General features: G+C 59.7%; 56 protein-coding genes (1 of these 56 only partly in view). 9 read left to right on the forward strand and 47 right to left on the reverse strand.

Annotation, left to right across the window (positions count from 1 at the left end; genetic code table 11):
• Positions 1-162 carry the 3' portion of a hypothetical protein gene (locus tag ACW9IR_RS01555; protein ID WP_092279308.1) on the forward strand. 93 nt of this gene lie to the left of the window's left edge, so 162 of the gene's 255 nt are visible here — the last part of the coding sequence; its start codon lies off the left edge, out of view; its stop codon occupies positions 160-162.
• A gap of 152 nt (positions 163-314) precedes the next feature.
• Here the strand turns inward: ACW9IR_RS01555 and ACW9IR_RS01560 are convergent, their stop codons facing one another.
• The 27 genes from ACW9IR_RS01560 to ACW9IR_RS01690 all read right to left on the reverse strand — a co-directional run bounded on the left by ACW9IR_RS01560 (position 315) and on the right by ACW9IR_RS01690 (position 25,234).
• Positions 315-1,244, reverse strand: coding sequence for a PfkB family carbohydrate kinase (locus ACW9IR_RS01560; protein ID WP_457461337.1), 930 nt, complete (start codon positions 1,242-1,244; stop codon positions 315-317).
• Positions 1,237-2,703, reverse strand: coding sequence for a purine-cytosine permease family protein (locus ACW9IR_RS01565; protein ID WP_038364464.1), 1,467 nt, complete (start codon positions 2,701-2,703; stop codon positions 1,237-1,239). Before ACW9IR_RS01565 ends, ACW9IR_RS01560 begins: the two co-directional genes overlap by 8 nt.
• A gap of 213 nt (positions 2,704-2,916) precedes the next feature.
• Complete coding sequence (locus ACW9IR_RS01570; protein ID WP_457461340.1) at positions 2,917-3,915, reverse strand: ADP-ribosylglycohydrolase family protein; 999 nt, start codon at positions 3,913-3,915, stop codon at positions 2,917-2,919.
• On the reverse strand, positions 3,912-4,625 hold the full coding sequence (locus ACW9IR_RS01575; RefSeq protein WP_110720351.1) for a GntR family transcriptional regulator: 714 nt from the start codon (positions 4,623-4,625) through the stop codon (positions 3,912-3,914). Before ACW9IR_RS01575 ends, ACW9IR_RS01570 begins: the two co-directional genes overlap by 4 nt.
• A 266-nt stretch (positions 4,626-4,891) precedes the next feature.
• Positions 4,892-5,860: an L-arabinose ABC transporter permease AraH gene (gene araH / locus ACW9IR_RS01580; protein WP_026000669.1), complete on the reverse strand. Its 969-nt coding sequence runs from the start codon at positions 5,858-5,860 to the stop codon at positions 4,892-4,894.
• Between the two features lie 12 nt (positions 5,861-5,872).
• Positions 5,873-7,417 carry an L-arabinose ABC transporter ATP-binding protein AraG gene (gene araG / locus ACW9IR_RS01585; RefSeq protein WP_457461342.1) on the reverse strand — a complete coding sequence of 515 codons (1,545 nt, stop codon included), beginning with the start codon at positions 7,415-7,417 and terminating at the stop codon, positions 5,873-5,875.
• A gap of 53 nt (positions 7,418-7,470) precedes the next feature.
• Positions 7,471-8,475 (reverse strand): substrate-binding domain-containing protein, encoded by a 1,005-nt coding sequence (locus ACW9IR_RS01590; protein WP_457461344.1) that lies wholly within the window; start codon positions 8,473-8,475, stop codon positions 7,471-7,473.
• 136 nt (positions 8,476-8,611) lie between these two features.
• A complete protein-coding gene (locus ACW9IR_RS01595) occupies positions 8,612-9,430 on the reverse strand; it encodes an SDR family oxidoreductase (RefSeq protein WP_457461346.1) in 819 nt (272 codons plus the stop codon).
• A gap of 271 nt (positions 9,431-9,701) precedes the next feature.
• Positions 9,702-10,577, reverse strand: a complete 876-nt coding sequence (locus tag ACW9IR_RS01600) for an SMP-30/gluconolactonase/LRE family protein (RefSeq protein ID WP_457461348.1) — start codon at positions 10,575-10,577, stop codon at positions 9,702-9,704.
• 131 nt (positions 10,578-10,708) lie between these two features.
• Positions 10,709-11,425, reverse strand: coding sequence for a FadR/GntR family transcriptional regulator (locus ACW9IR_RS01605; RefSeq protein ID WP_127929329.1), 717 nt, complete (start codon positions 11,423-11,425; stop codon positions 10,709-10,711).
• A 177-nt stretch (positions 11,426-11,602) separates the two neighbouring features.
• On the reverse strand, positions 11,603-12,163 hold the full coding sequence (locus tag ACW9IR_RS01610) for a DUF1285 domain-containing protein (protein ID WP_095112887.1): 561 nt from the start codon (positions 12,161-12,163) through the stop codon (positions 11,603-11,605).
• Between the two features lie 15 nt (positions 12,164-12,178).
• Entirely contained in the window at positions 12,179-12,784 is a 606-nt protein-coding gene (locus ACW9IR_RS01615; RefSeq protein ID WP_007908280.1) for a DUF4823 domain-containing protein, read from the reverse strand.
• A gap of 170 nt (positions 12,785-12,954) precedes the next feature.
• A complete protein-coding gene (locus tag ACW9IR_RS01620) occupies positions 12,955-13,923 on the reverse strand; it encodes a GTP 3',8-cyclase MoaA (protein WP_150706530.1) in 969 nt (322 codons plus the stop codon).
• A gap of 137 nt (positions 13,924-14,060) precedes the next feature.
• A complete protein-coding gene (locus tag ACW9IR_RS01625) occupies positions 14,061-14,699 on the reverse strand; it encodes a TetR/AcrR family transcriptional regulator (protein ID WP_007908276.1) in 639 nt (212 codons plus the stop codon).
• 351 nt (positions 14,700-15,050) lie between these two features.
• Positions 15,051-15,842, reverse strand: coding sequence for a TatD family hydrolase (locus tag ACW9IR_RS01630; protein WP_102900023.1), 792 nt, complete (start codon positions 15,840-15,842; stop codon positions 15,051-15,053).
• Between the two features lie 15 nt (positions 15,843-15,857).
• Positions 15,858-16,214 carry a PilZ domain-containing protein gene (locus tag ACW9IR_RS01635; RefSeq protein WP_095120575.1) on the reverse strand — a complete coding sequence of 119 codons (357 nt, stop codon included), beginning with the start codon at positions 16,212-16,214 and terminating at the stop codon, positions 15,858-15,860.
• A gap of 42 nt (positions 16,215-16,256) precedes the next feature.
• Positions 16,257-17,240: a DNA polymerase III subunit delta' gene (locus ACW9IR_RS01640; protein WP_457461354.1), complete on the reverse strand. Its 984-nt coding sequence runs from the start codon at positions 17,238-17,240 to the stop codon at positions 16,257-16,259.
• Entirely contained in the window at positions 17,233-17,865 is a 633-nt protein-coding gene (gene tmk, locus ACW9IR_RS01645) for a dTMP kinase (RefSeq protein ID WP_102900024.1), read from the reverse strand. The genes ACW9IR_RS01640 and tmk overlap by 8 nt, the downstream gene beginning before the upstream one ends.
• Before the next feature lie 19 nt (positions 17,866-17,884).
• Entirely contained in the window at positions 17,885-19,066 is a 1,182-nt protein-coding gene (gene mltG / locus ACW9IR_RS01650; RefSeq protein WP_457461356.1) for an endolytic transglycosylase MltG, read from the reverse strand.
• Between the two features lie 3 nt (positions 19,067-19,069).
• Positions 19,070-19,885 carry an aminodeoxychorismate lyase gene (pabC, locus tag ACW9IR_RS01655; RefSeq protein WP_102900025.1) on the reverse strand — a complete coding sequence of 272 codons (816 nt, stop codon included), beginning with the start codon at positions 19,883-19,885 and terminating at the stop codon, positions 19,070-19,072.
• Positions 19,885-21,129: a beta-ketoacyl-ACP synthase II gene (gene fabF, locus ACW9IR_RS01660; RefSeq protein ID WP_457461358.1), complete on the reverse strand. Its 1,245-nt coding sequence runs from the start codon at positions 21,127-21,129 to the stop codon at positions 19,885-19,887. Before fabF ends, pabC begins: the two co-directional genes overlap by 1 nt.
• Before the next feature lie 111 nt (positions 21,130-21,240).
• The gene (acpP, locus tag ACW9IR_RS01665; protein WP_003175607.1) at positions 21,241-21,477 is read right to left on the reverse strand and encodes an acyl carrier protein; all 237 of its coding nucleotides are present in this window, start codon (positions 21,475-21,477) and stop codon (positions 21,241-21,243) included.
• A 196-nt stretch (positions 21,478-21,673) separates the two neighbouring features.
• Entirely contained in the window at positions 21,674-22,417 is a 744-nt protein-coding gene (fabG, locus tag ACW9IR_RS01670; RefSeq protein WP_095120581.1) for a 3-oxoacyl-ACP reductase FabG, read from the reverse strand.
• Between the two features lie 16 nt (positions 22,418-22,433).
• The gene (gene fabD / locus ACW9IR_RS01675) at positions 22,434-23,372 is read right to left on the reverse strand and encodes an ACP S-malonyltransferase (protein ID WP_102900026.1); all 939 of its coding nucleotides are present in this window, start codon (positions 23,370-23,372) and stop codon (positions 22,434-22,436) included.
• 123 nt (positions 23,373-23,495) lie between these two features.
• Positions 23,496-24,506, reverse strand: a complete 1,011-nt coding sequence (gene plsX, locus ACW9IR_RS01680; RefSeq protein ID WP_457461360.1) for a phosphate acyltransferase PlsX — start codon at positions 24,504-24,506, stop codon at positions 23,496-23,498.
• Positions 24,507-24,510: 4 nt separating this feature from the next.
• Positions 24,511-24,693 carry a 50S ribosomal protein L32 gene (gene rpmF, locus ACW9IR_RS01685; protein WP_003179396.1) on the reverse strand — a complete coding sequence of 61 codons (183 nt, stop codon included), beginning with the start codon at positions 24,691-24,693 and terminating at the stop codon, positions 24,511-24,513.
• Positions 24,694-24,706: 13 nt separating this feature from the next.
• Positions 24,707-25,234, reverse strand: coding sequence for a YceD family protein (locus ACW9IR_RS01690; RefSeq protein WP_038364482.1), 528 nt, complete (start codon positions 25,232-25,234; stop codon positions 24,707-24,709).
• A gap of 105 nt (positions 25,235-25,339) precedes the next feature.
• On the opposite strand from ACW9IR_RS01690, the gene ACW9IR_RS01695 reads away from it, so the two are divergent.
• The gene (locus ACW9IR_RS01695; protein WP_457461363.1) at positions 25,340-25,918 is read left to right on the forward strand and encodes a Maf family protein; all 579 of its coding nucleotides are present in this window, start codon (positions 25,340-25,342) and stop codon (positions 25,916-25,918) included.
• Between the two features lie 48 nt (positions 25,919-25,966).
• On the opposite strand, the gene sppA is transcribed toward ACW9IR_RS01695, so the two are convergent.
• Genes sppA through rluC form a run of 3 tightly spaced genes read right to left on the reverse strand, consistent with a single transcriptional unit; the run spans position 25,967 to position 28,589 of the window.
• Positions 25,967-26,956: a signal peptide peptidase SppA gene (gene sppA / locus ACW9IR_RS01700; RefSeq protein WP_034155357.1), complete on the reverse strand. Its 990-nt coding sequence runs from the start codon at positions 26,954-26,956 to the stop codon at positions 25,967-25,969.
• Positions 26,957-26,980: 24 nt separating this feature from the next.
• Positions 26,981-27,643, reverse strand: coding sequence for an HAD-IA family hydrolase (locus tag ACW9IR_RS01705; RefSeq protein WP_095120585.1), 663 nt, complete (start codon positions 27,641-27,643; stop codon positions 26,981-26,983).
• Complete coding sequence (gene rluC / locus ACW9IR_RS01710; protein ID WP_102900029.1) at positions 27,630-28,589, reverse strand: 23S rRNA pseudouridine(955/2504/2580) synthase RluC; 960 nt, start codon at positions 28,587-28,589, stop codon at positions 27,630-27,632. Before rluC ends, ACW9IR_RS01705 begins: the two co-directional genes overlap by 14 nt.
• Before the next feature lie 699 nt (positions 28,590-29,288).
• On the opposite strand from rluC, the gene rne reads away from it, so the two are divergent.
• Entirely contained in the window at positions 29,289-32,528 is a 3,240-nt protein-coding gene (gene rne / locus ACW9IR_RS01715; RefSeq protein ID WP_457461366.1) for a ribonuclease E, read from the forward strand.
• 270 nt (positions 32,529-32,798) lie between these two features.
• On the opposite strand, the gene ACW9IR_RS01720 is transcribed toward rne, so the two are convergent.
• The 12 genes from ACW9IR_RS01720 to ACW9IR_RS01775 form a co-directional block, all read right to left on the reverse strand.
• The gene (locus tag ACW9IR_RS01720) at positions 32,799-33,395 is read right to left on the reverse strand and encodes a nucleotidyltransferase family protein (protein WP_457461368.1); all 597 of its coding nucleotides are present in this window, start codon (positions 33,393-33,395) and stop codon (positions 32,799-32,801) included.
• A complete protein-coding gene (locus tag ACW9IR_RS01725) occupies positions 33,392-34,372 on the reverse strand; it encodes an XdhC family protein (protein ID WP_457461369.1) in 981 nt (326 codons plus the stop codon). Before ACW9IR_RS01725 ends, ACW9IR_RS01720 begins: the two co-directional genes overlap by 4 nt.
• Entirely contained in the window at positions 34,372-36,693 is a 2,322-nt protein-coding gene (locus tag ACW9IR_RS01730) for a molybdopterin cofactor-binding domain-containing protein (RefSeq protein WP_457461371.1), read from the reverse strand. Before ACW9IR_RS01730 ends, ACW9IR_RS01725 begins: the two co-directional genes overlap by 1 nt.
• Entirely contained in the window at positions 36,690-37,160 is a 471-nt protein-coding gene (locus tag ACW9IR_RS01735; protein ID WP_008086294.1) for a (2Fe-2S)-binding protein, read from the reverse strand. The genes ACW9IR_RS01730 and ACW9IR_RS01735 overlap by 4 nt, the downstream gene beginning before the upstream one ends.
• A 314-nt stretch (positions 37,161-37,474) precedes the next feature.
• Positions 37,475-38,494, reverse strand: a complete 1,020-nt coding sequence (murB, locus tag ACW9IR_RS01740; RefSeq protein WP_457461374.1) for a UDP-N-acetylmuramate dehydrogenase — start codon at positions 38,492-38,494, stop codon at positions 37,475-37,477.
• The gene (locus tag ACW9IR_RS01745; protein ID WP_102900035.1) at positions 38,491-38,955 is read right to left on the reverse strand and encodes a low molecular weight protein-tyrosine-phosphatase; all 465 of its coding nucleotides are present in this window, start codon (positions 38,953-38,955) and stop codon (positions 38,491-38,493) included. The genes murB and ACW9IR_RS01745 overlap by 4 nt, the downstream gene beginning before the upstream one ends.
• Entirely contained in the window at positions 38,955-39,719 is a 765-nt protein-coding gene (gene kdsB / locus ACW9IR_RS01750; RefSeq protein ID WP_102900036.1) for a 3-deoxy-manno-octulosonate cytidylyltransferase, read from the reverse strand. The genes ACW9IR_RS01745 and kdsB overlap by 1 nt, the downstream gene beginning before the upstream one ends.
• Positions 39,716-39,901, reverse strand: coding sequence for a Trm112 family protein (locus ACW9IR_RS01755; RefSeq protein ID WP_003174668.1), 186 nt, complete (start codon positions 39,899-39,901; stop codon positions 39,716-39,718). Before ACW9IR_RS01755 ends, kdsB begins: the two co-directional genes overlap by 4 nt.
• A gap of 21 nt (positions 39,902-39,922) precedes the next feature.
• On the reverse strand, positions 39,923-40,933 hold the full coding sequence (gene lpxK / locus ACW9IR_RS01760) for a tetraacyldisaccharide 4'-kinase (RefSeq protein WP_457461376.1): 1,011 nt from the start codon (positions 40,931-40,933) through the stop codon (positions 39,923-39,925).
• Positions 40,933-41,361, reverse strand: a complete 429-nt coding sequence (locus tag ACW9IR_RS01765; RefSeq protein ID WP_007908223.1) for an ExbD/TolR family protein — start codon at positions 41,359-41,361, stop codon at positions 40,933-40,935. Before ACW9IR_RS01765 ends, lpxK begins: the two co-directional genes overlap by 1 nt.
• Complete coding sequence (locus tag ACW9IR_RS01770; RefSeq protein ID WP_038364506.1) at positions 41,358-41,993, reverse strand: MotA/TolQ/ExbB proton channel family protein; 636 nt, start codon at positions 41,991-41,993, stop codon at positions 41,358-41,360. Before ACW9IR_RS01770 ends, ACW9IR_RS01765 begins: the two co-directional genes overlap by 4 nt.
• Positions 41,994-42,094: 101 nt before the next feature.
• Positions 42,095-44,329 carry a DNA internalization-related competence protein ComEC/Rec2 gene (locus ACW9IR_RS01775; RefSeq protein ID WP_457461379.1) on the reverse strand — a complete coding sequence of 745 codons (2,235 nt, stop codon included), beginning with the start codon at positions 44,327-44,329 and terminating at the stop codon, positions 42,095-42,097.
• Between the two features lie 136 nt (positions 44,330-44,465).
• Between ACW9IR_RS01775 and ACW9IR_RS01780 the strand changes: the two genes are divergently transcribed.
• Positions 44,466-44,984, forward strand: coding sequence for a DUF2062 domain-containing protein (locus tag ACW9IR_RS01780; RefSeq protein WP_007908202.1), 519 nt, complete (start codon positions 44,466-44,468; stop codon positions 44,982-44,984).
• A gap of 155 nt (positions 44,985-45,139) precedes the next feature.
• Here ACW9IR_RS01780 and ACW9IR_RS01785 read toward each other — a convergent pair whose 3' ends face one another.
• The 4 genes from ACW9IR_RS01785 to ACW9IR_RS01800 all read right to left on the reverse strand — a co-directional run bounded on the left by ACW9IR_RS01785 (position 45,140) and on the right by ACW9IR_RS01800 (position 48,298).
• Entirely contained in the window at positions 45,140-45,919 is a 780-nt protein-coding gene (locus ACW9IR_RS01785) for an ABC transporter permease (RefSeq protein ID WP_100847682.1), read from the reverse strand.
• Entirely contained in the window at positions 45,916-46,848 is a 933-nt protein-coding gene (locus ACW9IR_RS01790; protein WP_150731190.1) for an ABC transporter ATP-binding protein, read from the reverse strand. The genes ACW9IR_RS01785 and ACW9IR_RS01790 overlap by 4 nt, the downstream gene beginning before the upstream one ends.
• A gap of 123 nt (positions 46,849-46,971) precedes the next feature.
• Positions 46,972-47,595 (reverse strand): glutathione S-transferase family protein, encoded by a 624-nt coding sequence (locus tag ACW9IR_RS01795; RefSeq protein WP_457461381.1) that lies wholly within the window; start codon positions 47,593-47,595, stop codon positions 46,972-46,974.
• A 43-nt stretch (positions 47,596-47,638) separates the two neighbouring features.
• Positions 47,639-48,298 carry a transglutaminase-like domain-containing protein gene (locus ACW9IR_RS01800; RefSeq protein ID WP_457461383.1) on the reverse strand — a complete coding sequence of 220 codons (660 nt, stop codon included), beginning with the start codon at positions 48,296-48,298 and terminating at the stop codon, positions 47,639-47,641.
• 248 nt (positions 48,299-48,546) lie between these two features.
• Here ACW9IR_RS01800 and ACW9IR_RS01805 point away from each other — a divergent pair, with 248 nt between their 5' ends.
• Complete coding sequence (locus tag ACW9IR_RS01805) at positions 48,547-50,994, forward strand: acyl-CoA dehydrogenase (RefSeq protein ID WP_457461385.1); 2,448 nt, start codon at positions 48,547-48,549, stop codon at positions 50,992-50,994.
• A gap of 74 nt (positions 50,995-51,068) precedes the next feature.
• On the forward strand, positions 51,069-51,476 hold the full coding sequence (locus tag ACW9IR_RS01810) for a PA2817 family protein (RefSeq protein WP_102900043.1): 408 nt from the start codon (positions 51,069-51,071) through the stop codon (positions 51,474-51,476).
• A gap of 62 nt (positions 51,477-51,538) precedes the next feature.
• Here the strand turns inward: ACW9IR_RS01810 and ACW9IR_RS01815 are convergent, their stop codons facing one another.
• Positions 51,539-52,537 carry a LysR family transcriptional regulator gene (locus tag ACW9IR_RS01815; protein WP_077574093.1) on the reverse strand — a complete coding sequence of 333 codons (999 nt, stop codon included), beginning with the start codon at positions 52,535-52,537 and terminating at the stop codon, positions 51,539-51,541.
• Between the two features lie 90 nt (positions 52,538-52,627).
• On the opposite strand from ACW9IR_RS01815, the gene ACW9IR_RS01820 reads away from it, so the two are divergent.
• The 3 genes from ACW9IR_RS01820 to ACW9IR_RS01830 all read left to right on the forward strand — a co-directional run bounded on the left by ACW9IR_RS01820 (position 52,628) and on the right by ACW9IR_RS01830 (position 54,755).
• Entirely contained in the window at positions 52,628-53,254 is a 627-nt protein-coding gene (locus tag ACW9IR_RS01820; protein WP_102900045.1) for an alanyl-tRNA editing protein, read from the forward strand.
• A gap of 90 nt (positions 53,255-53,344) precedes the next feature.
• Positions 53,345-54,115 carry a 2OG-Fe(II) oxygenase gene (locus tag ACW9IR_RS01825; RefSeq protein ID WP_457461388.1) on the forward strand — a complete coding sequence of 257 codons (771 nt, stop codon included), beginning with the start codon at positions 53,345-53,347 and terminating at the stop codon, positions 54,113-54,115.
• Position 54,116: 1 nt separating this feature from the next.
• On the forward strand, positions 54,117-54,755 hold the full coding sequence (locus tag ACW9IR_RS01830; protein ID WP_102900047.1) for a LysE family translocator: 639 nt from the start codon (positions 54,117-54,119) through the stop codon (positions 54,753-54,755).
• Positions 54,756-54,937 lie beyond the last annotated feature (182 nt).

The following is a 54,937-nucleotide window of genomic DNA, read 5'->3' on the forward strand; positions in this document are numbered from 1 at the left end:
CGGGGCGAGAAAGTCGTGGCCAGCGCCCTCGCCGCCTTGCAGGATCGCGGACTGATTCACCATGGTCATGTGACCTGCAACGAGGCTGGCGAACATTCGTTGAACCTGCCGATCAAGCTCAGTGCCGCTGGCGTTGAAGCAGCGCGCAAGCTGGATAGCTGAGCGATGTGATCGCTGATCATGCAGGAGCTGCAGTTGGCTGCGATCTTTGCTTTTATAAGATCAAAAGATCGCAGCCTTCGGCAGCTCCTACATTGGATCTGAGGCGAACATAAATCCCCTGTGGGAGCGAGCTTGCTCGCGAAAGCTATCTATCAGGCGCCTCCGGAATCGAAGATAAACGCATCCACCTCAGCCGCCCCCGGCGAAGTCGCCGGCCCCCAGCGTGTCACCGCCAAAGCCGCTGCCGCATTCGCCCGTCGCGCTGCTTCATGCGCGGTCAAACCCTGCGCCAACCCGGCGACAAAGACGCCGGCATGGGCATCACCGGCACCGTTGCTGTCCACGGCTTTCACAGCAAACCCCGGCACATGCCGACGTTCGTCACCTTGATCAATCCAGCAGCCTTGCGGCCCGTCACGCACAACCATCAGCACGTCGTTGGACAGATGCTCAGCGAGACGATCAAGCGCCATCGCAATCTCTTCAGCCCCGGTAAAACGCAACGCTTCAACACTGTTGCTGGTCCACACATCGATGCGTGGCAACAACGCCTGCATCATCGGTGAATCCGGCGACTCCACCAGTGGCCCCGGATCGAACACCACGTTGATCGTTGCCGGCAACGCCAGCGTCCAATCGAGCAATGCCTTTGCCTTGCCTTCGTGGAGCAGGCTGTAGCCGCTGAGGTAAACGTAATCGCCCGCCTCGGCCGCAACGCTGTTCAAATCCTCTTCAGTCACTTCACCTTCGGCGCCGATATAGGAAATGAAACTGCGCTCGGCCGACGCATCGGTCAGCGCCACACACAAACCGGTGTCCTTCTGCGCGGGTTCGGTGATGCCGATGTGAATCCCCTCGGCGCTCATCGCCTGCCGCGCCAGATCACCGAAACGCCCGCTGCCATGCCGGCCCAGATAAACCACCGGCAGGCCGTTACGCACCGCCGCCGCCATCACGTTGAAACCGCCACCGGCTTCGAAACCGGCCGACTGCGCCAGCACGTCACCACCAATCTGCGGCAGTTTATCCACGGCCATGACCAGGTCGATGATGACCTGGCCGGTGTGCAACATCTTAGGCATGAGCATTCTCGGTTTGCGCGGCGCGGCGATCTTTCGCCCCGCCCAGTACAAAGTAAATCCCACCAGCGACGACGAAGGTCACGATCCAGCCGAGGCCGTTATGGCCTAGCCACGAGTCGGACAGGAAGCCTTTGAACCAGACGTTCTCGGCGGTGGTGCCGATGGTGGTGAAGCTGAAGCCGAGGACGATCGCAATCGCCCACGCGCCGAATGCACGCCATTCGATACCGCCACGATACCAATAGGCGCTGCTTGGGCTGACGTCGAGCAGATCTGTCGGGCTGTAGTAGTGACGGTGAATCAGATCAACGACGAAGATCCCGACCCACGCGGTGATCGGCACCGCCAGCAGGGAAATGAAAGTGATAAATGGGCCGTAGAAGCTGTCGGCGATCAGCATGAAGTAAATCGAACCGGCGAAGATCGCGACGATGTCGACCACTACCGCGTAGACGCGTTTGACCTTGAGGCCGAGGGTCAATGTGGTCAAACCGGCGGAATACACCGACAGATTGTTCGACAGCAACAGGCCGCCGAAAGCGGTTATCAGGTACGGCACGGCCATCCACGTTGGCAGCATGTCGCGGATTGCCACGATCGGGTCAGTCGCCGAAGCGAGGTCGTTGTTGCCCACCGACAACAAGCCGCCAAGGGTGATCAGCAATACCAGCGGAATACCCGCACCGAACGCCGCCGAAGCAACCAGTCGCACAGCCTTGACGCTGCGATGTTGGTAGCGCGACATGTCGGCGCCAGCGTTGGCCCAACCGATGCCGGTGCCGGCGGCCATGGTGCCGATGCCGATGATCATTGCGCTCATCGGCGCTGGCGTGGCGTTGAACACCGCGCTCCAGTCGATGGTCGCGCAGAGGAAGCCACCAACCAGAATGTTCAGCGCACCGAAGACGTAGGTCGCCCACTTCTGAATCACCAGCAAGGTCGCATGGCCGAGGCCGGACACCGACAGGGTCAGCAGAACGAAAATGGCGATGAAGATCAGCGTCAATACCGGTGCGCTTTTCGCTTCGACCGGCGAGCCGAACAGGATCGAGCACAGCGACAGCAACACGAATGCCGCTGTGGTGGTATTGACCGTTTCCCAACCGAGACGCGACATCAGCGAGACCAGCGTCGGGCCGATATTGCCGCGCACGCCGAAGATCGCCCGCGACAAAGTCAGGCTCGGCGCGCGGCCACGGCGACCGGCAATCGAGATGATCCCGACCACGGCAAACGAACCGGCAGCGCCGATGATCGCGACAATGATTGCCTGCCAGATCGCCAGCCCGCGAAACGCCACCAGCGTGGCGCCCAGCGGCAGGCCGAGGATGGAAATGTTGGCGGCGAACCAGACCCAGAACAGTTGCAGCGGATGGCCGTTGCACTCGGCTTCCGGAACCGGTTCGATGCCGCGGGTTTCCAGTTGCCCGGCGCTTTGCCCGGCGTTTGATGAACTCATGAAGGTGCTCCTGTTTGCCTTTTTTGTGGTTGTGGCAATGATGCAAAACGACAAGACATCGCGGCCATCCTCGGCCTGTCTGCGCGATCCATTGCGGGTAAGTATTCAAGATTTGCAGTGCGGCCTTCGCGAGCAGGCTCGCTCCCACATGGGTTATGTGAACGCTACAAATCCAATGTGGGAGCGAGCCTGCTCGCGAAGACGTCAGCCCAATCAACGCAACGCCAACAGCCCCTGCACCAACGGCTCAAGCTCCAGATGATTAACGGCCTTAACCGTCTCGATCATCTCGGCAGGCCAACTCTCAAGACCCAAGCAGGCCCCAAGCATCGCGCCAAGAATCGCCGCGATGGTGTCAGTGTCACCGCCAAGACCGGCGGCCATGCACAGCGCATCAAACGCGCTCATCTCACCGACCGCCACTTGCTGCGCCAGTGCGAACGAGACCACCACCGACTCCTGCGACGCCACCGAAGTGCCAATCACGTCATAGAGCAGATCCGCCAGCAATGCCTTGTCGCTATCGACACTGATGGTGCGCGCCCAACTGATGCGCGAAGCAATACGCCCACCAGCGACCCAGTGACCGTGCGCCTCGGCTTGCTGAGCGATGTGCTGACCGAGGTTCAACGCCTGACCCAGGTCCATGCCGTTGATGCCGGCGGATACCACGGCCGCCACGGCTGCCGCACTGGAAATCCCCAATGTGGTGTTGTGCGTGACCTGGCAGGCCTGCACCACCGCCGCAATAAAGCGCTCCGGATCAGAAACATCCGCCGCAATCCCCACCGGCGTAATGCGCATCGCCGCGCCGTTGGTAGTGCCGTAGCGCCCGGCTTCTTCCGGCGAATGGCCGGCGAGGATCATTTCAATGGCGCGTTTGGTCGATGGCCCGAGCAAGTCCTGCGAGCCCTTGGCCTGCATCTCGGCTTCCCACTCGATCAAGCGTTGCGCGAGGATCGCCGGCTCGATGCGGCCCTTGCCTTCGATCAGCAATTCACCGACCAGAATCGCCTGTTCGGTGTCGTCGGTGATCGAGCCTTTGGGCATGTTCGCGGCGATCGGTTGCAACGGACCGGCGTCCTGCAGATCGGTGATCTGGCCGAAACGGGTCTTGATGGTTTCGCGGTTCAGCGATTGCGTCGGCATGCCCAGCGCGTCGCCGAGGGCCAGGCCATAAAAAGCGCCGAGGGCACGGTTGAGCGCGGTCATTTCGATTCTCCAAATTGCAGGTGCAGACGGAAATGCACCGGGTCGAGCAGGCTTTCGACCAGCTCCATGAAACGGTTCTGCCGGTCGTAGGTGGTGCGCAGCGCTTTGAGGAATACCGTGCCTACCGGGCGGCCGAGCAGTTCGGCGTCTTCGGCATTCAACGGTTCGGCGCCGATCCACTGGTCGCCGCGCTCGCCGATGTAGCCGTAGGCGGCCAGAGTGATGGTCAGTGAATTGTCGATCAGACCAACGCGCGGCAGGCTTTCCAGGCCGCCGGTGGCCGGCATCAAAGAGCGTTCGAGGGAGACCAGCGTGCCTTCGCTGGAACGGCGGCGACGGTCGAGGGTGATGAATTGATCGGTGCCGAATCGCGACAGCAGGTCTGGCCGGGTCACGGCTTCCAGACGCAGCACTTCGGTATTGATCATCGCCCCGCTGTCGGCCAAGGCCTGCGCCCAGCCGCTGCGTTGGTCGAGGGCGACACCGTCGAAAGTGACGATGGAGCCGACGCCGCTTTGCGTGGCGATGTAATTTCGCCGTTTCAGTTCGGCCAGCGCTTCGCGCAGCGTGCCACGGCTGACTTGGAATTCTTGAGCCAACTGATGCTCGCCGGGCAACAGAAAGCCGTCCTCCATGAGGCCGCTTTCGATGCGTCGGACGAGTTCGTCGACCACCCGTTGTTTCTTGTCAAATCGTACCTGTCTAATCATGTACAAATTGATACCCGAAACGGGTGCGGGCGGGCAAGGAATATTTGGGGATAGTGACGAAAGGCAGGAGAATCAAAAGCCCCTCACCCTAGCCCTCTCCCGGAGGGAGAGGGGACTGAATGGGGGATATTTGGGAGATACATCGACCTGAAAGTGCTTCGCCGAATCCATAGTCGACGAGAACTTTCAGGTCGACGGATTACGCAAGACACCTCGGTCGGCCCCCTCTCCCTCTGGGAGAGGGCTGGGGTGAGGGGCTCTTGATTCTAGCGTTGCTTCAGTCGGTCAATGACCACAGCCAGCAGCAGAATCGAACCACGAATCACATACTGATAAAACGTGTCGATATTCTTCAGATTCATCGCATTCTCGATGATCGCCAGAATCAACACCCCGGCAATCACATGCCGAATCATGCCAATCCCGCCGCTCAGCGACACCCCGCCCAGCACGCAAGCCGAGATCACCGTCAGCTCGAAACCCTGGCCAATCATCGGCTGCCCCGAGGTCATCCGCGACGCCAGAATCACCCCCGCCAACGCACCGATCACACCGTGCACGGCAAAGATAATGATCTTGGTCCGGTCAACGTTGACACCTGCGAGCAACGCCGCTTCCTGGTTGCCACCGATGGCCATGGTGTTGCGCCCGTAGGTGGTGTAATTCAGCAGCCAGCCAAAAAACAGGAAGCAAACGATGGTGATCAGAATCGGCACCGGCACACCGAACAACTGGCCATTACCAAAGACGAAGAACGATTCCTGCGACACGCCCACCGCCTTGCCGTTGGCAAAGATGTAAGCCAGACCGCGAACAATCTGCATGGTCGCCAACGTGGTGATCAAGGCATTGACGCGCAACTTGGCAATCACGATGCCGTTGATCAGCCCGACAATCAGGCCCATGACCAACGCTGCACTGACACCGAGAAATACGCTGTTGGTGTCACGCATCACCACTGCCGCGACCACGCCGGCGCAGGCAATCACCGAGCCCACCGACAAGTCGAAATGCCCCGACGCCAGGCAGTACAACATCGTGCACGCGGCAATCCCGGTGGTGGAAATCGCCAGGCCCAGGCCACGCATGTTCAGCGGCGAGAGGAAGTTGTCGATCAGCAAGGTGCAGGCGACAAAAATGCCCACGGCCGCCAGCAGCATGACCCAGTCATCGAGGAAGCGGCGCATGTCCAGAGGTTTGCGCTCTTTGGGCAGGGTTTCGTTTTGGGTTGTCATCATAGTCACCTCTCAGTTCGCCACGCCGTCAGCGCGGTGGCGCGGCAAAGCCAGTTGCAGCAGGTTGGATTCATTGGCCTGGTCGCGGCTGATTTCGCCGCGCAGGGCGCCTTCGCAAAGCACCAGAATACGGTCGGAAATACCCATCACTTCCATCAGATCGCTGGACACCACGATCACCGAAATGCCGTCGGCGGCGAGGTTATGGATGATCTGGTAGATCTCGGCCTTGGCGCCGATGTCGATACCGCGAGTGGGTTCGTCGAGCAGCAAGACCTTCATCGGCATCGACAACCAACGACCGAGAATGGCCTTCTGCTGATTACCGCCGGAAAGGAATTTGATCTGCTGGCCGGCGTGCGGAGTTTTCACTTTCAGGGCTTTGATCTGTTTGTCAGCGTTGCCCTTTTCCCACAGACCGCGAATCAGGCAGCCGAGACCCGAATGGGCACCGCGTGCACTGATGTTGATGTTCTCGGCGACGCTGGCCAGCGGGATGATGCCTTCCTTCTTGCGATCTTCCGGACAGAGCAAAATGCCCGCGGCAATCGCGTCGCGCGGTGAGCGCAGTTTCAGTTCATGACCGCGCAATTCGAGGCGTCCGGCGGTGTTGCGTTCCAGCCCGCTGAGCAAACGAAACAGCTCGGTGCGCCCTGCCCCGACCAGTCCGAACAAACCAAGGATTTCACCTTTGTGTGCCTCGAAACTGATCGGCTCGCGCAGACCCGGGCCGAGCAGGCCGGAGACCTTCAGGGCCACTGCGCCGCGTGGACGATGGCGATAATCGTAGATGTCCTGAATGTCGCGACCGACCATGCAGGTCACCAGTTGATCATGGGTCAACTGGCTCATGTCCTCGAAAGTGCGCACGTAGCGACCGTCCTTGAACACCGTCACCGCGTCGCAAATGCGGAACACTTCTTCCATGCGATGGGAAACATAGAGCACGACTTTGCCTTCGTCGCGCAGGCGATCGATGATCGTCATCAAGCGGTCGATTTCGCGGGCCGAGAGGCTACTGGTCGGTTCGTCAAAAGCGATGACGTGAGCACCGCGCGATAACGCTTTGGCGATTTCCACCAGTTGTCGCTGGCCGAGCGACAAGCGCCCGACCTTGGTCTGCGGATCGATTTCGTCAGCCAAACCCTTAAGGCAATTCAACGCTTGCTGACGCAATGCACCGCGATTGATCAAACCGAAACTGGCCGGCAAGTGGCCGAGAAACAGGTTCTCGGCGACGGTCATTTCCGGCACCAGATGCAGCTCCTGGTGAATCACCGCGACGCCGCTGCCGATGCTGTCAGCCGTCGATTTGAACGCCATGGTCTGCTCGCCGATCTGCAACTCGCCGCTGCTCGGAATATAAGCACCACCAAGAATTTTCAGCAGGGTCGATTTGCCAGCGCCGTTTTCGCCCATCAAGGCATGAACCTGCCCCGGATGCGCGACGAAGCTGATCGCGTCCAGCGCTTTCACGCCGGGAAAGGTTTTGCCGATCCCGTTGAAGCGCAGGCTGCCGCTGGCGCTGTGTTGTTGTGTTTGTACTTGCGCGTGCATAAAGCCACCTCTTCACACCAAAAAACGGCCCGGCTGCCCGGGCCGTCGCGGCATCAGTTCCACAGGCCGATTTTTTCCAGCTCTTGCTTGAAGTTCTCGCGGGTGATCAGGGTGACGTCGTCCATGGCGGTGTACTTCGGCGGCTCTTTGCCGGTGGTCACCCACTCGAACATCATCTCTGCAGTTTTGTAGCCTTCGATGTGCGGGCTTGGCAGCATCGAGCCAAAGAAACCACTGTTAGGCTTTTTCAGTTCGCCGATGGCGTCGGTGCCATTAATGCCGATGCCGATCACGTTGGTCGCGGCAAAACCGGCCGCTTCAGTGGCGCGCACGCCGCCGAGTACGGTGTTGTCGTTCATACCGCCGATGATCAGGTTCTTCGCCGCGCTCGGCAGCTTCACCAGTGCCGAGTTGGTCGCGTCCATGCTGCCCGGTACGTCGAGGGTTTTCAGCGCGGCGAAGAGGATGTGATCCTTCGGCATGCCGGCGTCTTCAAGGGATTTCACCGAGCCGTCGGTGCGTTTCTTGCCGGTGTCGAGTTCGTTGTAGGTGTTGACCACCGCGTAGGTGTCTTTCCAGTCCCAGTTGCGTTTCTTCGCTTCGGCGACCATGGCGTTGCCCTGCTTCTGGCCGACTTCGAACGCGGCCATGCCGAGGTACGGCACGTCTTCCATGAACTTGCCGTTGGCGTCGACGAAGCGGTCATCGACAGCAATCACCTTCAGATCATTGAGTTTGGCTTTGGCCATGATCGCCGGGCCGAGCGAGACATCCGGCGGGCAGATCACAAAGCCCTTGGCGCCGTTGGCGGCAAGGCTGTCGATGGCCGAGAGGGTTTTCTCGCCATCCGGCACGGCGATCTTGATCAGTTCGAAGCCCTTGTCCTTGGCGGCTTTCTCGGCGAAAGCCCACTCGGTCTGGAACCACGGCTCTTCAGCCTGCTTGACCAGAAAACCGATTTTCACGGTGTCGGCAGCGAGCAGCGCACTGCTCAGGCTGAACGCGGTGACCGCCAGGGCGGCACTGCACAGGGTACGAATCCCGAAACGACGTTTCATAAGCTGACTCCTTGTTATTTTTTTTGAGCAATGTTTGAAAAGCGTTAAAGCGTGTTCCTGCAAAATCTTATGACAATAGTCATATCGTATGATGATTGGATTGCAAACGGATTTATCCGCGTGAAAGCCACTGCGCTCAGTCGTGGTACATCACCGAGCGCCCACCATCGATGGTGATGCATGAAGCATTGATGAATGGCGCTTCATCACTGGCCAGAAACACCGCCGTCATTGCCACTTCGAGTGGCTGACCGATGCGTTTCGGCGGGTGCAGATCGAAGGCGCGTTGACGTTCGGCGTGCGGGTCGGCGAAACCGTTCCAGTAATCGACGTTCAGTTGCGTTTCGATATAGCCCGGCGCGATGGCGTTGACCCGAATGCCTTTCGCCGCGTATTCGATGCCGAGCGCGCGGGTCAGGCCGAGCAAACCGTGCTTGGCCACCGGGTACGGAAAGCAGCCGGGAATGATGTGACTTGAATGGGTCGAGGCAATGTTGATGATGCTGCCAACGCCCTGCTCGATCATCTGTGGCAGCACCGCTTTGCAGCCGAACCAGGCGCCGTCCAGATCGATGGCGAAGCAGCGATGCCAGTCTTCTTCGGTCATCTCCAGCGGATCGCGGAACACGTTGACCCCGGCGCAGTTGACCAGCACATCGATACGCCCGTGCAGTTCAACCGCGCGTCTGGCCATGGCATGCAGATCCTGCTGACGCGAAACATCAGCCTTCAGCGCTTGGACGTCGTAACCCAGCTCACGCCAATGGGCGGCAACCTGCTCGACTTTTTCGGCCTGGATATCGCTGATAACCAGTTGCGCTTGCTGCGAGGCAAAGGCAGCGACGATGGCTTCGCCGATGCCTTGCGCGGCGCCGGTCAGCAGCACGACCTTGTTTTTCAGACGCTCGCCCTTCGGCGGTGCGGGCACCGGCGGCAAGGAAAGAGGTTCAGCCATGGATCAGGACTCCTGTTTCGCAAGCGCAAAAAAACCGGGCAACTGCCGATGTCCGGTCTGAAAGGCGGTTTGAACGAAACAGGCAGGCGCGGCCGACGGCATCGAGCCGTTGCGAGACGCGGACTCCACACGGGAGTGCGATAGACATTCGCTGCATCACTTCACCTGTTTTGTTCTTTTTAAGTGTGAGTGCGTGTTACTGCTGGAGCCGACTATAAACCCGACTACCAAATAATCTCAATATATAATTTTGCATCCCATATTCTGGGATTTAATCCGCAAAGCGCGTACAGAGTTTTCCTGCGACATCCACGCGCATCGACAGTACTGCGCCATCCAATGGATGGTTGTGCGGACTCTGGGCGCTGGTGATGAACAGGGTTTTCAGGTCTTCACCGCCGAACACACAACTGGTCGGGCGACTGACAGGCAGATCGATTTTGCGCTCGACCTGGCCGTCAGGTGTCAGGCGCAGCAGGCAGCTGCCATCCCAACGCGCGTTCCACACGTAGCCTTCGGCGTCCATCGCCGAACCGTCCGGGCCACCCTGCTGATCGGGACCGTAGAAGACTTGTGCAGCATCGAGGTTGCCGTCGGTGTGAATGAAGTAGCGATGCAGCGTGCTGTCCATGCTGTCGCCGAACAGCAGCGTGGTGCCGTCGTCGCTCCACAGCAAGGTATTGGGAATTCCCAGATTGCGCAGTAAGGGTGTGACGCGTTTATCCGGATCGACGCGGAACAGGCCACCGGAGCGACGGGTGATCGGCAGGTCTTCGCCTTGCTCGCCGATGTTGTTTTGCATGGTGCCGAGCCATAGACGACCCTGAGCATCGCAACGCGCTTCGTTGGGACGATTGCCCGGTTGCGGGTCGGCGACGCAGAACAGTGTCAGGCGCGGTTCGAGGCCGGGCGAATCGAGATCGAGGCGATAGACACCGCTAGTCAGTGTCACCAGCGCGTCGCCGCTGTTGCAGGGGATGAACGCGGAAACGTGCTCGGGCATCTGCCAGATCTGCACGTTCTGGCCGATCAGGCGCAGGGCCTGTTTGCCGGCGATATCGACCCAGTACAACGCTTGGGTCGGCGCGTCCCAGAACGGGCCTTCACCGAGTTGGGCGCGGTGTTGGGTCAGGGCGGTCCACGGCATATAACGGTCTCCATTATTCTTGTTTTTACTGTAGGAGTGAGCCTGCTCGCGATCGCGGTGGATCAGTCAAATCTGCTTTGCCTGATACGACGCTATCGCGAGCAGGCTCACTCCTACAGGGGATTTGTGTGTTAGCTGGCTTTTTTGTCGGCCATGACTTTCGGGTAAAAGCGTTTGATCGCCAGGTCGGCGTTGTCGATCAGGGTCATGCACGCCCACACGCCGCGCGCTGAATCGCGGGCGGCAATGGCATCCGCCATGTCTTTGTGAATCGGCAAAGTGCGGCGCAGTTCATCCGGGTCGGCCGCAGAAACTTCAAATGACACCGCGAGCAACGCACCGAGCGCCGGGACCATTTGTTCGATGAATTGATTGTGGCTGGCCGCGAGGATGCATTCGTGGAAGACCTGATCGGCGCGGTTGTAATCGATGCCGCTGTCGACCGCGCGCTCAAGGGCGTTGTAGGCCAGTTGCACCGCTTCGATCTGTTCCAGGGTCGCCCGCTCGCAAGCCCAGCGCACGGCCATGGGTTCGATGGTGCGGCGCAGGTCGAGCAAGTCATCGACGAAGTTTTCCGGCAAGCCGTTGCGCGACAGCCAACCGACCACTTGTGGATCGAACAGATTCCAGCGCCGTACCGGCAGCACGCGGGTGCCGACCTTCGGCCCGACTTCGAGCATGCCTTTGGCGACGAGGGTTTTGATCGCTTCGCGGATGACCGTGCGGCTGACGCCGAGTTGCTCGCCCAGATCAGCCTCGACCTTGATGGTCTGCCCGGGTTTGACCTGGCCAGCGGCGATCCAGCTGCCCAGCCAGTCGACCGTGGATGCGTGAAAGCTGCTGGACATGAACACCTCAAAGCGGATCGCGATGGGTGAACACGCTAATCATCATATGATTAAGTGTCAACGACAATCCCCTGTAGGAGTGAGCCTGCTCGCGATTGCGGAGTGTCAGTCACCACAAGGATTGACTGATCCACCGCTATCGCGAGCAGGCTCACTCCTACAGGGGGGATGTGTGTCTCAGGGTTCGAGGCCGATGCGGAAGAACTCGCCGCCGCTCCACACACCGAGCCAACGCTGGCCGTCGATTTCGCGGCTCACCGCCAGTTCAACCAGTTGATAGAACACATTGCGATGAATCAGCGCTTCAAGGTTGGTGCGCACATGCACGTAAGGCGCGGGCTCTTGTGTCGTCGGATCAATCTCGACGCGGATCGGATGCTCCGGCCCCGCTTCGGCGGTTTCTTCGACGTTGGTAGTGAAGCGCAACAGCTGCGCCTCCCCCTCGCCTTCAACCTCGACCGCAATTGCCACAAACGGCGCATCGTCAACCTTGATCCCGACCTTCTCGACCGGGGTGATCAGGAAATAATCATCGCCATCGCGGCGCATGATCGTCGAGAACAATTTGACCATCGGCTTGCGCCCGATCGGCGTGCCCAGGTAATACCAGGTGCCGTCACGGGCGATGCGCATGTCGATGTCGCCGCAGAAGTCCGGGTTCCACAAGTGCACCGGCGGCAAGCCTTTGGTTTTCGGGATCTGTCCCAACAGGTCATTGGCTTTTTGCGGGCCACTCATGGCGCTCTCCTTGAATTATTGGTCGCCGACTCCCAGCAGGCTGCGTGCGTACTGGGCCAGCGGCGGGCCGATCAGGTCTTCGGGCTTGCTGTCGTGGAACGTCAGTAAACCGCCACGACTCTTGATCCGTGCAGTATCAATCAAATACTGGGTGCTGGTCTCGATCAACATGATCTGAATCACGCCGCCGTCGATGCCGAGGCGATCAACAGCTTCTTCATCGAGCCACTCATCGGAGTTGCCGATGCGGTCGTCAGCCTTGGCGAAACGCGTGTACAACAGATAGTGCGCGCCGGCATCGCGAGCTTCACCCATCGCCTGATCGAGACCTTCCGGCGCACGGGCGCGGCGGACCATCGGGAAGTATTCGACGAAACCTTTGAAGGCCTCTTCAGCCACTACGTTCGGGCGCGGGTAGGAACCACCCGGCGGCGCAAAGGCGCCTTGGGCGATGTAGATAAATGAGTCCGGCTGAATGCGGAAGTTGTTCACGCGGCGGCTGTCGCTGTGATCGAGCAGGCCCGCGTCGCTCATCTGATAGCGAGTGCCTTCGGCCATATCGCTGACAGTCATACAGCCGCCAAGCGCCAAAACGGCCAGCAGCAAAACCAGGCTACGCATCCTATTCCTCCAGAGGCCGGTGACGGAAAACCGGCGAATGGCCGTTGGATGCAGCTTTTGCGCCAGCTCAAGAAATTTGTTGATGGTTAAATCGTATTCGCGAGCAGGCTCGCTCCCACAGGGGGAATACATTCCAAGGTGGGAGCGAGCCTGCTCGCGAAAGCGGTTGATCAGCCGCCGATAATTTTCATCACTGTCGCGCCACCGGAGAACGCCACTTCCTGCTTGTCGCCCAACGCTTTGACCAGCAAACGCTGGAGCGCCGGCAGTGCCTGATGGCGCGGCTTGTCGAGCAGATCGCCGACATAGTGACGGTTGCTCGACGACAGGCAGCCATGCAGCCAACCGGTCGACGACAAGCGCAACCGCGAGCACGTCCGGCAGAACGGCACGCTTTCGTTGGCGATCACACCAAAGTTGCCCAGACCGGGAATTGCGTAACGCACGGCGGTGGCGTCTACGGGCGCATCGGTTTGCGCGTATTCATAACGCTCGCCAATCAGCGCCAGCAGCTGTTGCAGGCTGACGAACTGTTGCAGGAACGCATTGTTGTCCTTGGCCAAGTGGCCCATGCGCATCAGCTCGATGAAGCGCAGTTCGTATCCGCGTTCCAGGCAGTAGTCGAGCAGCGGCATCACTTGATCAAGATTCTGCCCACGCAACGGCACCATGTTGACCTTGATCTTCATCCCCGCCGCTTTCGCCTGATCCATGCCATCGAGCACGGTGGCCAGATCGCCGCCTCGGGCGATGCTGCGGAACGCTCCGGCGTCGAGGGTATCGAGGGACACGTTGATCCGGCGCAGACCGGCTTCCACCAGCAGTGGCAGTTTTTTCGCGAGGAGTTGACCGTTGGTGGTCAGACTGATGTCGTCCAGGCCCATCTTGCCGACGGCGGTCATGAACGATTCGAGTTTGGGGCTGACCAGCGGCTCACCGCCAGTAATGCGCAAGCGCTCGATACCGGCGGCTTCGATCAAATACGCCACGCCGCGGGCCATGGCTTCGGCCGACAGTTCATCCTGCGCAGCCACCAACCGCTTGCCGTTGGGCACGCAGTAGGTACACGCGTAATTGCAGGCTGAAGTCAGACTGATCCGCAAATTGCGAAAACGCCTGCCTTGACGGTCAACGATCATGATCACTCCGGCGAAAGGATTTCGAGCCGCTAAAACTTGACTCACAAATCAAGTTTTAGCAAGCCCTATGCCTGAGTATATTCCTGCGGTACTGCGACATGTAGCGAAATCATGGCGCAATAAGGCAGCTGAATGGCTCAGCTGCTCGGAGTTTCCGGATCACGCTTGCGCTTGTTGCCCATGCGCACGCCGATGTCCATCAGGAACTGGAAGAAACCTTCCTGATCTTCCAGCACATTGCTCCAGAACGGCGAGTGATACAGCGCCACAGCGCCGTGCACCAGCGCCCAGGACGCGCAGTAGTGGAAGTACGGCGGCACGTCTTCAAGCTTGCCTTCGCTGATGCGGCCCTTGATCAACAAGGTCAGGCGTTCGAAGTTCGAGGCACGGATCTTGTGCAGTTCCTCGACCATCTCCGGCACCTGATTGCCCTTGACCACCTTCTCTTCGAGGCGGTCGAACAGGCGATAACGCTGCGGGTCGCGCATGCGGAATTCGAAGTAGGCGCGAGACAGCGCTTCCTTGTCCTTGTCGACATCGGCCGAATGCAGCAGCTCGTTCAAATCGCGCTCGTAATCGAGCATCAGGCGCAGATAGATCTCGGCCTTGGATTTGAAGTGTTTGTAGATCGTGCCTTTGCCGATACCCACGGCATCAGCAATCATCTCGACGGTGACACTGTCTTCACCTTGGTCGAGGAACAGCTTGAGCGCGGTATCGAGAATTTCTTGCTCGCGGCGACGAAACTCACGGACCTTACGAGGTTCTTTGTGCATAAGAAAAGGTCTGAAGGGTCAAAATTCGAAGCCGCGTATTATGCCTAACTTGCGCAAAATTGCACGGATCATCCGACCATATCTGTGTTTCATGTTCGTTTTGAGAACGTTTTGGGCGCAATGAGAACTCAACTGAAGCAAACGTATTCCAAATTTGTTTAAAAACCCCGACCGGCTAACTGGACTGCACGCCAGACTGATCAATACTTGAACTGTCGGGCGACATCTCCCCCAAGTGTCGCGCCGATAAAGGTACCAAGGGACCGCGTGCCTTTGTTTTACTCCTAATGGTCTTAACCCGGATTCACCCCCCAGAACCCGGGTTTTTTTTACCTGCGATTTGGCAAACGGCTACAGGGCAGATTTAACACTCGCCAGCGGGAACAGCCGCTTGAAGTTCTCGGTGGTCTGTTCGGCAAAACGTTCGTAGTTCTCACCGCGCAGCATCGCCAGGAATTCCGCCACTTCGCGCACATACTGCGGCAGGTTGGGCTTGCCGCGATAAGGGATCGGTGCCAGATACGGTGAATCGGTTTCCACCAGCAGGCGATCCGCCGGGACTTTGCTCGCCACATCACGCAGAGCATCGGCATTACGAAAGGTGACGATGCCCGACAGGGAAATGTAATAACCCATGTCCAGCGCCGCTTTGGCCATGTCCCAGTCTTCGGTGAAACAATGCAGCACACCGGCGTGTGGCAACGCTGCTTCGCGCAGCAGCTCAAGGGTATCGGCACGGGCGCCACGGGTGTGGATGATCACCGGTTTGCCGGTCTGCTGCGCCGCCTGCAGGTGCAAGCGGAACGATTCCTGCTGCAATTCGGCAGCTTCAGGCTCGTAGTGATAGTCGAGACCGGTTTCACCGATCGCCACCACTTTCGGGTGGTTGAGTTCGTGCAACAGCCAGTCCAGCGCAGGCGCCGCGCCGGGTTGCACATCGAGCGGATGCACGCCGACCGAACAATCGACATCGTCATAACGTTCAGCCAGAGCTTTGACGTCGGCGGCGTTGTCGGCACTCACGCCGATACACAGGAAGTGCCCTACTCCGCGCTCACGGGCCGCATCGAGTGCAGCATCCAGCGAGCCGTCGTGGGCGGCGAGGTCGAGGCGATCAAGGTGACAATGGGAATCTACGAGCATAAAAAAGACGGCTACTTACATCGTATGAGTGGGACGGTCGGATTTAAGCGCTCCGGCCAGATGGGTTTCGATGCGACTGCGCGCCGTGTTGTCGCCCTCGTTGAACTGGACGCCGACACCGGCAGCGCGATTGCCTTGCGCCCCTTTCGGGGTGATCCAGGCAACCTTTCCAGCTACCGGGATCTTTTCGGCCTCGTCCATCAGGTTGAGCAGCATGAACACCTCATCGCCCAACCGGTAACTCTTGTTGGTCGGGATGAACAAGCCACCGTTCTTGATGAACGGCATGTAGGCGGCGTAGAGCACCGACTTGTCCTTGATGGTCAGGGACAAAATGCCGTTGCGCGGGCCAGGGCTGACGGATTCATTCATGTTGACCTCCACTGCTGATGCTCAGAGTCTAGGTACACATTGTTATCTTTGACCAGGCAATCCCGCCCATTGCACCAACAATGCTTCCAGCAGCAGGGCCGGATTGAGGTTGGCCTTGCTCATGACCTTCTGCCGCTGGGCGAGAATCCAGTCCTGAATCTCGAGGACTTTGCCTTGCGCACTTTTCTGCGCCAGGTACTGCACGACTTTACGCATGTCGGTCAGGCCGAGACCTGCTTCATCCTGAGTCAATTGATAACGCAGGATCAGGCTCGACCAATCGCAGAACCAGTCAAACAGCCGCAGCATGGGAATGCTTTTCCATTCTTCGGCCAACTGCGTCGGCGATTGCTGCTGCTTGAGCAACTTCTTCACGCCTTCGACCACTTGCGCACGCTGCTCGCGCACGCCCTGAGACTGCAGACTGACCGCCATCAACGGTGAACCGGCGACCAGCGTCAGCAATTCGACACGTTCGTCTTCGGAGCAATCGGGCAACGCTTGCGCCAGCCATTGCAGGCTCATTGCCTCGCCCGGCAGCGGACAGGCCTGCTGCACGCAACGGCTCTTGATCGTCGGCAACAAACGACTGGTCTGATGGCTGACCAACAGCAAAATCGTATCGCCGGAGGGTTCTTCAAGACTCTTGAGCAAGGCGTTGGCAGCGTTGATATTCATCGACTCGACCGGCTCGATCAGCACCACTTTGCGTCCGCCCATCTGCGCGGTCTGCACCACGAAACTGACGAGGTCGCGCACCTGATCGACCTTGATTGCCTTGTCGGCTTCTTCCGGTTCGAGAATGTAATTATCGGGGTGGCTGCCAGCCTTGAGCAGCAGGCAGGATTTGCACTCGCCACAAGCTTCCGGCGTCGGCCGCTGGCACAACAGACTGGCCATCAAACGCTCGGCCAGTGCGCGCTTGCCGATCCCGGCCGGGCCATGCAGCAGATAGGCGTGAGCGTGTTGCTTACGCCCGGCCAGTTGCTGCCAGAGGCTGTCTTGCCATGGATAGGCCTCAGCCACGAGCCAGCTCCAGCAGGTTCGGAATCAAGGTATCCAGCGATTGTTGAACCTTGGCCAACGGTTGACCGGCGTCAATACGCACATAGCGCGCAGGGTCGGCTTCGGCGCGTTTGAGGAAGGCACTGCGCACGGCCTCGAAAAATGCCCGACCTTCCAGCTCAAAACGGTCCAGACGACCACGGGCACTGGCGCGGGCCAGGCCGATTTCCACAGGCAGATCGAAGATCAGCGTCAGGTCCGGGCGCAGATCGCCCTGCACGAACGTTTCCAGGGTGGCAATACGCTCCAGCGACAAACCGCGACCGCCGCCCTGATAGGCATAAGTGGAATCGGTGAATCGATCACACAGCACCACCGCGCCACGGGCCAGCGCCGGACGGATCACTTCAGCCAAATGCTGAGCACGCGCGGCGAATACGAGTAACAGCTCGGCGTCCGGGTTCATGACCTCGTCGGCGGGCGCCAGCAGCACATCGCGAATCCGTTCGGCCAATGGCGTACCACCCGGCTCGCGAGTCAGCACCACCTCGATACCGGCGGCGCGCAGGCGCTCGGCGAGGTATTCGCGGTTGGTGCTTTTGCCGGCGCCTTCCGGGCCTTCCAGGGTAATAAACAAGCCAGTCACAGGCAGTCCTTAATCAAAGTCATTGCGTGTTTTGTGGGGCGGCGGCTTCCGGTGCCGGGTTCGGTGCCGGCTGCTGCGGTGCAACCTGCGGCAACGCTTCCGGCACAGTATCCGGTGATGCGCCTGGAATCGCTTGTTCCGCAGCCGGAGCCGCTTCAGGCGCTACCGCCGGCGCAGGGCTGGAACGGTAATCCGCACGGCGCTTGAGCTGGTACTCACGCACCGCATTGTTATGCGCATCGAGATCATCAGAGAAGACATGGCTACCATCGCCACGCGCGACGAAGTACAGGCTGGTGCCTTCCACCGGGTTCAACGCCGCATGAATCGCTTCACGCCCGACCATCGCAATCGGTGTCGGTGGCAGCCCGGGAATCACATAGGTGTTGTACGGCGTCGGTTCTTTCAAATGCGCGCGAGTCAGTTTGCCGTTGTAACGATCGCCCAAACCGTAAATCACCGTCGGATCGGTCTGCAGTTGCATGCCCAAGGCCATGCGGCGCACGAAGACACCGGCAATCTGCCCACGCTCTTGCGGCACACCGGTTTCCTTCTCGACCAGCGAAGCCATGATCAGCGCTTGATACGGTTCGGTATAAGGCACATCGGCAGCGCGACTCTGCCACTCTTTGGCCAATACTTCGTCGAGACGATCAAAGGCCTTTTTCAGCAGTTCGGCATCGGACATGCCGCGCACGAAGCGGTAGGTATCGGGGAAAAACCGTCCTTCCGGAAACAGTCCTTTATGGCCAATTTTCGCCATCACGTCGCTGTCGCTCAAACCGTTCAGGGTCTGCTCGACCTTGTCATCCTTGGCCAACGCCGCACGCACCTGATGGAAATTCCAGCCCTCGACCAGCGTCAGGCTGTACTGCACCACTTCGCCACGCTTCCACGAATCAATCAGACCATTGACGGTCATTCCCGGCTGCATGCGGTATTCACCGCTGTGGATCGGTGTGCCGGCGAGATTGAAACGCCAGTAAACCCGCAACCAGAACGCGTCCTTGATGACACCATCGGTTTCGAGTGAAAGGAAAGTACGGGTCGGTGTTGATCCTTTCGGCACATCCAGCAGCTCTTCCTGCGTGATGTTCAGGGGCTGTTCCAGCGCGGAATGAATCTTCCAGGCGCTGGCGCCCATCAGCAGCCCTGCCAGAACCAGTCCGGTTTCCAGCAGCAGCAAAAGTTTACGTCTCACAAATCAGGCATCCAGTAGGGCGCGGGCAATGGTTTGCAGTTTACGGGTGAGCGGACCAACCGGCCAGCTCAGTGCAGCACAAGCGCGTACCGGCCAGACGCCATACACGCTGTTGCAGACAAACACTTCATCAGCCCATTGCAGCTGTTCGAGGCTGATGTCGGCGATCTGCGTGGGAATAGCCAGTGACTCGGCCTGAAACAATATTTCGGCGCGCATCACACCGGCAACGCCGCAACGTTTGAGGTCCGGCGTTATCAGCGCACCATCGCGCACGATGAACAGATTGCTGAACACCCCTTCAATGACGCGGCCGACCTGATCGAGCATCAAGCCTTCGGCGTGCTCGCTGTCCTGCCATTCGGCACGGGCGAGAACCTGCTCCAATCGATTGAGATGTTTGAGTCCAGCGAGAAGCGGCTGTTTGGACAGTCGCGTGTTGCATGGAAACAGGCGAACGCCTTGTTCAGCATGCACAGCAGGATAAGCCGCCGCAGGATTGCCCTGCAGAATGCGCCGGCCCGGCGCTGCGGGATCTGGCGCATAACCGCGCAAGCCGTCGCCACGGGTGAGGATGAGCTTGAGCACGCCATCGCCCATCGCTGCCGCATAGCTCAGCAACTCATCGCGGATCAGCTCGATATCGGCCGCGATGGCCAGACGCGCACAGCCATCGGCCAGACGCGCCAGGTGCCGATCCAGCAGGATCGGCTGGCCGCTACGTACGGCGATCGTCTCGAACAAACCATCGCCGTATGCCAGGCCGCGATCTTTCAGCGACAGACTGTCAGCCGGTTGACCGTCGACCCAGCAGTCCATCAGCCTGCAAACCGGCGGAATGCCAGGGTGCCGTTGGTGCCACCAAAACCGAAGGAGTTGGACAGCACGACATCGATGTCCATGTTGCGCGCAGTGTGCGGCACGAAATCGAGATCGCAGCCTTCGTCCGGCTCATCGAGGTTGATGGTCGGCGGCGCTACCTGGCTGTTGATCGCCAGCACGCTGAAGATAGCTTCGACCGCGCCCGCCGCACCTAGCAGGTGACCGGTCATCGACTTGGTTGAGCTGACCGCCAGTTTGTAGGCGTGATCACCGAACACGGTTTTGATCGCATTGGCTTCGGCGAGGTCGCCAGCCGGAGTCGAGGTGCCGTGGGCGTTGATGTATTGCACTTGATCGGCGTTGATCTTCGCATCGCGCAACGCGTTGGTGATGCAGCGTGCTGCACCGGCGCCGTCGGCCGGGGGCGAGGTCATGTGGAACGCATCGCCGCTGGTGCCGAAGCCGATCAGCTCGGCGTAGATGGTCGCGCCACGCGCCTTGGCGTGCTCCAGTTCTTCAAGAACCAGTGCACCGGCACCGTCGGACAGCACGAAACCATCACGGCCCTTGTCCCACGGACGGCTGGCGCGAGTAGGCTCATCGTTGCGCGTCGACAACGCACGGGACGCGCCAAAGCCGCCCATGCCCAGGCCGCACGCGGCCATTTCGGCACCGCCGGCAATCATCACGTCGGCTTCGTCGTACATGATGTTGCGCGCCGCCATGCCAATGCAGTGCGTACCGGTGGTACATGCGGTGGCGATAGCGTAGTTAGGTCCCTGTGCACCCAGGTGGATGGACAGAAAACCGGAAATCATATTGATGATCGAGCCTGGCACGAAGAATGGCGAGATTCGACGCGGGCCCGTCTCATGCAGGGTACGACTGGTTTCTTCGATGTTGGTCAGACCGCCGATACCCGAACCCATGGCCACGCCAATGCGTTCACGGTTGGCGTCGGTGACTTCCAGACCGGCATTGCGTACGGCTTGAAAGCCGGCAGCGAGGCCGTACTGAATGAACAGGTCGAGCTTGCGCGCTTCCTTGACCGACAGGTATTCCTCGACATTGAAGCCCTTTACCGAGCCGCCAAAGCGGGTGGAATAGGCAGAAAGGTCGGTGTGTTCGATCAGACCAATGCCACTGCGGCCAGCCAGAATGCCCTGCCAACTGCTCGGCACATCCGTGCCCAGTGGCGACAACATACCCATACCGGTGACTACGACGCGTCTACGCGACACAGCACTCTCCTTTTTCAAATGACGACGACTTTGCATCAGGCCTAAAGAAAAAACCGCACGCCATGATGGCAGTGCGGTTTTTCCATGACAGCAAACAACGATTACAAACTATTACGCCTGGTGGCTAGTAACGTAGTCGATTGCAGCTTGTACAGTAGTGATCTTCTCAGCTTCTTCGTCAGGGATTTCGGTCTCGAATTCCTCTTCCAGAGCCATCACCAGCTCAACGGTGTCAAGGGAGTCGGCACCCAGGTCTTCTACGAAGGAAGCGGTGTTGACCACTTCTTCTTCTTTAACACCCAGTTGCTCGGCAACGATTTTCTTGACGCGCTCTTCGATGGTGCTCATACCTTGTTTTCACTCCTAATGGACAAATTCAGGCAGCTGGCCAGTGGGTAAGTGTATAGAAAGACTTTTCAGTTTTTCAACTGAAAGCTTCACTCCTCAAACCCTGCGACCCTCTGCCTATAAATAGATTGCAGCTTTATAACGGATTTTAGACAGCTCGTATGACATTTTTTTGAAGCAATCCGTCACATTTTACTTACATGTACATCCCACCGTTCACCGGGATTGTAGCCCCAGTGACGTATGCCGCACCGTCGGATGCAAGAAAAGCGACCACGGACGCGATCTCTTGAGCTTGTCCCAGACGACCCAGCGGAATCTGCGTCTGCAAGGCTTCACGCTGTGCTTCAGGCAGTTCGCGCGTCATGTCGGTGTCGATAAACCCTGGGGTTACCGAGTTCACCGTAATCGAACGCGAACCGACTTCACGCGCCATTGCACGGCTGAAACCTTCCAGACCGGCCTTGGCGGCTGCATAGTTTACTTGGCCAGCGTTGCCCATGGCACCCACCACCGAGCCAATACTGATAATTCGACCCCAACGCGCCTTGGTCATGCCGCGCAGAACGCCCTTGGACAGGCGGAACAGACTGTTCAGGTTGGTATCGATCACGTCGTACCACTCGTCGTCTTTCATGCGCATCATCAGGTTATCGCGGGTGATGCCGGCATTATTGACCAGGATCGCCACTGGCGCACCAAACTGCTCCTGAATGCTTGCCAGCACCGCGCTGACCGACTCGTCGCTAGTGACGTTGAGTTCGAAACCTGTGCCCTGAATACCATTTTCCTTCAGGGTCGCGGCAATGCGCTCAGCACCTGAAGCGGAAGTCGCGGTGCCAATGACGATGGCGCCCTGACGACCCAGTTCCAGCGCGATAGCCTGGCCGATACCGCGGCTTGCACCGGTGACCAGTGCAACTTTACCTTGCAGACTCATGCAAGTTTCTCCTGATTCAGGCTTGCGCTGCGCGAGCGGCAGCGAAAGCGTCTGGGGTATTGAGGTTGGAAGTCGTCACGCCTTCGGCGCAACGCTTGTTCAGACCGGCCAGTACTTTGCCCGGGCCGCATTCGACCAGATTGGTCGCGCCCTTGGCAGCCAGAGTCTGTACCGACTCGACCCAGCGCACGGGCTTGTAGAGTTGTTCGAGCAGATCACGCTTGAGGGTTTCCAGATCAGTTGGCACTTGCGCGCTGACGTTCTGTACGACCGGGATCTGCGGCGCCTGCCAGTCAATGGCGGCGATGGATTCGGCAAAACGCTCGGCCGCCGGACGCATCAGCTCGCAGTGCGACGGCACACTCACCGGCAGCGGCATGGCGCGCTTGGCACCACGCGCCTTGCAACCTTCGATGGCGCGCTCGACAGCAGCCTTGGCACCGGCAATAACTACTTGGCCCGGCGAGTTGAAGTTAACAGCGCTGACCACTTCACCTTGCGCAGCTTCAGCGCAGGCTGCCAGCACGTCGGCATCTTCCAGACCGAGGATGGCAGCCATGCCGCCCTGCCCGGCCGGAACGGCTTCCTGCATCAACTGACCGCGACGCTCAACGAGCTTGACCGCATCAGCCAGTGTCAGGCTGCCAGCAGCAACCAGCGCGCTGTATTCGCCCAGGCTGTGACCGGCAACAAAGGCCGGACGCGCGCCACCTTCAGCCAGCCACAGACGCCACAGGGCGATCGAAGCGGTCAGAATGGCCGGTTGGGTTTTATCGGTTTGATTGAGCTGCTCTTCCGGGCCCTGCTGGGTCAGTGCCCACAGGTCATAACCCAGAGCCTCAGAGGCTTCTTTGAAAGTTTCGAGGATCAACGGATATTCCGCGCCCAGCTCGGCCAGCATGCCGAGGGACTGCGAACCTTGTCCTGGAAAGACGAATGCGAGGGAAGCAGACATGTAACAAGCCCCTAATGATCTTGTCGTCGGAAAATGACGCCCCACTGGGGGACGCAAGAAACTGACAGTTGGATGACCCTTTGAACCGGGCGGTCACATTTAAGCATTGTCCGACGAAAACGCCTAAGACAACAAATCCTCCAGACGACCGTGGAGGCGTTCGGGCAAGTTCTCCTGAATCTCGATCAGCGCGCGCTGAATCGCACTCTGAAAGCCCTGAACCCCGGCCGAACCGTGACTTTTCACGACGATGCCCTGCAAACCGAGAAAGCTTGCGCCGTTATGTCGCGCCGGCGCCAGATCGGCCTGCAAGCGCTTCATCAGCGGCAACGCCAACGCCCCCACTGCGCGGGAGGCCAGATTCTTTTTGAACAGCGCCTCGATGCGTGCCGCAATCATCGTTGCCAGACCTTCGCTGGACTTGAGCAGGATGTTGCCGACGAAACCGTCACACACCACGACATCGGCCTCGCCGCGGTACAAACCGTCGCCTTCGATAAAGCCGATGTAGTTGATGCCACGGGCAGCCTGCAACAACGTTGCGGCCAGTTTGACCTGCTGATTGCCTTTGATGTCTTCGGTGCCGATGTTGAGCAGTGCGACGCGCGGACGATGGATGCCCAGCGTCTGCGCCGCCACCGAACCCATCACCGCAAACTGCAGCAGATGCTCGGCGCTGCAATCGACATTGGCGCCCAGATCCAGCAACTGACAATAGCCGTTCTGCGTAGGAATCGCCGCCACCATTGCCGGGCGATCGATGCCCGGCAACGTCTTCAGCACGAATCGCGAGAGTGCCATCAACGCACCGGTATTGCCGGCACTGACACAGGCTTGAGCCTTGCCGTCACGCACCAGTTCCAGGGCGACACGCATCGACGAGTCCGGCTTGCCACGCAAGGCCTGGGTCGGTTTTTCGTCCATGGTGATGACTTCGCTGGCCGCAACAATTGTCAGGCGCGCGCGATCGGCAGCCGATTGGCCGTTGATCAATTCTTCAAGAAGGGAGGGTTGACCGACGAGGGCCAGGTGCAGCGAGGGCGTAGCAGACAGGCAAGCAAGGCTGGCCTGAACAATGCTGCGGGGACCGAAGTCCCCGCCCATTGCGTCAATCGCGATGACTTGAGCGGACAAGTGATTACTCGTCAGCGCCCTTGTCGATCACTTTACGGCCACGGTATACGCCTTCTGGCGATACGTGGTGACGCAGGTGAACTTCACCAGTGGTTTTTTCTACAGACAGGGTGCTAGCCTCGAGAGCGTCGTGCGAACGGCGCATGTCACGGGCAGAGCGGGATTTTTTGTTCTGCTGAACAGCCATAATTGATTAACTCCTAAACGTTTGGGTCACGCTTTAACTGCGCCAATACACTGAACGGGTTGGACCGCGTTACCTCGTCCTCGCTCGGTTCGGGCTCATCTGCTCCCGCCGGCTGCTGGCATTCTTCCGGATGATGAGCAGGCACAATAGGCAAGGCAAGCAGAAGCTCCTCCTCGACCAGTGACTGCAGATCCAATGGATCTTCGCCCAGTTCCAGCACGTCATAACCTTTCGGTAACGACTGGGTATTCGCACCCTCCTTCACTACAGCGTAACTGCATTCGCTGTGGATCGGCAGGGTGACCAGCTCAAGACAACGCTGGCAAACCATTTTGACCTCGGTGTCGATAAAGCTGTGGATCACCACAGATTTACGTTCATCTCGTTCAAAAACGAATTTCGCCTGCACCGTACCGACATCGTCGGAAAGCGGGTCGCAGAGTCTCTTCAAATCGGCCAGCAGCAGTTCACCTTGAAGGGTGGTGCCACGGTCAGCCAATTTGCGCGGGTCAACGTGAGGTGGAATCGGGTCATTCAACATAGGCGCAGCATTATAGGGATGCACCCACCCATGTCAAAGGAAATTGTGCCCTGTCCGTCACTTGCGTGCCTCCGCTAGAATTCACATCTGCCTCAGGAGACGCGAATGCTGCCTTTATTACTCGCTTCAAGCTCGACCTATCGCCGCGAATTGCTCACCCGCCTGCACCTGCCGTTCGTCTGCAGCTCGCCGGATATCGATGAAAGTCATCGCCCGGGCGAGTCAGCCAGCGAACTGGTCAAACGCCTCGCCGAACAAAAAGCCCGGGCACTGGCTGACAGCCACCCCGCTCATCTGATTATCGGCTCGGACCAGGTTGCCGTGCTCGGCGAGCAGATTATCGGTAAGCCGCACACCTTCGAGAAGGCTCGCGAACAATTGATGGCCGCGAGCGGCGCCAGCGTAACCTTTCTGACTGGCCTGGCACTGCTCAACAGCCAGACAGGCCAATGCCAGGTTGACTGCGTGCCGTTCACCGTACACATGCGCCAGCTCGATCAGGCGCGCATCGAGCGTTACCTGCGCATCGAGCAACCATATGACTGCGCAGGCAGCTTCAAGGCTGAAGGACTGGGTGTGAGCCTGTTTCAATCCACCGAAGGCCCTGACGCCACCAGTCTGATAGGCCTGCCGCTGATTCGCCTGATCGACATGCTGCTGGTTGAAGGCGTGCAGATTCCCTGACCCACAAAAAACCGGCCATCAAGGCCGGTTTTTTTCTACTGCAACTTCTTAACGCAACGAAGGCCCGTGGAATCCCATCCACATCGCCAACTGCTCAGCCACACTGGCACCGAGCTTCTTCGAGAAACGATCAAACGGCGACTCCTGCACAGTGAAGTCCACCAATTCTTTCTCGCCGATCACGTCCCGCGCCACCGAACTGGCATTACCCAGACCATCAATCAAGCCCAGCGGCAGCGCCTGCTCGCCTGACCAGACCAGCCCAGAGAACAGCTCTGGATGATCCTTGTCTTTCAGACGGTCGCCACGCCCCTGCTTGACGCTATTGATGAACTGTTTGTGCGTCGTGTCGAGCACGCTCTGCCAGAACGCCGTTTCTTCAGGCTTCTGCGGCTGGAACGGATCGAGGAAGGACTTGTGCTCACCCGAGGTGTACGTACGACGCTCGACACCCAGCTTCTCCATGGTGCCGACAAAGCCGTAACCGGCCGCCGTCACACCAATCGAACCGACCAGACTCGCCTTGTCGGCGTAAATCTGATCCGCCGCACTGGCGATGTAATAAGCGCCGGACGCGCCCAGATCGGAAATCACCGCATACACTTTGATCTCCGGATGCAGACCGCGCAGACGCTTGATCTCGTCATACACATAACCCGACTGCACCGGACTGCCGCCAGGACTATTGATTCGCAGGATGACACCTTTGACCTTCTTGTCCTCGAACGCCGCCCGCAGACTGCCGACGATGTTGTCGGCGCTGGCCGGTTCTTTGTCGGCGATCATGCCGGTGACGTCGATCAACGCGGTGTAGTTAGGCCCGCGCGTGGCGCTTTTTTCCATGTCCATCAGCGGCGTGAACAAAATCAGCGCCACAAACAGATAAACAAAGGTCAGCAGCTTGAAGAAAATCCCCCAACGGCGCGAGCGACGCTGTTCCTGCACGCCGGCGAGCAGCGTTTTCTCCAATAGCTTCCAGCTCTTCTGGTCACCGTCGTCGGCACTTGCCTTGGCCGGTGCTTTCCATTCGTCGGTCATGCCATCCACCCCAGCAAAAACGTATTAAGCCTGCTTCTCCAGCCAGGCATGCAATTCGGAAAAACGGTCGATCGACAGGCGCGGCTCGAACTGCTGCAGCGATTCGATCGATTGCGCGCCATAACTGACCGCCACCGAGTCCATCCCTGCGTTACGCGCCATCAGCAGATCGAAGGACGAATCGCCGACCATCAGCGCCTGCTCCGCACGCACACCGCAGTGAGCAAGGATCTGCTCCAGCATCAGAGGATGCGGCTTGCTCGCAGTTTCATCGGCAGCACGGGTGATATCGAAATAATCTTCCCAGCCATTGGCCTTGAGCACCCGATCCAGCCCGCGACGATTCTTGCCCGTCGCAACAGCCAGGTGATAACCCTGCTCACGAAACGATGCCATCGACTCGACTACGCCTTCGAACAACGGCGAAGGCACGGCTTCCGCGGCGATGTAGTGATCGGCGTAATACTCGCGAAACAAGGTCATTTCGGCATCGCTGATCTCGGGATACAGCGTGCGAATCGCCTCGGGCAAACCCAGACCGATGATGCCCTTGACGGCAAAGTCATCGCGCAACTCGAAACCGGAGCGCCCGGACGCCGAGTGCATCGCCTCTACGATCCGATGGATGGAGTCGGCCAGGGTGCCGTCCCAATCGAAAATCAGCAGCTTGTAATCAGATGGGCGCACTCAATCGCTCCACGGTCTTGGCCCACATTTCGTCGACCGGCGCCTGAAGGGTCAGCTTGCCGCCATCGGGCAGCGGCACGGTCAGCATGTAAGCGTGCAGGAACAGGCGCTTGCCGCCCAGATCGCGGATTTCCTTGGTGAAATCCTCGTCGCCATATTTGCTGTCGCCAGCAATGCAATGGCCAGCATGCAAGGTGTGCACGCGAATCTGGTGGGTGCGACCGGTAACCGGCTTAGCCTCGACCATGGTGGCGAAATCACCGAAACGGCGCAGCACTTTGAACAGCGTCAGGGCTTCTTTGCCCTCGTCATTGACTTCGACCATGCGCTCGCCGGAACGCAGATTGCTCTTGAGCAATGGCGCGCTGACTTTCTTGATCGAGGTCGCCCAGTTACCGCGCACCAGCGCCATGTAGCGCTTGTCGACGCCGTCGCCACGCAGTTGCTCGTGCAAGTGGCGCAACATGCTGCGTTTTTTGGCGATCATCAGCAGGCCGGAGGTGTCACGGTCGAGACGGTGCACCAGCTCCAGCTCCTTGGCATCGGGACGCAACTGACGAAAGGCTTCGATCACACCGAAATTCAAGCCGCTGCCGCCGTGAACCGCAATGCCGGCGGGCTTGTTAATCACGATCAGGGCTTTGTCTTCGAAGACAATCGAGGCTTCCAGACGCTGCAATAAACCCTGGGCCAATGGCACCGGCTCGTCGCGCTCAGGCACGCGAACGGGCGGCACGCGCACGATATCACCGGCCTGCAGCTTGTATTCTGGCTTGATCCGACCTTTGTTCACGCGCACTTCGCCTTTACGCAAAATGCGGTAAATCAAGGTCTTGGGCACGCCTTTGAGCCGGGCGAGGAGGAAATTGTCGATTCGTTGGCCGGCATACTCCGGCGAGACTTCAAGCAATTGAACGCCTGGAGTCGAAGGGGCAGTAGTTGTCATGCCGCGGATGATAACAATTTTTATGGAATTGAAGCACTTAATCATTGCTGCTATAGTCGCGAACGCCGCCAAAAGCGGCCTGGACAGAGGAACCACGGTCAAAAACCGGCCCTGACCAACGCAATTCACCAGGACGCGAGGCCGTCCTACGGGGCTTTCGCTACGTAACGGTGGAGTTTTCAGTTGTAACGAGCGCAGGTGACATGAGGCCTGAATTACACCGCCGAGCAGAGTTTTAACTCGCCTGGCAGGCACACATTCAAGGCCAGTTCACAAAGTGCAGTCAGCTGCAGATGACCCCGAGCGAATGTTTCGGAAACAACGCCTGAATTAGCCATGATGCGTGACCTCCCCTTTCGGAGCTCACGGTAAATGCCAACCCGCTGCGGATTCTGCGCGCGGCAGCACCCGAATTATCAGGGATACGTGTAGGGTGGAGATGCACAACCGCTGGACTGTGTAGCAATAGGCTTTATCAAGACGCTTCATCTCGTCCACAGCCGCCGGTTGATTCCTCCTCCTGACTGAGTGCTTAAGTAGCCACAGCAAGCAGGACGCGTACGTCGCTGTATCGGCCCAATTGGCCGCATATCGCTGGACACGGGAATGGCCAACCACTCCCGACGCACCTGACACCGACCGTGAGAAGTCGTGTGTGCCGAACGCCGTTTCCGGCAGCCCGGAAACCGACGGTACTACATGAAAAGAATGCTGATTAACGCAACTCAACCCGAAGAGTTGCGTGTTGCACTGGTAGATGGCCAACGCCTCTACGACCTGGACATCGAATCCGGTGCACGCGAGCAGAAGAAGGCCAACATCTATAAAGGCCGCATCACTCGCATCGAACCAAGCCTTGAGGCTGCCTTTGTCGATTTCGGCTCCGAGCGCCACGGCTTCCTGCCCCTCAAAGAAATCTCCCGCGAATACTTCAAGAAAGCCCCTGAAGGCCGCGTCAACATCAAGGACGTCCTGAGCGAAGGCCAGGAAGTCATCGTTCAGGTCGAAAAAGAAGAACGTGGCAACAAGGGCGCAGCCCTGACCACCTTCATCAGCCTGGCCGGTCGTTACCTCGTGCTGATGCCGAACAACCCGCGTGCCGGCGGTATCTCCCGTCGCATCGAAGGCGAAGAGCGCAACGAACTGCGTGAAGCGCTGAACGGCCTGGTTGCACCGGCCGACATGGGTCTGATCGTGCGCACTGCCGGCCTTGGCCGCAGCAGCGAAGAAATGCAATGGGACCTCGATTACCTGCTGCAACTGTGGACCGCCATCAAAGAAGCCTCGCTGGATCGCTCCGCGCCGTTCCTGATCTATCAGGAAAGCAACGTGATCATCCGCGCCATCCGCGATTACCTGCGCCAGGACATCGGCGAAGTGCTGATCGACAGCGTTGAAGCCCAGGACGAAGCCCTGACCTTCATCCGCCAGGTGATGCCGCAGTACGCCAGCAAGATCAAGCTGTACGAAGACAGCGTGCCGCTGTTCAACCGTTTCCAGATCGAAAGCCAGATCGAGACCGCTTTCCAGCGCGTCGTTGAACTGCCTTCCGGCGGCTCCATCGTTATCGATCCGACCGAAGCCCTGGTGTCCATCGACATCAACTCGGCGCGCGCCACGAAAGGCAGCGACATCGAAGAAACCGCTCTGCAAACCAACCTTGAAGCCGCCGAAGAAATCGCCCGTCAGTTGCGCCTGCGCGACATCGGCGGCCTGATCGTCATCGACTTCATCGACATGACCCCTGCCAAGAACCAGCGCGCCGTGGAAGAGAAAGTCCGCGAATGCCTGGAAGCCGACCGCGCCCGCGTGCAGATCGGCCGCATCTCGCGCTTCGGCCTGCTGGAAATGTCCCGTCAGCGCCTGCGTCCATCCCTGGGCGAAAGCAGCGGCATCGTCTGCCCGCGTTGCAACGGCACCGGCATCATTCGTGATGTTGAATCGCTGTCGCTGGCGATCCTGCGCCTGATCGAAGAAGAAGCCCTGAAAGACCGCACTGCCGAAGTGCGCGCTCAGGTGCCGATCCCGGTCGCCGCGTTCCTGCTCAACGAAAAACGCAACTCGATCACCAAGATCGAACTGCGCACCCGTGCCCGCATCATCATTCTGCCGAACGACCACCTCGAAACCCCGCATTTCGAAGTTCAGCGCCTGCGTGACGACAGCCCGGAAGCCGCGACCAACCAGTCCAGCTACGAAATCGCTGCTGCCGCTGCCGAAGTCGAAGAAGTCCAGCCAGCCGCTGCGACCCGCACCCTGGTTCGCCAAGAAGCCGCGGTCAAGACTGCTCCGGCCCGTGCCAACGCTCCGGTTCCGACCGAAGTCGCCGCACCTGCCGCTCCGGCACCGGCTCCAGTTGTCGCGCCAGAGCCAAGCCTGTTCAAAGGCCTGGTGAAATCGCTGGTCAGCCTGTTCGCCACCAAAGAAGAGCCAGCCGCTCCGGTTGTGGTTGAAAAACCAGCCACCGAACGTCCGGCCCGTAACGAAGAGCGTCGCAACGGTCGTCAGCAGAGCCGCAACCGTAACGGTCGCCGCGATGAAGAACGCAAGCCGCGCGAAGAACGTGCGCCACGTGAAGAACGTGCGCCGCGCGAGCCGCGCGAAGAGCGCGCGCCACGCGAAGCCCGTGAAGTCCGCGAGCCTCGTGAAGCCCGTACCGAAGCTGCACCGGCCGCTCGTGAAGAACGCGCGCCACGTGCACCGCGTGAAGAACGTGCACCGCGTGCTCCGCGTGAAGATCGCAAGCCACGTGGCGAGCGTGAAGAGCGTGTACGTGAACTGCGCGAGCCACTGGACGCCGCTCCAGTGACTGCAGACACCGCAGCCGTTACCGCTGAAGAGCGTCCGGCCCGTCAGCCACGTGAAGAGCGCGCACCGCGTCCGCCGCGTGAAGAGCGTCAACCGCGCGCCGAACAGGCCGCTGCTGCCGTCGCTGAAGAAGAAGTGAACAGCAACGAAGAGCAACTGCCGGAAGACGGTTCGGAGAACGCCGAAGGCGATCGTCCACGTCGTCGTTCGCGCGGTCAGCGTCGTCGCAGCAACCGTCGTGAGCGTCAGCGTGATGCCAACGGCAACGTGATCGAAGGTTCGGAAGAATCCGAAGCCGGCGAAAACGCTGAAGAGCCAAGCACCGCCGATCTGGCTGCTGGCCTGGCTGTCACCGCCGCTGTTGCCAGCAGCGTGATCAGCGCTCCGGCCGAAGCTCAAGCCCACGAGCAAGCTGAACGCGCCACCGCTGCTGTGCAGGAAACTGCGGCAGTGGAAGCGCCGGTTGTTGAAGCGACAACGCCAGTTGAAGTAGTTGCTGCTCCGGAAGTCGAAGTGGCTCCGGTTCAGGAAACGCTGCCTCAGGTTGAGCCTGCACCAGTTGTGGTTGCCGAGCCGGCTGTTGAAACCGTCGCTGAAACCGTGACCGAAACCGTGCGTGAAGTTCGCGAAGAGCAGACCGCTTTCAACTGGGTTGCCGAGCCGGCTGTTGCTGAAACACCAGCGCCAGTGGTTGAAGCACCGGTTGTTGAAAAGCCAGTGTTCGAAGCGCCTGCGGTTGAAGCTCCTGTGGTTGAAGAGACCAAAGTTGCCGAGCCAGAGGTCGTTGCTGAACCAGCGCCAGTGTTCGAAGCGCCAGTGGTTGCCGAAGCGCCAGCTCCAGTGGTTGAAGCACCGGCTCCAGTCAGCGCCCTGACACCAAGCGGCCGCGCGCCAAACGACCCGCGTGAAGTGCGTCGTCGCAAGCGTGAAGAAGAGCGTCTGCAGAAGGAAGCCGAACTGGCCGCCGCTGCTGCTCCTGTTGCTGAAGTGGTCGAGGCAGCGCCTGCCCCGGTCGCTGAAGAAGCGGTTGTCGAAGCGGTGATTGCTGAAGCACCACGCTCCGTTCAGGACGCGGTCGAGCAACACCAAGAGGCTGAGGAAAAAGAGCACGAGCCTAAACCACTCGTGTAATTTCCAAAGCCGTTAAAAAGCCCCGCCCGGTGAAAGCCTGGCGGGGCTTTTTTATGCATCGAATTTTTGTGGTGGATTCTAGATCCAACCCCCTCACCCCAGCCCTCTCCCCACGGGGCGAGGGGGAAAGGGAGCCGATCTCCGTGTGCTTCAAGGCCGGAGTTCGACTCGAAGTTTCAGGTCGGTGTACCTCGAAAGAACACCTCGGTCAGTCCCCTCTCCCTCTGGGAGAGGGTTAGGGTGAGGGCTTCTAAGGAATTCACACAGATCTCAAGACGAGGCAAAAACCAAAGCCTCAGGCACATCGATATCCCACAGCACACCTGGATCATCGACGGCAACCTCCACCACCCTGCCCTGCTTGAACAAAGGCCTGGCCCCGCGATCACCGCTCAACCCCTGCAACCCCAAACCAAACGACCGCCCAAATCCCACCGGATGACCAAACTCGCCATCCTGCACCGGCACGCTCACCGCATCGTCAGCAATCGCCGCAACCACCCGCTCGATACTCGACGGCAGGATAAACGGCATATCCCCCAGCACAATCAACCATCCATCGGCGTCCGGACAAGCGGCGACACCGGCGGCAATGCTGTCACCCATTCCGGTCGACTCAATCGAGACCACGTCACAGCCATAAGCCTGCGCCATGCGCATTGCCTGCGGCCGCGCTTCAGTGGTGACCACTACGCGCTTGTCGAGGCTGGCCGGCAGATTCACCAACACCTGCTCGATCACCGAACGCACCGCGCCATCACGCCCGGTGCAGTCCGCCAGCAACTTGTCTTTGTCGGCACCTGCCACCTGGCGAAAGCGGCTGCCCTCGCCTGCAGCCAGCACAATCACTGCAATGGATCGACTCATGCGCCCTCCAGTGTTTTCTTCTGCTTCAACTCGACACCGTTCTTGATCGCGACGATCTCTGCCAGCAAGGACAAGGCAATTTCCGCCGGCGAATGACTGCCAATGTGCAAACCGATCGGACCATGCAGCCGACCGATCGCCTGTACCGACAAGCCTAGCTGAGCCAGATTTTCCCGGCGCTTCTGGCTGTTGACTCGAGAGCCGAGAGCGCCGACATAGAAGGCCGGAGAATCAAGCGCCGTGAGCAGCGCCATGTCATCCAGACGCGGATCGTGAGTCAACGCGACAATTGCTGTGCGCTCATCGGTCTGGATGCTCAACACCGCGTCATCCGGCATGCCCGGGACGAAGCGACCGTGATGCTCTTCCCAGCCGTAGACAAACTCGGTACGCGGATCGCAGATCAGCACTTCGAAATCCAGCAGTCGCGCCATGTCCGCGACGTAGCGCGACAACTGGCCGGCGCCGATCAACAGCAGACGCCAGCGCGGGCCGTAAATGGCGCGCAGGGTTTTGCCATCGAATTCCAGCGCATCGGATTTACTTGCCGGCGACAGAAGCACCTCACCGGTGTCGATATTCAATTCGCGAGCGACAATCTCGTGGGCCTCGCAACGGGCCAATAGTTCGGCAACCCACCCAGGGTCGCCGACGCGCTCTTCGGTCAGGCGCAGCGTACCGCCACAAGGCAAGCCAAAGCGCGCCGCCTCCTCTCGCGTGACGCCATAAGTGATCAACTGCACCGGCGGCCCATCGGTGGCGATGCGGCCGTCGTGCAGGCGGGCGATCAAGTCATCCTCGACACAGCCGCCCGACACCGAACCGATCACCACGCCATCCTCGCGCAACGCCAACATGGCGCCTGGAGCGCGGGGCGCCGTGCCCCAGGTCTGCACCACGCTGAACAGCACCACCCGCTGTCCGGCGCGGCGCCACTCGAGGACACTGCGCAGGACATTGAGGTCGACGCTGTCCATTACGCCTCTGCCTTCTGCCAGCCCTGCAACTGGTAACGCACCGGCAGATTGCGGATGCGCTTGCCGGTGGCGGCGAAGATCGCGTTACACAGGGCCGGAGCAATCGGTGGCACGCCCGGTTCGCCGACACCGCCCAGTGGCACGTCACCCGGTGGCGTCACCAGATGCACGGCAACTTCCTTCGGCGCCAGCGACATGCGCGCCACTTCGTACATGTGGAAATTGTCCTGCTGGACCTTGCCATCCTTGAAGCTGATTTCGCCCAGCACGGCATTACCGAGGCCCATCACACAAGCGCCTTCGAACTGCGAGCGAATGCGCTCGGGGTTGATCTGCGGCCCGCAATCCACGGCAATATCAGCCTTGTGCACGATCAGCGTGCCGTCGTCTTTGACCTCGACTTCGATCACCGCCGCCACATAGGTGACGAAGCTGTAATGCACCGCCAGCCCCAAGCCACGGCCCTTGGGCAGTTTGCGCCCCCAACCGGCAGCCTTGGCGGCGGTTTCCAGCACGGTGCGCATGCGTCCGGTGTCGATCGGATACCGCTCGGGAGATTCACCGTAGTTCCACTCTTCGCTCAAGGTACGCGGGTCGATCTGCCGATCCGCGCCGAGCAGTTTGATCTGGTATTTGAGCGGATCTTCGCCGGCCTTGTGCGCCAGCTCATCGACGAAGCTCTGGATCGCAAAACCATGGGGAATGTTCGACACCGAGCGATACCAGCCGACCCGCGTGTGCACGGTCGCCTCGGGGTTTTCCAGGCGCACATTGGGAATCGCGTAGGCCATGTTGGTGAAACCCATGCCCAGCTCGAACGCCGCTTCATGGTTCATGCCCGGCGCGAACAACGCAGTGATGCTCGGTGCCACGGTGCGATGCAGCCAACCGGACGGCATGCCGTCCTTGCCGACGCCAGCCTTCAAATACTCAGCGGACACGGTGTGGAAATACGAGTTGTGGATGTCATCCTCACGCGTCCACTGCACCCGCACGGCTTTGCCGGGAAACTCTTTGGCGAGAATCGCTGCTTCGACGACGAAATCCGGCTTCGATTTGCGACCGAAACCGCCGCCAAGCAAGGTGACATTGAACGTGACATTGTCGAACGGCAGCCCAAGACGCTCGGCAATGCGCTCGCGGGTGACTTGCGGTGCCTGACTCGGTGCCCAGGCTTCGCAGACACCATCCTTGTAACGGGCGATGGCGACCATCGGTTCCATCGGCGACTGTGCCAGATGTGGCAGATAGTAAGACGCTTCGAGCGTACTCGCGGCGCCGCTCAGGGCCTTGTCGATATCGCCGGTGTTGCGCACCACTTTGCCGGGTTTCAGCGAGGCGGCTTCCAGCTCTTTGCGATAGGCGATCGAGTCGTAACTGGCGTTCGGGCCGTCATCCCATTCGATCTTCAGCGCCTCACGGCCTTTGATCGCTGCCCAGGTATTGCTGGCGACGACTGCCACGCCACCCAACGGCTGAAACTCCGAAGGCAGCGGCCGGCTTTGGATCTGCAGCACTTTAAGCACGCCGGGGACTTTCAGTGCGGCGCTGTCATCCACTGATTTGACCTTGCCGCCGTAAACCGCCGGACGGGCGATAGTCGCGTACAACATGCCATCGAAATGCACATCGGCGCCAAACACCGCACGACCGTTGACGATGTCGGCGCCGTCGATGGCTTTGCTGCCTTCCTTGCCAATGTAGCGAAACTCCGACGGCTGTTTGAGGCGCAGGCTGTCACGCGCTGGTACTGGCAACGCACTGGCTGCGGCGGCGAGTTCGCCATAGCCGAGCTCACGACCGGAGGGTTTATGGATGACTTTGTGCAACTGCGCGTGGCATTCGCCCACAGGCACTTTCCACTGCGCAGCGGCAGCTTGCTCGAGCATGGTTCGCGCCGCCGCGCCGCAACGACGCATCGGCTCGTACCAGTGACGCATACTGCGCGAGCCGTCGGTATCCTGATTGCCGAAGCGAACTTCATCACCCGGCGCCTGCTGCACTTTGACCTGGGCCCAATCGGCGTCCAGCTCATCAGCGACAACCATGGTCAGACTGGTGCGCACGCCCTGGCCCATTTCCGATCGGTTGCACACCACGGTCACCGTGCCATCAGCGGCGATGCTGACGTAGACCTTCGGATCATCGATCCAGCCGTTGGGCATGCCATCGGCGCCGAACTGTTTCGGCTTGTCCTCGGCCAACGCATCCTGCCAGCCCCAACTCGCCGCGAGCACCAACGCCCCCGTGGCGCCGACGCCCTTGAGGAAACCGCGACGACTCAGATTGCTAAGGGCGAAATCATTCGGAAGTCGGCTCATGCTTTCGCCTCCTTCAGATGCGTGGACGCCTGACGGATAGCGGTTTTGATCCGGTTATAGGTGCCGCAGCGGCAAATGTTGCCGACCATGGCTTCTTCGATCTGCTCGTCGCTCGGATTCGGATTGGTCTTGAGCAATGCAGTGGCCGACATGATTTGCCCGCCCTGACAGAAACCGCATTGCGCTACAGCCGTGTCGAGCCAGGCTTGCTGGACCACCTGGCCGACCGGGTCAGCGTGCAGGTTGTCGATGGTGGTGACGTTCTGGCCGATCACCGAACCGATCGGCGTGATGCAACTGCGCGCCGGCAAGCCATCGATATGAATGGTGCACGCGCCGCACAGACCCATGCCGCAGCCGAATTTGGTGCCGTTGTAACCGGCGACATCACGAATCGCCCACAACAGCGGCATGTCTTCAGTGACATCGAGGGGATGGTCTTGACCGTTGAGTTTCAGGGTAATCATGGGCACGCCCGCATATTTTTAGTGGTTATGGGGTCGAGCAATCTGCCGCCGGAAAATCAGCGGTGTGGTTCGCGCAGATCGACTCAGGCTAATCAGGCTCTCTTGTGCTGACGGGAACGTCTGCACCGGGCCTTTGGTGGAGCAAATGACGGTTATCGTTAGCTCGCTAAGTTAACCCAGCGTTAACAAAAAAGCCCTGCTGAGACAGGGCTTTTCAGTTGCAAGCTTTTAGCTACAAGCTGCAAGTAAAGGCAGTAGCTGGCTCACAATCAAGATTGTAGCTTGCCGCTAAAAGCTTGAAGCTCGTAGCTGCACTAATAGCGGTTAGGCTCCATTTCCAGGTCGACATTGAATCGTTCGGCAATGTCTTTCTGGATGCGTTGCGCGAGGTCGAGCAGTTGCAGACCGGTCGCCGTGCCGTAATTGACCAGCACCAGTGCCTGCAATTTATGCACGCCGGCATCGGCCTCACGGAAACCTTTCCAGCCAGCGCGCTCGATCAACCAGCCAGCAGCCAGTTTCATCTGCCCGTCCGGTTGCGCGTAGGCGACCACATCCGGATGCTGCGCTTTGATCTGCGCGACGACGGCCGCCGACACCAGCGGATTCTTGAAGAAGCTGCCGGCATTGCCGAGTACCGCCGGATCCGGCAATTTCTCGCTGCGGATGCTGCAGATGGCGCGACTGACATCGGTCGGCGTCGGCTGCTCGATGCCCTGCTCGGTCAGGCGCTGGCGCACCGGGCCGTATTCCAGATGCAGATGAGCGACGCGGTCGAGTGCAAAGCGCACGCGCAGAATCAGCCAACGCCCTGGCTGCTGCTTGAACAGGCTATCGCGGTAGGCGAAGTTGCATTCTTCGAGTGTAAAGTCGCGCAGTTCGCCGGTCTGGCGATCCAGCGCGGTGAGCCCGGCAAATACATCCTTGATCTCGACACCGTAGGCACCGATGTTCTGCATTGGCGCAGCGCCGACGGTGCCGGGAATCAGGCTGAGGTTTTCCAGTCCGGAAAAACCCTGCGCCAGCGTGTATTGCACAAACGGATGCCAAGGCTCGCCAGCTTCAGCTTCGATCACCACACGGTCGCCGTCATCGCTGATCACGCGGATGCCACGGGTGGCCATGCGCAATACCAGCGCCGGAATGTCCGCCGTCAGCAGCAAGTTGCTGCCCCCGCCGATCACCAGCAACGGCACATCGTGCGCGGTGGCATACGCCAGTGCTTCACGGACATCGGCATCGCTGTGGGCTTCGGCGAACAGTTGCGCGCGCACATCGACGCCAAAACTGTTGAACGGTTTCAGGGATACCTGCGGTTGCACCTGCAAACTCATAACCGGCCCTTCACTTCGATCAACAATTGGTCACAAGCCGCTTCGATCAGATCCAGCACCTGCTCGAAACCCTGATCGCCGTCGTAATACGGATCCGGCACTTCATCGACCAGCCCGGCATAGCGGCGCAGAAACAGGTCCAGCTCGGCTTTGCCGGTGGACGGCTGCAACGCCTTGAGGTTGCGCAGGTTACTGTTGTCCATCGCCAGAATCAGGTCATAACTGGCGAAATCGGCACGGCTGACCTGCTGCGCGCGTTGCGCCGACAGGTCATAGCCGCGCACTTTGGCCGCGGCTTGGCTGCGCTTGTCCGGCGGGTTGCCGACGTGCCAGTCACCGGTGCCGGCGGAAGCCACTTCGACTTGATCCGCCAGCCCCGCTTCACGCAGTTTGTGCCGCAATACGCCTTCAGCGGTGGGCGAACGGCAAATGTTGCCCAGGCACACAAACAGAACGCGCATCAGGCCCCCAGCAGGCGACGAACGCGCTCAAGATCTTCGGCAGTGTCGACGCCGGTTGGCGGCGCGATCAGCGCGTCGGCGACATGAATGCGTACGCCGTGCCACAGGGCACGCAGTTGTTCGAGCGATTCAGTGTTTTCCAGCCAGCACGGGCCCCAGCTCACAAAATCGTGAAGGAAACCGGCGCGGTAGGCATAAATGCCGATGTGACGACGGTACGGCACGCCTTCAGGCAATTGCTCGCGGCTCTTGGCAAAGGCATCGCGCGCCCACGGCAAGGTCGCACGGCTGAAGGTCAGCGCCAGACCGTTAAGGTCGCTGACGACCTTGACCACGTTCGGATTGAACAGGGTTTCCACGTCCTCAATCGGCTCGGCCAGCGTGGCCATGCGCGCTTCGGTGTGGGCGGCCAGATTGGCGGCAACCTGATCGATCACGCTCGGTGGGATCAGTGGCTCGTCGCCCTGCACGTTGACCACGATCGCGTCGGGCTCAAGACCCAATTTCGCCGCGACTTCGGCAAGACGATCGGTGCCGGAATTGTGGTCTTCACGGGTCAGCACGACTTCGGCGCCAAAGGCCTGGCAGGCCTCGACGATGCGCGCATCGTCAGTGGCAACCACCACACGAGTGGCGCTGCTTTTGCTCGCCTGTTCCCAGACGTGCTGGATCATCGGCTTGCCGGCGATATCCAGCAGCGGTTTGCCCGGCAAACGGGTCGAGGCGTAACGCGACGGGATGACAACGGTGAAGGCAGTGGTCATTTATCCAGACGCTCGTCGGTGGTCAGGGTGCGGGCTTCGCTTTCGAGCATCACCGGGATGCCGTCGCGGATCGGGTACGCCAGACCGGCGCCCTTGCTGATCAGTTCGGTCTTGTCGGCGCTGAGCTTGAGCGGGCCTTTGCAGATCGGGCACGCGAGGATGTCGAGCAATTTGGTGTCCATGAACTTTCCCTGATAAATGAGTTAAGGCAAAAGCCGATCGGGCAACAGGCGCATCAGCTGTGTGTCGAACCAGGTCACGAAGGCCGGCGACGGCACGGCATCGACCGCCAGATACCACCAGTCGGCAGCAGCGAAGGCACGGCACTTCACCGCGTCCTTTTCGGTCATCACCAATGGCAATGACGGTGTGAAATTCAAGGCCTGCACGCTGTATTCAGCGTGGTCGGCAAACGCATGGGGGACTGCGCGCCAGTCTAGCGCTTCGAGGGTATTGAAGAAACGTTGCGGATTGCCGATCCCGGCGACGGCGTGCACGGCCTGACCGGCAGAAAAATGCTCGAGCGACTTGCGTTCGCCACTGCGCAGATTGACCAGCGCGGTGGGTTGCAGACGAAAAGCGAAACCGTCGTCGCGATCTTCGGTGGCACCGTTGAACAGCACGCCGTCGACGCTTTGCAGGCGTTCGATCGGCTCGCGCAAAGGCCCGGCGGGCAGGCAACGCTTGTTGCCGAGGCCGCGAGCGGCGTCGATCAACACCAGCTCCAGATCCCGCGCCAGACGATAGTGCTGCATGCCGTCATCGGAGAGGATCAGATCCAGCGGTTCGCTGGCGAGCAAGGCTTTGACGGCGGCGCTGCGATCGGGGTCGATCATCAGCGGCACGCCGGTGCGCTGGACGATCAGCAGCGGTTCGTCGCCGGCAATGTCAGCGGTTTGATCCGCCTCAACGCGCCATGGCAGTTGCGGCGGTTTGGCACCGTAGCCACGGCTGACCACGCCGACGCGCAAACCGCTGCGCCGACAGTGCTCGATCAACCAGAGAATCATCGGCGTCTTGCCGGTGCCACCGACGGTGATATTGCCAACCACGATCAACGGCACCGGCGACTGATAAATCTCGCCTTCGCCATCGAGAAAGCGCTGGCGCTTACCCACCACCACGCGGCGATACAACATTTCCAGCGGTCGCAGCAGCGTCAGGGCCGGGTGCCCCTGATACCACGCGGCGAGCAAACGATCAGACAGGCTCATCAGGATTTGGGCGCCGCCTCGACCGTGGTCATGCGCAGATGGCTGAAACCGAGCTTGCCGGCCGCGTCCATGGCGGTGATCACGGATTGATGCTGCGTCTTGCCGTCGGCACTGATCGACAACGGCATGTTGGTGTCACCGTTGGACTCTTTCTGCATGGCTTCCATCAGGGTCGCCAAGTCGTTCTTCGGCAGAATCTTGTTGTTCACCGAAAACACGCCTTCGGCGCTGATGGCCACGTCGATCTGCTTGAGCTGCTGATCTTCGGCCGGGGAGCCGCTGACCGCTTCCGGCAGGTCAACGCGCAACTGGGTTTCGCGAGTGAACGTGGTGGTCACGACGAAAAACAGCAGCAGAATGAACACCACGTCGATCAGCGACGCAAGGTTGATATCGATGGTTTCCCGAGGCTTGCGACGGAATTTCACACCCGGCCCTCGGCCAGATCGACGTCACGGTCGCCCTGCACCACTTCAACCAGTTTGATCGCTTCCTGTTCCATGCCCACCACCAGCTCATCGATGCGGCGTTGCAGGAACCGGTGGAAGAACACCGCCGGAATACCGACCATCAGGCCTGCCGCAGTGGTGATCAACGCTTTGGAAATACCACCGGCCAGGACCGAAGCGTTGGTGGTCATGCCGGAACCGGTGAAGGCGCTGAAAATGTCGATCATGCCTAACACGGTGCCCAGCAGACCGAGCAACGGCGACATGGCGGCAATCGTGCCCAGCGCGTTAACGTAGCGCTCGAGTTCATGAATGACCCGGGCGGCGGCCTCTTCGATGCACTCTTTCATGATCTCGCGACCATGCTTGGAGTTGGCCAGGCCCGCCGCGAGGATTTCCCCCAGCGGCGAATTGGCGCGCAATTCCTTGAGTTTTTCTTTATTGAGCTGCTTGTCCTTGATCCAGACCCAGACCTGGCCCAGCAGATGCTCGGGGGTGACGCGGCTGGCGCGCAGGGTCCACAGGCGTTCGGCGACGATCGCCATGGCCGCGATGGAGCTCAGAATGATCGGCAACATCATCCAGCCGCCGGATTTGACCAATTCCCACACAGTGACAGTCCCCTCGAAAAAGTGCGCCACTTTACCATACCGATCCGCGATTAAGACCCGCCGCTCCGACGACCGTGATGTGGCATCCATGCTGGCACCGATCAACGGGCGAGTGCCGGCGGATCGCGCCAGAAACGCCGCTGTTGACGCATCGTCCACGGCGGTTTGAAGCGGCCCAGTTGCAGATGAATGGCGCCCTGCTCGGCGCTGTCGTAAATGCGCAGGCCCTGTTTCCGATAACGCGCGAGCACGGTTGGGTGGGGATGGCCAAAGGAGTTGCCATGGCCTCGGGAGATCAGCACAGACTCCGGCTTCAAGACTTTGAGCAGCGCCATTGACGATGAACTGCGGCTGCCATGATGAGGCGCTTGCAGCCATTGCGTCGGCACGGCCAGTGGACTGTCGAGGAGGACGCGTTCGGCGTGGGTGTCGATGTCGCCGGTCAGCAGCAGGCGCTCGCCATTGGCCTCGATCTGCAGCACGCAGGAACGCTGATTGCTGTCGTGAGCGTCCGCCCACTGCCAGAGTTGAAAACGCACGCCGTCCCACTGCCATTGCCGGCCGCTTTCGCAGGCTTCGGCGCTCAACTGCGCGGGCAATCCCTCCGGGTCGCCGCTGATCACTTGATCGACGGTCAAACCACGAGTGATCGCCAAAGCGCCGCCAGCGTGATCGGCGTCCGCATGGCTGAGCAGCATCAAATCGAGTTTTTCCACATTGAGTTTGCGCAACGCGGGCAGCACCACCCGCTCGCCGAGATCGAAATCGCCAAAGCGCGGTCCAGCGTCGTAAAGCAACGTGTGATGACGGGTGCGGATCAGGATGGCCAGGCCTTGACCAACATCGAGTTGCCAGATATCGGCCACCCCTTCATCCAGGCGCTCGCGTGGCGGCACAACCAATAGCAACAGCAATGGCCAGCCCAGCGCACGCATCGACACGCCGCGCGGCAACAGCAACAACACGGCACCGAGGCTGCCGAGCAACCAGACCCAGCCCGGCACGGCGGCGGCTGTCCATGCCGGCCACTGCCCGGCAATCACCGCCAAAGCGCGAAACAGCGCATCGATCAAACCGCCGGCCAGCCACAAAAGACCTTCCCCGACATGCGGCACCGGTAACATCAGCGTGCCGAGCAGTGCCGGCGGCAACACCACGAGGCTGACCCAAGGCACCGCCAACAGATTTGCCAATGGCCCGCTCAGGCTGATCGGCAGATTCAGTGCCAGCAACACCGGGCACAGACCGATGGCTATCAACCATTGCGCCCGCGTCCAGGTTTGCCACCAACGCCACCCACCCAAGCGGCCACCAAAGGTAAAAATCAACACTGCTACGGCCGTAAAGGACAACCAGAAGCCGGGGCGCAGGCTGGCCAGGGGATCGAGCAAAAGCACCGCATTGAACGCCAGCAGCAACGGCCACCACGCACCAAGATGACGAAAGCGCAGACGCCACAACAGTACCAGCCCGACCATCACGCAGGCGCGCTGTACCGGTACGTCGAAACCGGCAAGGAGGCCATAACCGAGCGCCGCCGCGAATGCCAGACCACAGGCCCACGGCAGCCAGGGCCAGCGCAGCGGCCACAGGCCAAAGCGGGCCAAGCCGGCAACCAGCATGTACATCACCGCCGCCAGCAAGCCAATGTGCTGACCGGAAATCACCAGCAAGTGCACGGTGCCGGTATCCTGCAAAATCTGCCAGTCCTCACGACTGAGTCCCGAGCCATCGCCCAGCACCAGCGCCGCCAATGCCCCGGCCCGCCCCTGTGCGTCCACCTCGAGCAAACGCTGCCGAATACTGTCGCGCCAGGCCCAGCGTGCCTCGCTCAGGCGTTGGCCGTCCTTGATCGTGCCGGTCGCACCGATGCGTTGCGCCAGCAGCCAAGCCTCGTAATCGAAAGCGTCCGGATTGAGCAAACCACCCGCACGCTTGAGCTTGACCGCCAGACGCCAGCGCTCGCCGCTGTTGACCGGCGGCCCGCCGTACCAGGCCAGGCGCATCAGCGGTGGCAGTTTTTCGTGACGCGAGCGCGCATCCGCCAGTTCGAAACGCACCACGCCGTCGCTGTTCTGCGGCAACCCGACGACCCGCCCTTCAACCCACCGGGTTTCGCCATCCAGCCCGGCCGGCAAACGATCATTCAACGCCCACTGCGCACCGACACTGGCCCACGTGAAGCCAAACAGCAGAAGCGCCAACGGATAGCTGCGAAACGGCAGCAGCATCAAAGCCACGACCGGCAATAACAGCATCAACCAGACCGGCGGTAATGCCGACATAAAAACCGGGGCCAGCAGACCGACTGCCAGCGCCATCATCCCTGTGCGCATAAGCCCGTCCTTGAGAGTCCCGTACTTAGGCATAGCGGGTGTCGGGCACAAGCGTCGTCAACAATTGTCACAAAGTCTGAATGGGCGCTTCGTAGAATCCAGACATACTTGCCGCCTTAACCGACCGAGAAGCCTTATGCCCCGGCGCTTATTCAAACGTTACATGCCCGACCCGACGAGCATCAGGGAACACAAATCCTTACGCTTTCTCGGCAAGTTGCTGCATGACCCGAACCTCTGGCACCTCAATCGTCACTCGGTCGCACGCGCGATGGCGGTCGGCCTGTTCGCCGCATTCCTGCCGATTCCGGCGCAGATGCTGGTGGCCGCCGCACTCGCCGTCATGGTGCGGGGGAACATGCCGATTGCAGTCAGCCTGGTGTGGCTGACCAATCCAATCACCATGCCGGCGGTGTTTTTCTGCACTTATCAGGCTGGGGCGTTTTTGATGGATGTGCCCGCCAGGCATCTGCCGGACGAGTTGACCTGGGAGTGGATCAGCGGCGAGTTGTCGACGTTGTGGCAGCCGTTTCTGCTCGGCTCGGTGGTGGTAGGGCTGGTGCTTGGCGCCCTCGCCTATTGCCTGGTGATGATGTATTGGCGCTGGTGGGTCGCGCGGCAATGGGCGCGGCGCAAGAAAAGCCGCATGCGCTGAATGCAAAACGGCCTCCGCAGTGGGAGGCCGTTTTTTATTGCAGTGTCTGGGTTGTCGCTATCGCTTGCAGGCAAGCTCCCACATTGGATCTATGTTGCGCCGAAGATCTCCTGTGGGAGCCAGCCTGCTGGCGATGCAGGCAACTCGGTTCGGGATCAGGTCCGCATCCCGCGCCCACTCACCAGCAACCGCGCACAACCGAGATACAACACCACCGTCGCCACCAGCATAAAGGTGATCGCGATGCCGATGCGGATATCCGAAACACCCAGAATGCCGTAACGGAAAGCGTTGACCATGTGCAGTACCGGGTTGGCCAGCGACACGGTCTGCCAGAACGGCGGCAGCAGCGTGATCGAGTAGAACACCCCGCCCAGATACGTCAGCGGCGTCAGCACAAAAGTCGGGATGATCGAAATATCATCGAAGTTGCGCGCAAACACGGCGTTGATGAAGCCCAGCAACGAGAAGATCGTCGCCGTCAGCACCACCACCAGCACGGTCACGCCCAGATGATGTACCTGCAAATGGGTGAAGAACAGCGACAGGATCGTCACGATCACGCCGACCATCAGACCACGCAACACACCGCCAATGGTGAAGCCGATCAGAATCGTGTGCGGCGACACCGGCGATACCATCAGCTCTTCGATCGAACGCTGGAACTTGCTGCCGAAGAAACTCGAGACCACGTTGCCGTAGGAGTTGGTGATCACCGACATCATGATCAGCCCTGGCACGATGTACTCCATGTAGGTGAAGCCACCCATGTCACCGATCTGGCGACCGATCAGGTTACCGAAGATCACGAAGTACAGAACCATGGTGATCGCCGGCGGCAGCAGCGTTTGCGGCCAGATCCGCGTGAAGCGTTTGACCTCGCGGTAAACAATGGTCTGCAGGGCGACGAGGTTGGGACGGAATTCGGAACTCATACCGCCACCTTCGACAGATTTTTCTCCACCAGGGACACGAACAACTCCTCGAGGCGATTGGTTTTGTTACGCAGGCTCAGTACTTCAATGTTCTGCTGCGCCAACTGGGTGAACAACGCCGTGATGCCCATGGATTTGTCGACCTGGACTTCGAGAGTGTGGCCGTCGATCAACCGGGCTGGATAGCCGAGCAATTGCGGCGCGGCGTTCAAGTCGTTTTTCAGGTCAAGCAAGAAGGTTTCTACGTGCAACTGGCCCAGCAATTGTTTCATGCTGGTGTTCTCGACGATGGTGCCGTGGTCGATGATGCCGATGTTGCGACACAACTGCTCAGCCTCCTCCAGATAGTGCGTGGTGAGGATGATGGTGATGCCCTTCTGGTTCAGCTCGGTGAGGAACGTCCACATCGAACGGCGCAACTCGATGTCGACGCCTGCGGTCGGCTCATCGAGGATCAGCAGACGCGGTTCGTGCACCAGTGCGCGGGCAATCATCAAGCGCCGCTTCATGCCGCCGGACAGCGAACGCGACGGCACATCGCGCTTGTCCCACAAGCCCAGTTGGGTCAGGTACTGCTCGGCGCGTTCCTTGGCGATCTTCGCTGGAATGCCGTAGTAACCGGCCTGGGTCACGACGATGTCGAAGGTCTTTTCGAACTGGTTGAAGTTGAATTCCTGGGGCACTACGCCGATCGAGCGCTTGAGCTGCGCAGGATTCTTGTCCAGGTCATGGCCGAAGATATTCACCGTGCCACTGGTCTTGTTCACCAGGGTCGAGAGAATGCCGATGGTCGTGGATTTGCCCGCACCGTTGGGGCCGAGCAAGGCGAAAAAATCACCTTCGGCGACGTCCAGATCGATACCACTCAAGGCCTGGAACCCGTTGCCGTAGGTTTTGGTTAGCTGCCGGATGGACAGAGCGGAACTCATATCTGATTTACGCACCATTGAAGGGAAAAAGGAGACGGCGGCGAAGGATCGAACCGCAGCGCAAGTGCGCAATGGTGCTTGCCGCCGCCGTACAAGTACAGTCAAGTGTGTCGATAGTAGGTATTAAGTCAACGCGGTCATGACAGCTTTCCGGTAGGCCGGACGCTGCTTCAGGCGCTCGTACCAGGCTTGCAGATGCGCTTGTGGCGCGCGCTCGATGGGCATCTCGAACCAGGCATAAATGAAACTGCCCAGTGGAATGTCGCCCATGCCGATTTCTTCACCAGACAGGTAAGGTTGGCTGGCGAGCGCCTGATCGGCCATGTTGAGCAGCTCGCTGCATTCCTTGATCGCTGCGTTGATGGCCGTCCAGTCCTGCTTGTCCGCCGGCGTGCGCAGGACACCCCAGAACACCGTGCGGAAGGGACCGGCAAAACTCGACGTGGTCCAGTCCATCCATTTGTCGGCGATGGCGCGAGCTTGCGGATCGGCCGAATACCAGTTGCTGTCGGGCGCATGCCTGGCCAGCAGATAGCGAACGATGGCGTTGGATTCCCACAGCACAAAACCGTCGTCCTCGATCACCGGCACCCGACCGTTCGGATTCATCGCCCGGTACTCAGGAGTGTCGACTACGCCGAATGCGCCACCGGCATTGATCGCCTCGTAAGCCAGACCGAGTTCCTCGGCGGCCCACAATGGCTTCCTGACATTCGATGAGTTTTTCCGTCCCCAGATCTTCAGCATGACCGCCTCTTTTCAAATGAGTGGGCAGGCAGCATACGCCGGATCAGGTACGGCTCAAATCACTCTGCATATCGCCCAGCAGTTGCGGCTGCAGATCAGTGAACAGATGCGGATAGCACTTTTGCAGATGCTCGAAGAAGAACGTTTCCGGCACATCGGCGAATTGACCGTGATCGACCAGATACTCCATCAACTGCGCCCCGTCACGGTTGAACGGATGAAAAACGCTGTCGTTGATGCCATCGAATTCCAACGGAGCGACGTTGAACAACTCACACAGTTGCTGATTGAACGCCGGTGTTGCCTTGACCCAGCGATCATTGAGAAACAGCTCGGTGTAACCGTGCATGGCGAACATGTCGCTCTTCAGCAGTTCAAGCAGGCGCGGGGTCGACAGGTGATTGCGCACATCGGCCAGACCGATACGCGCCGGGATCCCGCAATGCCGTGCGCAGCCCGCCAGCAGCGTGGCTTTCGGTACGCAATAACTCTCCCCCTTCGCCAACGCATAGCTGCCGCGCAAGGTCTGCGGATCGCGGCTGAAGGTGTACGGGTTGTAACGCACCACCTCACGCACGGCGTAATAAAGACTGATCGCCTGCTCGAGCGGATCGCGGCTGGCACCACGATGTTGTTCGGCGAACTCCACCACCGCCGGGTGGTCACTATCGATGAAGCGGCCGGGGCTCAGATACTCGTGCATGACGACAATCTCCTGGGTGAGCCCCGAGTCTAGCGACAGCTTCAGCACAGAGATAACGACGTTTCGGCCAAACTTGGACGCAAAGACGCGGGATCGGCGAACGATTTCCCACACGTGTTGCCCACCGAACCTACGAAAACCATCCGGGGTTTCCCACGATTTCAATCACCTTGCTCTGACCACCCGCTTTTACAGATGCCGTCTAAGCTCTGGAGGGTCGATTTGCCTTGGTTCACGGAGGACTGAATATGCTGTTGTTGTGGATACTGGTTTTGATCGTCGGCGTGGCGTATCTCGCCCACCGGCGTATCGCCCCGCTGCCTGCGTTGGGCATTGTTGCCGTCTACTTGTTGGCGATGGGTATTTTCAGTCACGCGCCGGGCTGGTTATTGGTGGTCTTGTGGGTCTTGCTGGCGGTGGTCGCTGCACCCTTGCTGCTGCCTGATCTGCGCCGCAAACATTTCACCGCGCCGCTGTTCAACTGGTTCCAGAAAACCCTGCCGCCGATGTCGCAGACCGAACGCGACGCGATCGACGCCGGTACAGTGTGGTGGGATGGCGAGCTGTTCAGCGGCCGTCCGGACTGGGACAAATTGCTGGCCTATCCGAAGGTGCAACTGAGCGAAGAAGAGCAAGCGTTCATCGACGGCCCGACCGAAGAGCTTTGCGCGATGGTCACTGACTGGCAGATCGGCCAGTCGATGGACCTTCCCCCGGAAGCCTGGACGCACATCAAGGAACACGGTTTTTTTGCCCTGATCATTCCGAAAGAATTTGGCGGTAAAGGGTTCTCGGCCTACGCCCACTCGCAAGTGGCAATGAAACTGGCGACCCGCAGCGGTGACCTCGCCTCCACCGTCATGGTGCCGAACTCACTCGGCCCGGCCGAACTGCTGCTGCATTACGGCACCGACGAACAACGCAATCACTACCTGCCGCGTCTGGCCCGGGGCGATGACATTCCGTGCTTTGCCCTCACCGGCCCGCTCGCGGGTTCCGATGCCGGGGCGATGCCCGACACCGGGATCATCTGCAAAGGTCAGTGGGAAGGTCAGGAAGTCATCGGCCTGCGCCTGAATTGGGAAAAACGCTACATCACCCTCGGCCCGGTCGCTACCCTCCTCGGCCTGGCTTTCAAGGCCTACGACCCGGAACATCTGCTGGGCGACAAGGAAGACCTCGGCATCAGCCTGGCGCTGATCCCGACCGATACCGCCGGCGTGGAAATCGGCCGTCGTCACCTGCCACTGGGCGCGGCGTTCATGAACGGCCCGAATTCCGGCAAGGATGTGTTCATTCCGCTGGACTTCCTTATCGGCGGTCAGGAAATGCTCGGCAAAGGCTGGATGATGTTGATGAACTGCCTGTCGGTCGGCCGTTCGATCTCGTTGCCAGCCGTCGGCACCGGCGCGGCGAAATTCACCAGTCTGGTCACTGGCCAGTACGCGCAGATTCGTGAGCAATTCAACGTGCCGCTGTCGGCGTTCGAAGGTATTCAGGAAGCCATGGCGCGCATCGGCGGCAACGCGTGGATGATGGACGCGGCGCGGATGCTCACGGCCAACGCGGTGGATCTCGGCGAGAAACCCTCGGTGTTGTCGGCGATCCTCAAATACCACCTCACCGAACGCGGCCGTGAGTGCATCAGCCACGCCATGGATGTGCACGGCGGCAAGGCGATCATCATGGGCCCGAACAACTACCTCGGACGCAGCTGGAACGGTGCGCCGATCTTCATCACCGTGGAAGGCGCGAACATCCTCTCGCGCAACCTGATGATCTTCGGTCAGGGCGCGATTCGTTGCCATCCATTTGTGCTCAAGGAAATGGCTCTGGCCGGCCGCGAAGACAAGGATCAGGCGCTGAAAGAGTTCGATGGCCTGCTGCTCAAACACATCGGTTTCGCCGTGAGCAACGCGGCCAGCACGCTGGTGCTGAACCTCGGCTTCGGTCACTTCGAACATGCGCCGGGCGACAAGATCAGTCAGGGATACTTCCGTGCACTCAATCGTCAGGCGGCGGCGTTCGCCATGCTCGCCGACTTCAGCATGATGCTGCTCGGCGGCGAACTGAAGCGTCGTGAACGTCTGTCGGCACGTTTGGGTGATGTGTTGAGCAATCTGTATCTGGCCTCGGCCGCGCTCAAGCGTTATCACGATCTGGATTCGCCGGCCTACATGGAACCGCTATTCCGTTGGGCGATGGAAGAAAGCCTCGGCCAATCGGAACGGGCACTGGATGAGTTGCTGCGCAACTTCCCGAACAAAGTGTTCGGTTGTCTGTTGCGAGCCATCGTCTTCCCGTTCGGTCGTCGTCACAAAGGCCCGTCGGACAAACTCGGCGCCGAAGTGGCTGGCGTCATTGGTCGCGCCAAGGGTGATCCGGCGCTGGAAGAACTGCTTGCCGGTTGTTATCGCCCGCAGTCGGCAGACGATGCCGTCGGCGCGCTGCAACACGCCAGCGATCTGCTGAATGCCGCGCAGCCGTTGCACAAAAAACTGCACACTTCGCTGAAAAGCGGTCAGGTCAAACCGGTCGCGGGCGAACACGCCATCGATGCCGCGCTTGAAGCTGGAGTATTGCAACCGGTGGAAGCGCAGAGTCTGCGCGATGCCGAAGCGGCGCGACGCAAGGTGATCGATGTCGATGATTTCGACAAAGAGGAGTTGACGCTGGCAGAGGGCAAAGTCCGCTGATCCTGACAACCATGTCCAAGAGGGCGCAGGAGCTTTATACTCCCGCGCCCGTTTTGCTCTTGAGGACTTATCTCGTGTCCAACGTCGTTGCCGATCATCTTGTATTACTCGACCACCTGCGCAGCATCCTGGTCGCCGTAGGTGAGGCCGAACAGGTTCCCGAAGAAAGCCATGCCCTGTTCCTGGAGCGCTTCGACGAACTGCTCGCATCGCTGCCGATCGATCCAATCGAAAGCCAGTACCTGGGCCAGGACATCCTGACTCAAGTGATTAGCCGTTATCCGCAGATCGCCCACCTGATCCCGCGTGATCTGCTGTGGTTCTTCGCCGGTGACTGCCTGCACTACCTGTCCGATGAAGAGATCGACATGTATCAGGCCCTGGAAGAACGCCGTTACGAAGCCGAACAGAACGATGAACCGTTCGACTGGAATCAGGAAAAACAGCTGCTGGCGATGTCCGCTCAGGACAGCAAGCACTGATTTTCGCGCCGTTATGAAAATGCCCGCATGGTTGTCCATGCGGGCATTTTTTTGCATTGTCGTTAGAGCAGCCCTTCGCTTTCCGGTAATTCATACGCCATCGCTGCGTTACTCGCACCACCTGACTTGCCCGGCTTGCTCAAGGTCGGCTCTTTCTGCAGACACTCCACCAGATAGTCGATAAACACCCGTAGCTTGGGTGGCAGATAGCGCGTCGGCGAATGCAGCAACCACAGTCCGCCATGGTAGGACGCCAGAAAGGTCCAGTCCGGCAGCACCTGCACAATCAACTTCTGCTCAAGTGCGTAACGGGCAGTGAAATACGGCAGGCTGCCAATGCCGATGTGCTGCAACACCGCACCCAAGCGCACACCGGTGTGATTGGCGGCATAGCGCCCGCGCACACCCACCGTCACTGCCTTGCTGCCTTTCTTGAATTTCCAGCGTGCGTCGCTGGGGGTTTCACCCAGATAAATACAGCTGTGATTGAGCAAATCATGAGGGTGAGTCGGGGTGCCGTGCTCGGCCAGGTACTGCGGCGTGGCACAGAGCAAATGATCGATGGTCAGCAATTGCCGCCCGACCAACCCGGCCGGTGGTCGATCCGTAATACGAATGGCCAGATCGACATGGTCGTCGATCAAATCGACCTGGCGATCCTCCAGTAGCAACTCGACATCAACCTTGGGATAACGCCGCAGAAACTCGGGCATGTGCGGATGAATCACAAACCGCCCGACTGCTTTTGGCACGCTGACCCGCACCAGCCCTTCCGCTTCATGGGTGAACTGGCCACTGATTTCCATCACTGACTTGGCCGCGCTTACCATCTCCTGACAACGCTTGAATACCTCTTCGCCGCCATCACTCAAACGCAGCTTGCGCGTAGTGCGCTGCAACAGTCGCGTGGCCAAGGCTTTTTCCAGGCGCGAAATACTGCGACTGACCGCCGACGGCGATGAACCCAGTTGCCGAGCCGCTTCAGAAAAGCTGCCGGTCTCCACGACCTTGACGAAGATTGCCATCTCACCAAGCAGCGGGAGCGGAAGATTTATGCTCACAGCGCACAAGTCCTTTGATGTTTTAACGGATTATCACGTTATTACACGATTCATATAATAAAAATAGAAATTTAAATAAGGGCATGGAATATGACGCTTCGCCTCTTTTTCCATAGTGATGACCTCAAGGCTAATGTAGAAGTCCTCGACTGCACGCCCCACGAGAACGAATTTGCCGTGGTGCTGCGCGCCACTCTGTTCCATCCGCAAGGGGGTGGCCAGCCCTGCGATACCGGCTGGATCGATGAGAGCCAGGTATTACGCGTCGTACAGGAACCGGACCGGATCGTTCATTACGTCGACCGCCCGGTAAAGCTTGGCATGACCTGTATCCGTGTCGATGGAGAACGCCGCAGCTTCAACACCCGTATGCATTCGGCCGGCCACCTGATCGGACATTTCGTTCAGGCCATGGGCTGGATGCCGATCAAGGCACACCACTGGCCGGATGAAGGTCGAGTGCAATTCAAACCCGGCGATGCTGCGCAGGAAGTCGACACCGAGACCGTTCAAACCGGGATCGACCACTGGATCGAGCACGACCTGCCCCGCCTGACCTCGCTACGCGAAGGTGCGCGGGAAATCGGTTTTGGTGAACTGCCCGCCTATGGCTGCGGCGGCACCCATGTACGTAGCCTGAAGGATCTGGGCACAGTCACGATCGCGTCCCTTTCGCAGAAGAAAGGCACGTTGTCCGTCCACTACAGCGTGGATTGAGCATTTCGGGCGCTGCCTCACGCAGCGTCCGACGCCGGGGGAACCGCATTCGCCGGTTCCGTTGACTATCGATAGATGGACCTAAAAACAATGATGCTAGACGTCGAGCGTCTCGATGAGACGTGCATAAAAAAACTGGCCAACGAAGAAGTCCTCGCCATCCGCTTCAAAGGTTTTCTGCCTGAGCCGCTGGCCATTCAGATTGGCAACAAAATTCTTGCTCCAGGTTTTGAGGGTTACATCAACGCACCGAGCATCGGCCGCATCGGCATGGCTTTTTATGAGGCGGAAAACCAGCCGTTACTGATCGAAGACTACTTCGAACGCGCCACCAGCAACATCGCGGAACTGCGCAATCGCTGCGCCCCCTATTCCTCACCGATCGATACCTTGCGCTGCATGCTCGACGAATCCTGGCCGGCCGGCGCACACCTGGAAAATCTCTACGGCCGGAAAATGTATGTCGGCCTGTCGCGAGTAGTGAAACCCGGCGTGTGCTTCCTGGCCCATCACGACATCTTCGCCAAGGACGCCCCGGACAGTTTCCAGGCCCGCAGCCTGGAGGCGCAGTTCGCCTGCAACGTCTATCTGAACATGCCGACCGAGGGCGGTGCGCTGCAGATGTGGGACGACGACATCACCCCGGATCAGTTCGACGAGATGCGTGGCGACAGTTACGGCATCGAACCGGCGCTGCTCGGCCCACCCGCGCTGGAAGTCCGACCGCAACCCGGCGATTTCATCATGTTCAATTCGCGTCGCATGCACTCGGTGACCCCGGGCGTGGCAGATCCGCGCTTGAGCCTTTCCTTTTTTGTCGGCTATCGCGGCAATGCTTCACCCCTGACCTACTGGAGCTGAGATGTATTCGAATTATCTGGGCGAGTTTCTGGCGCTGGCTACTATTCACTTCCTGGCTGTGGTTGCTCCCGGCCCGGACTTCGCGGTGACTATTCGCCAAAGCGTACGCTTCGGCCGACTGGTGGGGATCTGCACGGCGCTGGGTATTGGCGCGGGGATTTCCGTGCACGTGCTGTACACGCTACTGGGCGTGGGAGCATTGATGCACACGACCCCTTGGTTGTTGACCGTCGCCAAAGTGATCGGCGGCGCTTACATCCTGTATTTGGGTATCAGTCTGCTGCGCAGTAAACCCAAATCGGCCCTTGAAGGTGAGAAAAACAGTGAGGAGCCGGTGGTTGCACAAACCTTGTTCAAAGCCTTCAGCACCGGTTTTCTGACCAACGCAACCAACCCCAAGGCCACGCTATTTTTCCTGGCCATCTTCACCACAATCATCAGCGCTGAAACACCTCTGCAAATCCAGGCGTTCTATGGTTTGTGGATGTGTTTTGTAAACGCGCTGTGGTTCGTGATCGTGGCGCTGTTTTTCTCGAGCAGCAAAGTACGCCTGCTGTTCATGCGCATGGGACATTGGTTCGAACGCACCATGGGCGTAGTGCTGATTCTGTTTGCCGGCCGCCTGATGCTGTCCTGGTAGGCAGACGCAAAACGCAAAAGGCCCGCCGAATCGCTTCGACGGGCCTTTTTCTGCATGACCTGATGGCACAACCACAAATCCCGCGCATACAAAAACGCCGCTCTATTGAGCGGCGTTTTTGTGAATATGGAGCGGGAAACGAGACTCGAACTCGCGACCCCGACCTTGGCAAGGTCGTGCTC

It is taken from the genome of Pseudomonas sp. SDT291_1_S447 (assembly GCF_054070155.1).

Excerpts from the sequence above, each read along its gene's own strand:
- ACW9IR_RS01560 (WP_457461337.1), bottom strand. The coding sequence starts at position 1,244 with ATGCCTAAGATGTTGCACACCGGCCAGGTCATCATCGACCTGGTCATG.
- ACW9IR_RS01565 (WP_038364464.1), bottom strand. The coding sequence starts at position 2,703 with ATGAGTTCATCAAACGCCGGGCAAAGCGCCGGGCAACTGGAAACCCGC.
- ACW9IR_RS01570 (WP_457461340.1), bottom strand. The coding sequence starts at position 3,915 with ATGACCGCGCTCAACCGTGCCCTCGGCGCTTTTTATGGCCTGGCCCTC.
- ACW9IR_RS01575 (WP_110720351.1), bottom strand. The coding sequence starts at position 4,625 with ATGATTAGACAGGTACGATTTGACAAGAAACAACGGGTGGTCGACGAA.
- araH (WP_026000669.1), bottom strand. The coding sequence starts at position 5,860 with ATGACAACCCAAAACGAAACCCTGCCCAAAGAGCGCAAACCTCTGGAC.
- araG (WP_457461342.1), bottom strand. The coding sequence starts at position 7,417 with ATGCACGCGCAAGTACAAACACAACAACACAGCGCCAGCGGCAGCCTG.
- ACW9IR_RS01590 (WP_457461344.1), bottom strand. The coding sequence starts at position 8,475 with ATGAAACGTCGTTTCGGGATTCGTACCCTGTGCAGTGCCGCCCTGGCG.
- ACW9IR_RS01595 (WP_457461346.1), bottom strand. The coding sequence starts at position 9,430 with ATGGCTGAACCTCTTTCCTTGCCGCCGGTGCCCGCACCGCCGAAGGGC.
- ACW9IR_RS01600 (WP_457461348.1), bottom strand. The coding sequence starts at position 10,577 with ATGCCGTGGACCGCCCTGACCCAACACCGCGCCCAACTCGGTGAAGGC.
- ACW9IR_RS01605 (WP_127929329.1), bottom strand. The coding sequence starts at position 11,425 with ATGTCCAGCAGCTTTCACGCATCCACGGTCGACTGGCTGGGCAGCTGG.
- ACW9IR_RS01610 (WP_095112887.1), bottom strand. The coding sequence starts at position 12,163 with ATGAGTGGCCCGCAAAAAGCCAATGACCTGTTGGGACAGATCCCGAAA.
- ACW9IR_RS01615 (WP_007908280.1), bottom strand. The coding sequence starts at position 12,784 with ATGCGTAGCCTGGTTTTGCTGCTGGCCGTTTTGGCGCTTGGCGGCTGT.
- ACW9IR_RS01620 (WP_150706530.1), bottom strand. The coding sequence starts at position 13,923 with ATGATCGTTGACCGTCAAGGCAGGCGTTTTCGCAATTTGCGGATCAGT.
- ACW9IR_RS01625 (WP_007908276.1), bottom strand. The coding sequence starts at position 14,699 with ATGCACAAAGAACCTCGTAAGGTCCGTGAGTTTCGTCGCCGCGAGCAA.
- ACW9IR_RS01630 (WP_102900023.1), bottom strand. The coding sequence starts at position 15,842 with ATGCTCGTAGATTCCCATTGTCACCTTGATCGCCTCGACCTCGCCGCC.
- ACW9IR_RS01635 (WP_095120575.1), bottom strand. The coding sequence starts at position 16,214 with ATGAATGAATCCGTCAGCCCTGGCCCGCGCAACGGCATTTTGTCCCTG.
- pabC (WP_102900025.1), bottom strand. The coding sequence starts at position 19,885 with ATGGACTGCTGGGTCGACGGTCAACCGGCTGACAGTCTGTCGCTGAAA.
- acpP (WP_003175607.1), bottom strand. The coding sequence starts at position 21,477 with ATGAGCACCATCGAAGAGCGCGTCAAGAAAATCGTTGCCGAGCAACTG.
- fabG (WP_095120581.1), bottom strand. The coding sequence starts at position 22,417 with ATGAGTCTGCAAGGTAAAGTTGCACTGGTCACCGGTGCAAGCCGCGGT.
- fabD (WP_102900026.1), bottom strand. The coding sequence starts at position 23,372 with ATGTCTGCTTCCCTCGCATTCGTCTTTCCAGGACAAGGTTCGCAGTCC.
- rpmF (WP_003179396.1), bottom strand. The coding sequence starts at position 24,693 with ATGGCTGTTCAGCAGAACAAAAAATCCCGCTCTGCCCGTGACATGCGC.
- ACW9IR_RS01690 (WP_038364482.1), bottom strand. The coding sequence starts at position 25,234 with ATGTTGAATGACCCGATTCCACCTCACGTTGACCCGCGCAAATTGGCT.
- ACW9IR_RS01695 (WP_457461363.1), top strand. The coding sequence starts at position 25,340 with ATGCTGCCTTTATTACTCGCTTCAAGCTCGACCTATCGCCGCGAATTG.
- sppA (WP_034155357.1), bottom strand. The coding sequence starts at position 26,956 with ATGACCGACGAATGGAAAGCACCGGCCAAGGCAAGTGCCGACGACGGT.
- rluC (WP_102900029.1), bottom strand. The coding sequence starts at position 28,589 with ATGACAACTACTGCCCCTTCGACTCCAGGCGTTCAATTGCTTGAAGTC.
- rne (WP_457461366.1), top strand. The coding sequence starts at position 29,289 with ATGAAAAGAATGCTGATTAACGCAACTCAACCCGAAGAGTTGCGTGTT.
- ACW9IR_RS01720 (WP_457461368.1), bottom strand. The coding sequence starts at position 33,395 with ATGAGTCGATCCATTGCAGTGATTGTGCTGGCTGCAGGCGAGGGCAGC.
- ACW9IR_RS01725 (WP_457461369.1), bottom strand. The coding sequence starts at position 34,372 with ATGGACAGCGTCGACCTCAATGTCCTGCGCAGTGTCCTCGAGTGGCGC.
- ACW9IR_RS01730 (WP_457461371.1), bottom strand. The coding sequence starts at position 36,693 with ATGAGCCGACTTCCGAATGATTTCGCCCTTAGCAATCTGAGTCGTCGC.
- ACW9IR_RS01735 (WP_008086294.1), bottom strand. The coding sequence starts at position 37,160 with ATGATTACCCTGAAACTCAACGGTCAAGACCATCCCCTCGATGTCACT.
- murB (WP_457461374.1), bottom strand. The coding sequence starts at position 38,494 with ATGAGTTTGCAGGTGCAACCGCAGGTATCCCTGAAACCGTTCAACAGT.
- ACW9IR_RS01745 (WP_102900035.1), bottom strand. The coding sequence starts at position 38,955 with ATGCGCGTTCTGTTTGTGTGCCTGGGCAACATTTGCCGTTCGCCCACC.
- kdsB (WP_102900036.1), bottom strand. The coding sequence starts at position 39,719 with ATGACCACTGCCTTCACCGTTGTCATCCCGTCGCGTTACGCCTCGACC.
- ACW9IR_RS01755 (WP_003174668.1), bottom strand. The coding sequence starts at position 39,901 with ATGGACACCAAATTGCTCGACATCCTCGCGTGCCCGATCTGCAAAGGC.
- lpxK (WP_457461376.1), bottom strand. The coding sequence starts at position 40,933 with ATGAGCCTGTCTGATCGTTTGCTCGCCGCGTGGTATCAGGGGCACCCG.
- ACW9IR_RS01775 (WP_457461379.1), bottom strand. The coding sequence starts at position 44,329 with ATGCGCACAGGGATGATGGCGCTGGCAGTCGGTCTGCTGGCCCCGGTT.
- ACW9IR_RS01780 (WP_007908202.1), top strand. The coding sequence starts at position 44,466 with ATGCCCCGGCGCTTATTCAAACGTTACATGCCCGACCCGACGAGCATC.
- ACW9IR_RS01785 (WP_100847682.1), bottom strand. The coding sequence starts at position 45,919 with ATGAGTTCCGAATTCCGTCCCAACCTCGTCGCCCTGCAGACCATTGTT.
- ACW9IR_RS01790 (WP_150731190.1), bottom strand. The coding sequence starts at position 46,848 with ATGAGTTCCGCTCTGTCCATCCGGCAGCTAACCAAAACCTACGGCAAC.
- ACW9IR_RS01795 (WP_457461381.1), bottom strand. The coding sequence starts at position 47,595 with ATGCTGAAGATCTGGGGACGGAAAAACTCATCGAATGTCAGGAAGCCA.
- ACW9IR_RS01800 (WP_457461383.1), bottom strand. The coding sequence starts at position 48,298 with ATGCACGAGTATCTGAGCCCCGGCCGCTTCATCGATAGTGACCACCCG.
- ACW9IR_RS01805 (WP_457461385.1), top strand. The coding sequence starts at position 48,547 with ATGCTGTTGTTGTGGATACTGGTTTTGATCGTCGGCGTGGCGTATCTC.
- ACW9IR_RS01820 (WP_102900045.1), top strand. The coding sequence starts at position 52,628 with ATGACGCTTCGCCTCTTTTTCCATAGTGATGACCTCAAGGCTAATGTA.
- ACW9IR_RS01825 (WP_457461388.1), top strand. The coding sequence starts at position 53,345 with ATGATGCTAGACGTCGAGCGTCTCGATGAGACGTGCATAAAAAAACTG.
- ACW9IR_RS01830 (WP_102900047.1), top strand. The coding sequence starts at position 54,117 with ATGTATTCGAATTATCTGGGCGAGTTTCTGGCGCTGGCTACTATTCAC.